This window comes from Kytococcus sp. Marseille-QA3725 (assembly GCF_054950055.1).
On sequence record NZ_JBUCLA010000001.1, the window covers coordinates 1 to 57,065 of the forward strand.

General features: G+C 72.6%; 45 protein-coding genes and 1 riboswitch (1 of these 46 running past the window's edge). Of the genes, 22 read left to right on the forward strand and 23 right to left on the reverse strand.

The genetic code is table 11. The features are described from left to right. Window positions 1–164 precede the first annotated feature (164 nt). Window positions 165–1,436 (reverse strand): NRAMP family divalent metal transporter, encoded by a 1,272-nt coding sequence (locus ACY8FT_RS00005; protein WP_462416913.1) that lies wholly within the window; start codon window positions 1,434–1,436, stop codon window positions 165–167. 178 nt (window positions 1,437–1,614) lie between these two features. Between ACY8FT_RS00005 and ACY8FT_RS00010 the strand changes: the two genes are divergently transcribed. The 4 genes from ACY8FT_RS00010 to meaB all read left to right on the forward strand — a co-directional run bounded on the left by ACY8FT_RS00010 (window position 1,615) and on the right by meaB (window position 7,822). Beyond that, on the forward strand, window positions 1,615–2,331 hold the full coding sequence (locus tag ACY8FT_RS00010; RefSeq protein ID WP_462416914.1) for a GntR family transcriptional regulator: 717 nt from the start codon (window positions 1,615–1,617) through the stop codon (window positions 2,329–2,331). A 192-nt stretch (window positions 2,332–2,523) separates the two neighbouring features. Then, the gene (locus ACY8FT_RS00015; RefSeq protein WP_462416915.1) at window positions 2,524–4,623 is read left to right on the forward strand and encodes a methylmalonyl-CoA mutase family protein; all 2,100 of its coding nucleotides are present in this window, start codon (window positions 2,524–2,526) and stop codon (window positions 4,621–4,623) included. Next, a complete protein-coding gene (gene scpA, locus ACY8FT_RS00020) occupies window positions 4,620–6,818 on the forward strand; it encodes a methylmalonyl-CoA mutase (RefSeq protein ID WP_462416916.1) in 2,199 nt (732 codons plus the stop codon). Before ACY8FT_RS00015 ends, scpA begins: the two co-directional genes overlap by 4 nt. Before the next feature lie 2 nt (window positions 6,819–6,820). Next, the gene (meaB, locus tag ACY8FT_RS00025; RefSeq protein ID WP_462416917.1) at window positions 6,821–7,822 is read left to right on the forward strand and encodes a methylmalonyl Co-A mutase-associated GTPase MeaB; all 1,002 of its coding nucleotides are present in this window, start codon (window positions 6,821–6,823) and stop codon (window positions 7,820–7,822) included. A 9-nt stretch (window positions 7,823–7,831) separates the two neighbouring features. On the opposite strand, the gene ACY8FT_RS00030 is transcribed toward meaB, so the two are convergent. Continuing rightward, window positions 7,832–8,560 (reverse strand): siderophore-interacting protein, encoded by a 729-nt coding sequence (locus tag ACY8FT_RS00030; RefSeq protein WP_462416918.1) that lies wholly within the window; start codon window positions 8,558–8,560, stop codon window positions 7,832–7,834. 169 nt (window positions 8,561–8,729) lie between these two features. Between ACY8FT_RS00030 and ACY8FT_RS00035 the strand changes: the two genes are divergently transcribed. Genes ACY8FT_RS00035 through ACY8FT_RS00045 form a run of 3 tightly spaced genes read left to right on the forward strand, consistent with a single transcriptional unit; the run spans window position 8,730 to window position 17,205 of the window. Beyond that, window positions 8,730–10,289 carry a pyridoxal phosphate-dependent decarboxylase family protein gene (locus tag ACY8FT_RS00035; protein ID WP_462416919.1) on the forward strand — a complete coding sequence of 520 codons (1,560 nt, stop codon included), beginning with the start codon at window positions 8,730–8,732 and terminating at the stop codon, window positions 10,287–10,289. Continuing rightward, a complete protein-coding gene (locus ACY8FT_RS00040; RefSeq protein ID WP_462416920.1) occupies window positions 10,286–14,311 on the forward strand; it encodes a GNAT family N-acetyltransferase in 4,026 nt (1,341 codons plus the stop codon). Before ACY8FT_RS00035 ends, ACY8FT_RS00040 begins: the two co-directional genes overlap by 4 nt. Continuing rightward, the gene (locus ACY8FT_RS00045; protein WP_462416921.1) at window positions 14,308–17,205 is read left to right on the forward strand and encodes a GNAT family N-acetyltransferase; all 2,898 of its coding nucleotides are present in this window, start codon (window positions 14,308–14,310) and stop codon (window positions 17,203–17,205) included. The genes ACY8FT_RS00040 and ACY8FT_RS00045 overlap by 4 nt, the downstream gene beginning before the upstream one ends. 83 nt (window positions 17,206–17,288) lie before the next feature. On the opposite strand, the gene ACY8FT_RS00050 is transcribed toward ACY8FT_RS00045, so the two are convergent. Next, complete coding sequence (locus tag ACY8FT_RS00050; RefSeq protein ID WP_462416922.1) at window positions 17,289–18,611, reverse strand: HNH endonuclease signature motif containing protein; 1,323 nt, start codon at window positions 18,609–18,611, stop codon at window positions 17,289–17,291. Window positions 18,612–19,103: 492 nt separating this feature from the next. Then, window positions 19,104–20,888 carry a DUF7800 domain-containing protein gene (locus tag ACY8FT_RS00055; protein ID WP_462416923.1) on the reverse strand — a complete coding sequence of 595 codons (1,785 nt, stop codon included), beginning with the start codon at window positions 20,886–20,888 and terminating at the stop codon, window positions 19,104–19,106. Window positions 20,889–20,951: 63 nt separating this feature from the next. Here ACY8FT_RS00055 and ACY8FT_RS00060 point away from each other — a divergent pair, with 63 nt between their 5' ends. Genes ACY8FT_RS00060 through ACY8FT_RS00070 form a run of 3 tightly spaced genes read left to right on the forward strand, consistent with a single transcriptional unit; the run spans window position 20,952 to window position 24,234 of the window. Continuing rightward, window positions 20,952–21,674 carry a TetR/AcrR family transcriptional regulator gene (locus ACY8FT_RS00060; RefSeq protein ID WP_462416924.1) on the forward strand — a complete coding sequence of 241 codons (723 nt, stop codon included), beginning with the start codon at window positions 20,952–20,954 and terminating at the stop codon, window positions 21,672–21,674. Further along, window positions 21,671–22,651: an ABC transporter ATP-binding protein gene (locus tag ACY8FT_RS00065; RefSeq protein ID WP_462416925.1), complete on the forward strand. Its 981-nt coding sequence runs from the start codon at window positions 21,671–21,673 to the stop codon at window positions 22,649–22,651. The genes ACY8FT_RS00060 and ACY8FT_RS00065 overlap by 4 nt, the downstream gene beginning before the upstream one ends. After that, complete coding sequence (locus ACY8FT_RS00070; RefSeq protein WP_462416926.1) at window positions 22,651–24,234, forward strand: ABC transporter permease; 1,584 nt, start codon at window positions 22,651–22,653, stop codon at window positions 24,232–24,234. The genes ACY8FT_RS00065 and ACY8FT_RS00070 overlap by 1 nt, the downstream gene beginning before the upstream one ends. Window positions 24,235–24,237: 3 nt before the next feature. On the opposite strand, the gene ACY8FT_RS00075 is transcribed toward ACY8FT_RS00070, so the two are convergent. Next, entirely contained in the window at window positions 24,238–25,206 is a 969-nt protein-coding gene (locus tag ACY8FT_RS00075; RefSeq protein ID WP_462416927.1) for a helix-turn-helix transcriptional regulator, read from the reverse strand. A gap of 142 nt (window positions 25,207–25,348) precedes the next feature. Here ACY8FT_RS00075 and ACY8FT_RS00080 point away from each other — a divergent pair, with 142 nt between their 5' ends. The 4 genes from ACY8FT_RS00080 (at window position 25,349) to ACY8FT_RS00095 (ending at window position 28,502) form a co-directional block, all read left to right on the forward strand. Then, window positions 25,349–25,936, forward strand: coding sequence for a mycothiol transferase (locus tag ACY8FT_RS00080; RefSeq protein WP_462416928.1), 588 nt, complete (start codon window positions 25,349–25,351; stop codon window positions 25,934–25,936). A gap of 110 nt (window positions 25,937–26,046) precedes the next feature. After that, window positions 26,047–26,400, forward strand: a complete 354-nt coding sequence (locus ACY8FT_RS00085) for a hypothetical protein (protein ID WP_462416929.1) — start codon at window positions 26,047–26,049, stop codon at window positions 26,398–26,400. Window positions 26,401–26,466: 66 nt separating this feature from the next. After that, window positions 26,467–27,357 (forward strand): 3-hydroxyisobutyrate dehydrogenase, encoded by an 891-nt coding sequence (gene mmsB, locus ACY8FT_RS00090; RefSeq protein WP_462416930.1) that lies wholly within the window; start codon window positions 26,467–26,469, stop codon window positions 27,355–27,357. Window positions 27,358–27,524: 167 nt separating this feature from the next. Further along, entirely contained in the window at window positions 27,525–28,502 is a 978-nt protein-coding gene (locus ACY8FT_RS00095) for a CPBP family intramembrane glutamic endopeptidase (RefSeq protein ID WP_462416931.1), read from the forward strand. A gap of 155 nt (window positions 28,503–28,657) precedes the next feature. Here the strand turns inward: ACY8FT_RS00095 and ACY8FT_RS00100 are convergent, their stop codons facing one another. The 7 genes from ACY8FT_RS00100 to ACY8FT_RS00130 form a co-directional block, all read right to left on the reverse strand. Further along, window positions 28,658–29,500 carry an ABC transporter ATP-binding protein gene (locus ACY8FT_RS00100; protein WP_462416932.1) on the reverse strand — a complete coding sequence of 281 codons (843 nt, stop codon included), beginning with the start codon at window positions 29,498–29,500 and terminating at the stop codon, window positions 28,658–28,660. Further along, window positions 29,497–30,504, reverse strand: coding sequence for a FecCD family ABC transporter permease (locus ACY8FT_RS00105; RefSeq protein ID WP_462416933.1), 1,008 nt, complete (start codon window positions 30,502–30,504; stop codon window positions 29,497–29,499). The genes ACY8FT_RS00100 and ACY8FT_RS00105 overlap by 4 nt, the downstream gene beginning before the upstream one ends. Further along, window positions 30,501–31,508, reverse strand: a complete 1,008-nt coding sequence (locus ACY8FT_RS00110; RefSeq protein ID WP_462416934.1) for a FecCD family ABC transporter permease — start codon at window positions 31,506–31,508, stop codon at window positions 30,501–30,503. Before ACY8FT_RS00110 ends, ACY8FT_RS00105 begins: the two co-directional genes overlap by 4 nt. Further along, window positions 31,505–32,599, reverse strand: coding sequence for an iron-siderophore ABC transporter substrate-binding protein (locus ACY8FT_RS00115; RefSeq protein ID WP_462416935.1), 1,095 nt, complete (start codon window positions 32,597–32,599; stop codon window positions 31,505–31,507). Before ACY8FT_RS00115 ends, ACY8FT_RS00110 begins: the two co-directional genes overlap by 4 nt. A gap of 66 nt (window positions 32,600–32,665) precedes the next feature. Then, on the reverse strand, window positions 32,666–32,896 hold the full coding sequence (locus tag ACY8FT_RS00120) for a hypothetical protein (RefSeq protein ID WP_462416936.1): 231 nt from the start codon (window positions 32,894–32,896) through the stop codon (window positions 32,666–32,668). After that, on the reverse strand, window positions 32,878–33,396 hold the full coding sequence (locus ACY8FT_RS00125) for a hypothetical protein (RefSeq protein WP_462416937.1): 519 nt from the start codon (window positions 33,394–33,396) through the stop codon (window positions 32,878–32,880). The genes ACY8FT_RS00120 and ACY8FT_RS00125 overlap by 19 nt, the downstream gene beginning before the upstream one ends. Then, entirely contained in the window at window positions 33,389–34,045 is a 657-nt protein-coding gene (locus ACY8FT_RS00130) for a TetR/AcrR family transcriptional regulator (protein WP_462416938.1), read from the reverse strand. The genes ACY8FT_RS00125 and ACY8FT_RS00130 overlap by 8 nt, the downstream gene beginning before the upstream one ends. 211 nt (window positions 34,046–34,256) lie before the next feature. Between ACY8FT_RS00130 and ACY8FT_RS00135 the strand changes: the two genes are divergently transcribed. The 5 genes from ACY8FT_RS00135 (at window position 34,257) to ACY8FT_RS00155 (ending at window position 42,118) form a co-directional block, all read left to right on the forward strand. Next, the gene (locus ACY8FT_RS00135) at window positions 34,257–35,045 is read left to right on the forward strand and encodes an ABC transporter ATP-binding protein (protein ID WP_462416939.1); all 789 of its coding nucleotides are present in this window, start codon (window positions 34,257–34,259) and stop codon (window positions 35,043–35,045) included. Next, the gene (locus tag ACY8FT_RS00140) at window positions 35,042–35,773 is read left to right on the forward strand and encodes an ABC transporter permease (protein ID WP_462416940.1); all 732 of its coding nucleotides are present in this window, start codon (window positions 35,042–35,044) and stop codon (window positions 35,771–35,773) included. The genes ACY8FT_RS00135 and ACY8FT_RS00140 overlap by 4 nt, the downstream gene beginning before the upstream one ends. A gap of 103 nt (window positions 35,774–35,876) precedes the next feature. Further along, window positions 35,877–37,247 carry a PhoX family protein gene (locus ACY8FT_RS00145; RefSeq protein ID WP_462416941.1) on the forward strand — a complete coding sequence of 457 codons (1,371 nt, stop codon included), beginning with the start codon at window positions 35,877–35,879 and terminating at the stop codon, window positions 37,245–37,247. A gap of 624 nt (window positions 37,248–37,871) precedes the next feature. Next, window positions 37,872–38,092, forward strand: a riboswitch (cobalamin riboswitch). A 220-nt stretch (window positions 38,093–38,312) separates the two neighbouring features. Further along, window positions 38,313–40,997, forward strand: a complete 2,685-nt coding sequence (locus tag ACY8FT_RS00150; RefSeq protein WP_462416942.1) for a ribonucleoside-diphosphate reductase subunit alpha — start codon at window positions 38,313–38,315, stop codon at window positions 40,995–40,997. Between the two features lie 47 nt (window positions 40,998–41,044). Continuing rightward, entirely contained in the window at window positions 41,045–42,118 is a 1,074-nt protein-coding gene (locus ACY8FT_RS00155; RefSeq protein ID WP_462416943.1) for a ribonucleotide-diphosphate reductase subunit beta, read from the forward strand. 117 nt (window positions 42,119–42,235) lie between these two features. On the opposite strand, the gene ACY8FT_RS00160 is transcribed toward ACY8FT_RS00155, so the two are convergent. From ACY8FT_RS00160 to ACY8FT_RS00200, 9 genes are all read right to left on the reverse strand, one after another. Next, window positions 42,236–43,966, reverse strand: coding sequence for a S8 family peptidase (locus ACY8FT_RS00160; protein WP_462416944.1), 1,731 nt, complete (start codon window positions 43,964–43,966; stop codon window positions 42,236–42,238). Window positions 43,967–44,261: 295 nt separating this feature from the next. Continuing rightward, complete coding sequence (locus tag ACY8FT_RS00165; protein ID WP_462416945.1) at window positions 44,262–45,494, reverse strand: S8 family peptidase; 1,233 nt, start codon at window positions 45,492–45,494, stop codon at window positions 44,262–44,264. A 299-nt stretch (window positions 45,495–45,793) separates the two neighbouring features. After that, window positions 45,794–46,147, reverse strand: coding sequence for a hypothetical protein (locus ACY8FT_RS00170; RefSeq protein ID WP_462416946.1), 354 nt, complete (start codon window positions 46,145–46,147; stop codon window positions 45,794–45,796). Between the two features lie 71 nt (window positions 46,148–46,218). Continuing rightward, a complete protein-coding gene (locus ACY8FT_RS00175; protein ID WP_462416947.1) occupies window positions 46,219–47,457 on the reverse strand; it encodes a S8 family peptidase in 1,239 nt (412 codons plus the stop codon). A gap of 159 nt (window positions 47,458–47,616) precedes the next feature. Further along, window positions 47,617–48,909: an MFS transporter gene (locus ACY8FT_RS00180; protein ID WP_462416948.1), complete on the reverse strand. Its 1,293-nt coding sequence runs from the start codon at window positions 48,907–48,909 to the stop codon at window positions 47,617–47,619. Window positions 48,910–48,965: 56 nt separating this feature from the next. Further along, window positions 48,966–49,772: an SDR family NAD(P)-dependent oxidoreductase gene (locus ACY8FT_RS00185; RefSeq protein ID WP_462416949.1), complete on the reverse strand. Its 807-nt coding sequence runs from the start codon at window positions 49,770–49,772 to the stop codon at window positions 48,966–48,968. A gap of 22 nt (window positions 49,773–49,794) precedes the next feature. Next, a complete protein-coding gene (locus ACY8FT_RS00190; protein WP_462416950.1) occupies window positions 49,795–50,970 on the reverse strand; it encodes an acyl-CoA dehydrogenase family protein in 1,176 nt (391 codons plus the stop codon). 58 nt (window positions 50,971–51,028) lie between these two features. Next, window positions 51,029–51,940: an SGNH/GDSL hydrolase family protein gene (locus ACY8FT_RS00195; RefSeq protein WP_462416951.1), complete on the reverse strand. Its 912-nt coding sequence runs from the start codon at window positions 51,938–51,940 to the stop codon at window positions 51,029–51,031. Beyond that, the gene (locus ACY8FT_RS00200; protein WP_462416952.1) at window positions 51,937–52,635 is read right to left on the reverse strand and encodes a uracil-DNA glycosylase; all 699 of its coding nucleotides are present in this window, start codon (window positions 52,633–52,635) and stop codon (window positions 51,937–51,939) included. Before ACY8FT_RS00200 ends, ACY8FT_RS00195 begins: the two co-directional genes overlap by 4 nt. A gap of 81 nt (window positions 52,636–52,716) precedes the next feature. On the opposite strand from ACY8FT_RS00200, the gene ACY8FT_RS00205 reads away from it, so the two are divergent. Next, window positions 52,717–53,019, forward strand: a complete 303-nt coding sequence (locus tag ACY8FT_RS00205; RefSeq protein ID WP_462416953.1) for a DUF3263 domain-containing protein — start codon at window positions 52,717–52,719, stop codon at window positions 53,017–53,019. Between the two features lie 12 nt (window positions 53,020–53,031). Beyond that, complete coding sequence (locus ACY8FT_RS00210; RefSeq protein WP_462416954.1) at window positions 53,032–54,015, forward strand: hypothetical protein; 984 nt, start codon at window positions 53,032–53,034, stop codon at window positions 54,013–54,015. Between the two features lies 1 nt (window position 54,016). Here ACY8FT_RS00210 and ACY8FT_RS00215 read toward each other — a convergent pair whose 3' ends face one another. Beyond that, window positions 54,017–54,628 carry a DNA-3-methyladenine glycosylase I gene (locus tag ACY8FT_RS00215; protein ID WP_462416955.1) on the reverse strand — a complete coding sequence of 204 codons (612 nt, stop codon included), beginning with the start codon at window positions 54,626–54,628 and terminating at the stop codon, window positions 54,017–54,019. Next, complete coding sequence (locus tag ACY8FT_RS00220; protein WP_462416956.1) at window positions 54,625–55,317, reverse strand: HAD-IA family hydrolase; 693 nt, start codon at window positions 55,315–55,317, stop codon at window positions 54,625–54,627. Before ACY8FT_RS00220 ends, ACY8FT_RS00215 begins: the two co-directional genes overlap by 4 nt. 299 nt (window positions 55,318–55,616) lie before the next feature. On the opposite strand from ACY8FT_RS00220, the gene groL reads away from it, so the two are divergent. Continuing rightward, window positions 55,617–57,065 carry the 5' portion of a chaperonin GroEL gene (gene groL, locus ACY8FT_RS00225; RefSeq protein ID WP_462416957.1) on the forward strand. It continues 186 nt past the right edge of the window, so the window shows 1,449 of its 1,635 coding nt (coding positions 1–1,449); it begins with the start codon at window positions 55,617–55,619; its stop codon lies off the right edge, out of view.

A 57,065-nucleotide genomic window follows, 5' to 3' on the forward strand; every position in this document is an offset into this window, starting at 1 on the left:
CGGCGCCGCGCCCGCGGGGCGGCCCGGGCGCGGCGCGGGGGCGGGCGGGGGGGGGGGCGGGCGCCGGCGGCGGCCGCGGGGGGGGGGGGGGGGGGGGCGGGGGGGGGGGGGGGGGGGGCGCGCCCCCGCGCCGCGCACCCCGCCGGTGTGGGACGGGCAGCAGGTCAGCCGAGGAGTCCGACCAGTTCGGGCCACTTGCTGCGGACGGTCTCGACGGCCAGCCAGACGGTGGCCAGCCAGGCGACGGAGCCGATGACCAGCAGCCACATGGGGTACCTGTACCCGTGCAGCAGATCGCGGCGGAACCACGCCACCCACAGCATCACGCCGATGCCCAGCGGGATGAGCACGCCGTTGAGGGTGCCGGCGAGGACCAGCAGGGTGGCCGGCGCGGCGCCGAGGACCAGGAAGAGGGCGCTGCAGACCACGATGAAGGCGATGGTGAGCCCGTTGCGCACCTTCGTGGACGTGCCCTTGGAACTGGTCAGGAAGGACACGGTGGTGTAGGAGCACCCGACCACCGAGCTGATGGCCGCGGCCCAGAAGACCAGGCCGAAGAGGCGCTGGCCGATGTCACCGGCAGCGACGGAGAAGGCCTCGCCGGCGATGGAGGTGGAGCCGGTCAGGTCGTGGCCGGCGGCCACCACGCCGAGGATGGCGAGGAAGAGCATGCCGCGCAGCAGGCCGGTGACCAGGATGCCGAGCAGCGAGCTGCGGCTGATGTCGCGCACGGCCTCGGGGCCGGTGTTGCCGGAGTCGACGAGGCGGTGCGCACCGGCGTAGATGATGTAGCCGCCGACGGTGCCGCCCACCAGGGTCGTGATGACCGAGGCGTCGATGGTGTTGGGGGCCACGGTGTTCTTCAGCGCGTCGCCCACCGGGGGCTCGGACACGACCATCACGTAGGCGGTGAGGGCGATCATCAGGACCCCCAGGGCCACCACGACGCGGTCCATGGCGGCACCGGCCCAGGCGCTGAGGAAGATCGCGACGGCCAGCAGCGAGGAGATGGCGGCGCCCACCTGCGGGCTCACGCCGAGCAGGATGTTCAGGCCGGCGCCGGACCCGCCGACGTTGCCGACGTTGAACGCGAGGCCACCGACCGCGATGAGGGCGCTGAGCACCCAGCCGAGTCCCGGGAGCACCTCGTTGGCGAGCTCCTGCGCGCGGCGGCCGCTGATGCCGATGACGCGCCAGACGTTCAGCTGCAGGGCGATGTCGATGAGGATCGAGACGAGCACGGCGAAGGCGAAGGCCGCGCCGAGCTGGACCGTGAACTGTCCGGTCTGGGTGATGAACCCGGGCCCGATGGCACTGGTGGCCATGAGGAACATGGCGCCGAGCAGGGCGGTGCGCGTGGCGCGGCGGGAGGGGGTGCCGTGTGTCTCCGGCCCGCCCGCCGCGGCGCCCTCGACCTGGCGGTCGTGTGTCGTCATGACGCGCAGGGTAAGCATTGTTGAACAATCTCTCGAACGGGCTCGGGTCGATCGTGACCCAACCGTGATGCTCCGGGACCCGCTGCCACAGCCCCTCAGAGGGCCCCTCGGCCAACCGGGTTCCCCTCTCGCCCAACCCGGATCCGCCCTCCGGGAGCGCCCCTGCACAATGGCCCTGATGAGCACGCGGACCCTGCCCACGGAGTTGCCCGGCGGAGCGCGTGGCGAGCGACCTCTCCCCGCCGGTCGCCGGTGCGCCCGCGCGATCCGGGAGCTGATCACGGTGGGTGAGCTGGGCCCCGGGGAACAGCTGCGGGAGAGCGTCCTGGCGCAGCGGCTGGAGGTCTCGCGCAACACCCTCCGAGAGGGCTTCCGCGAGCTGGCCAGCCAGGGTCTGGTGGAGCACCAGCCGAACCGGGGTGTGTTCGTCACGGCTCCCGGGCGCGATGCGGTGCAGAGCCTGTACACGGCGCGCCGCGTCCTGGAGTGCGGTGTGCTGGAGGACCTCGCCCGCCGGGAGTCGGCGGTGGACGTGTCTGCCGCAGACGGGATGCTCCGGCTGACCGCGGAGGCGAGGGGCAGAGCGGACGCCGGTGAGTGGGCCCGCGTCGGTGACCTGAACATGGCCTTCCACGCCCACATCGTGTCCCTGGCCGGCAGTCCCTTCCTCGACGCGACGGCCGAGCCGCTGCTGGCCCACGCCCGCCTGGCGTTCAGGTCTCTGGACGTGCCGGCGGGGCTGCACGCCGCGTTCGTCGGGCAGAACCAGACCCTGGCGGGGCGCCTCCGGGGCGGGCAGTGGGCGCGCGCGGCCGAGGAACTGCGTGGGTACCTGGTGCGGGCGGAGGCGCAGCTGCTCGACGGCCTCGGCCGAGGTGGCCCCGACGCGACGTGACGGCCGCGTCCGGGAGGTGCACCCGGCGTCCCACCCGGGGTGACGGCCCCTGACCGCGCCGGCGCGACCCCGTTCCGATCGGTGCGGGGCCGCGCGTTCGTGCGCCCTGCCCTGGTGGCCGGCGGCTCCCTCGTGCGGACTATCCTTGACGTCCTGTAGCCCACGTCACAACGCGCCGAGGGAGCCGACCAGATGAGTGACCCCACCGACACCACCGCCCCCGCCCCGGGGGAGGCAGAAGGTGCGCAGACTCCTCCGTCGGACGTCGGCGAGGCGCACATCGACCTCATGGAGGGCTTCGCGCCCGCCTCGGTCGAGTCCTGGGAGGCCAGCGCCGCGGCGGTCGTGAACAAGCCGCGCCCCGAGGACCGCAGGCTCGAGGCCGACGCCGCCCTCGACACGCTGCGCACCAAGACGCTGGACGACTACCGCATCGAGCCGCTGTACACCGGTGCCAGCGCGCCGTCGGTGCCGGTCGAGGCCCCCGGCACCTTCCCGTTCACCCGCGGTGGTGCCGTGCGGCCGGCGGAGTTGCCGTGGGACGTGCGCCAGGCCTTCGACGACCCGGATGCCGCCCGCACCGCCGAGCAGGTGGCCGCCGACCTCGAGCACGGCGTGAGCTCGGTGCACCTGGTGGTCGGCGCGGCCGGCGTGGCCGTCGACGACCTCGCGGCCGCGCTCGAGCCGGTGCTCACCGACCTCGCCCCCATCTCCCTGAGCGCCCCGCGCTCCCGCCGCGAGTCCCTGGCCGCTGCGGAGGCGCTCGCCGACCTCCTGGCGAACGTGCCGGTGCTGACCCAGGCCCCCGAGGCCGCGGCGCAGGGCTCGTTCGGCCTCGACCCCGTCGGCCACGCGGCCGCCGAGGGGCACGAGGGCCCGGTGGCGCTGGACGAGACCACGCTGAAGGTCGTGCGCACCGCGCTGGAGATGGCCGACGGGCGTGACCTGGCCCCGATGCGCGCGATCACCGTCGACACCCTGCCCTGGCACGAGGCCGGCGCCTCCAACGTGCAGGAGCTCGCCGCCGCGGTGGCCACCGGCATCGCGACCGTGCGCCTGCTGGTCGAGGCCGGCATCGCCGCGCGGGACGCCTTCCGCCTGGTGGAGTTCCGGGTCTCGGCCACCCAGCAGCAGTTCCAGACCATCGCGCGCCTGCGGGCCATGCGCCGCCTCTGGGCGCACGTCGCCGAGCAGGTGGCCACCGCCGAGGGTGCCGACTGGCACCTCGAGCCCGCGGTCGCCGCCGCGCACCAGCACGCCGTGACCGGCCGTCGCATGATCACCCGCGACGACCCGAGCGTGAACATCCTGCGCGGCACCATCGCGTGCTTCGCCGCCGCCGCGGGTGGCGCCGAGGCGATCACGGTGCTGCCCTACGACGACGCGGCCGGCCTGTCGGACGCGCACAGCCGCCGCGTCGCCCGCAACACGCAGACGCTGCTGGCCGCCGAGTCGCACGTGGGTGCGGTGACCGACCCGGCCGGTGGCGCCTGGTTCGTGGAGTCGCTCACCGACCACTACGTCGACCTCGCGTGGAAGTACGTGCAGGGCCTCGAGTCCGGCGGCGGCCTCGCCGCGCCGGAGATGCGTGCGCTGCTGGTCAAGAACGTGGTGGCCGTGGACCAGATGCGCCTGGACCGCCTGGCCACGCGCGAGCAGGGCGTCACCGGCGTCTCGATGTTCCCGATGGCCGACGAGACGCCGTTGGAGCGCACCCCGCGCGCCGACCTGCAGGCCCCCACCGGGGTCGATGCGGAGACCTCCCGCGAGGGGTCCGCCGAGCTCGCGCTGCCCCGCAGCTGGGACTCGCTGCCCTTCGAGCTGCTGCGCGACCGCAGCGCCGCCGCGGCCCTGGAGGCCGAGCGCCCCCGCGTCGCGCTGGTCTGCGTCGGGACGCGCAAGGACTTCGGCCCGCGTGAGACCTTCGCGTCCAACACCCTGCTGGTGGCCGGCATCGAGCCGGTGCTGGTGGAGGTGGCCGACGCCTCCGAGGTCTCCGACGCGCTGCACCGGGCCTTCGACGAGGCCGCCGCGGAGGCGCCCGAGGGCACCGGCACCGCGGCCGGGCGCGTGCCGCCGGCCGCCGTCGTGGCCGCCGCCCCGGCCACCAACGCCGAGCACGGGGAGGCCGTCGTGGCCGCCCTGCGCGAGGCCGGTCTGCGCCACGTCGCCGTCGCCGGGAAACCCACCGAGCTGGGGGAGCCGGCCCTGGTGGACTCGGCCGTCGCAGCCGGTGACGACGTGATCGCCTTCCTCACCCAGCTCCTCGACGCGATGGGAGTCTCCCGATGAGCGCCCCGACCACCCCGTTCCCGTCCTTCCACGAGGTGCCGGCGCCGGAGCGGCGCACGGCCGGTGACGTCGAGCCCACCGACGTCGAGCGCGAGCCGTGGACCACGCCGGAGGGCATCGACGTGCCGCCGGTCTACGACGCCGACGACCTGGCCGGGCTGGACTTCCTGGACACCGTGCCCGGTGCCCCGCCGTACCTGCGCGGCCCGTACCCCACGATGTACGTGAACCAGCCGTGGACGGTCCGCCAGTACGCCGGGTTCTCCACCGCGCAGGAGTCCAACGCGTTCTACCGCCGCAACCTCGCTGCCGGTCAGAAGGGCCTCTCGGTCGCGTTCGACCTGGCCACCCACCGCGGCTACGACTCCGACCACCCGCGCGTGGCCGGTGACGTCGGCATGGCCGGTGTGGCGATCGACTCGATCCTGGACATGCGCCAGCTGTTCGACGGCATCCCGCTGGACCGCATGAGCGTCTCCATGACCATGAACGGCGCGGTGCTGCCGATCCTGGCGCTCTACGTCATCGCGGCCGAGGAGCAGGGGGTGAGCCAGGACCAGCTCTCGGGGACCATCCAGAACGACATCCTCAAGGAGTTCATGGTCCGCAACACCTACATCTACCCGCCCGAGCCGTCGATGCGGATCATCAGCGACATCTTCGCCCACACGAGCGAGAACATGCCGCGGTTCAACTCGATCTCGATCAGCGGGTACCACATCCAGGAGGCCGGGGCCACGCAGGACCTCGAGCTCGCCTACACCCTGGCCGACGGCGTGGAGTACCTGCGCGCCGGCATCGAGGCCGGGCTGGACGTGGACAAGTTCGCCCCGCGCCTGAGCTTCTTCTGGGCCATCGGCATGAACTTCTCCATGGAGGTGGCCAAGCTCCGCGCCGCGCGCCTGCTCTGGGCCCGCCTGGTCAAGCAGTTCGAGCCGAAGAACGCCAAGTCGATGTCGCTGCGCACCCACAGCCAGACCTCCGGCTGGTCGCTCACCGCGCAGGACGTCTACAACAACGTGGTGCGCACCTGCATCGAGGCGATGGCCGCCACGCAGGGCCACACGCAGAGCCTGCACACGAACGCGCTGGACGAGGCGATCGCGCTGCCGACGGACTTCTCGGCCCGCATCGCCCGCAACACCCAGCTGCTGCTGCAGCAGGAGTCCGGCACCACGCAGACCGTCGACCCGTGGGGCGGCAGCGCGTACATCGAGAAGCTCACCCACGACCTCGCGCAGCGCGCCTGGGCGCACATCCAGGAGGTCGAGCAGGCCGGTGGCATGGCCAAGGCCATCGAGGCCGGGCTGCCCAAGCTCCGCATCGAGGAGGCCGCGGCCCGCACCCAGGCCCGCCTGGACTCCGGCCGGCAGGCCCTCATCGGCGTGAACACCTACCCGGTCGACGAGGACGAGCCGATCGAGATCCTCAAGGTCGACAACGCCCGCGTGCGCCGCGAGCAGCTGGAGAAGCTCGAGAAGCTGCGCGCCGAGCGGGACGAGGAGGTCTGCCGGGCCGCGCTGGCCGCGCTCACCGAGGGCGCCCGCGGCGACGGCAACCTGCTCGCCCTGTGCATCGACGCCGCCCGGGCCCACGCCACCGTCGGCGAGATGTCCGACGCGATGGAGGAGGTCTTCGGCCGCTACACCGCGCAGATCCGTACGATCTCCGGTGTGTACAGCCAGGAGGCCGGCGAGGACGCCGCGATCGACGCCGCCCGCGAGGCCGTGGACGCCTTCGCCGAGGACGAGGGGCGCCGTCCCCGCATCCTCGTGGCGAAGATGGGCCAGGACGGTCACGACCGCGGGCAGAAGGTCGTCGCGACCGCGTACGCCGACCTCGGGTTCGACGTCGACGTGGGCCCGCTCTTCCAGACCCCCGAGGAGGTCGCCCGCCAGGCCGTCGAGGCCGACGTGCACGTGGTGGGTGTCTCCTCGCTCGCAGCCGGTCACCTCACGCTGGTGCCCGCGCTTCGGCAGGAGCTCGACTCCCGAGACGGTCAGGACATCGCGATCGTCGTCGGCGGCGTGATCCCCGAGCAGGACTTCGAGGAGCTGCGGGCCGCCGGTGCGGACGCGATCTACCCGCCCGGGACGGTCATCGCCAAGGCGGCGCTGGACCTCGTGGACACCCTGCGCCGCAAGGCCGGGCTCGAGCCGCGGGCCGGCAGTACCACCGACTCCACCGAAGCCTGACCGTGGCGGCGCCCGACCCCGCCGCCCTCGTCGAGGGCGTCCTGGCCGGCAACCGTCGCGCGGTGGCCCGGGCCATCACGCTGGTCGAGTCCATGCGGCCCGACCGGCGCGAGCCCGCCCGCCAGATGCTCCGCGCCATCGCGCCCCACACGGGGACCGCGGTGCGGGTGGGCATCTCCGGCATCCCCGGGGCCGGCAAGTCGACCACCATCGACGCGCTGGGGCGGCGGCTCATCGAGGCCGGCCACCGGGTCGGCGTGGTGGCCGTGGACCCCTCCAGCGCGCGGACCGGCGGCTCGATCCTGGGCGACCGCACCCGCATGGGCGAGCTCGCGGCGCGCGAGGAGGCCTTCGTCCGCCCGAGCCCGACCGGTGACCATCTTGGCGGTGTCGCCCGGGCCACCCGGGAGTCGATGCTGGTGCTCGAGGCCGCCGGCTACGACGTGATCATCGTGGAGACCGTCGGGGTCGGGCAGTCCGAGGTGGCCGTGGCAGGCATGGTCGACACCTTCCTGCTGCTCGGTCTGGCTCGTGGCGGGGACCAGCTGCAGGGCATCAAGCGCGGGATCCTCGAGATGGCCGACGTGGTGGCCATCAACAAGGCCGACGGCGACCACGCGCCCGAGGCCAGGGTGGCCGCCCGCGACCTGCGCCAGGCGCTGCACCTGATGCGCCCCGAGGACACCCCGGTGGTGCTCACCTGCTCGGCCGTGACCGGCGACGGGCTCGGCGAGGTCTGGCAGGCCGTGCTGGACCACCGCAGCGGGCTCGTGGAGGAGGGCCGCCTGGAGGCCCGCCGTGCCGCCCAGCAGCGGGAGTGGATGTGGTCGATGGTCGATGCCGAGCTCCGTGCTGCGGCACGGACGACGCCGTCGGTGGTGGCACAGCGCCGCTCCTGGGAGGACGCGGTCACCACCGGCGAGCTGGACGCCACCGAGGCCGCCGAGCGGGTCATCGCAGCGCTGCACGCCGACTGGGCTCAGCAGCCACCGGTCTCGTCCTGACTCGTCGCCTCAGGCCACGCGCCAGTAGGCCAGCGCCGTCACCCGGTCCTTCGGGACACCGAGCTCCTTGCGCAGGTGCTTGCCGAGTCGGCGGCAGGTGACGGCCTCGGGGGCCAGCCAGAACCAGTCGGCCTCGGCACGGTGGCCCTGCTCGACGCGGCGGGCCACGGCCTCCTCGACGGCGGCCGGGAGCGCCGTCCCGTCGCCGCGCTCCACCCGGTGCACGTCGACGTCCACTCGCGGGGTCACGTGGATGCGCTGCTCGGAGGTGTCCTGCAGCTCGAGCCAGACGGTGGCGGGGGTGGTCGGCATCGCCTCCAGCACGGTGCGGATGGCGGGGATGCTCGCGGCATCGCCCACCAGGTGCAGGTGGTCCACCTCGCCGTCGGGCTGTGTGAAGCCGGTGCCCTGGACGGTGGCGTCGAAGCGGTCGCCGGGCCGGGCGGCCTCCAGCGCACGTGCCGCGATCCCGTCGTGCACGTGCACCTCGAGATCGAACGAGCCGTCGGGCTGCGGGTCCACGACCGTGTAGGCGCGCTGGTGGGGCTTGCCGCGCTCGTCGGTGAACCACAGGCGCAGCCACATGGTCGGGTGCCACTCGACGGCCTCGAGCAGCTCGGGGCAATGCATCCGCAGCCGCAGGAAGGTGGGGGTGATGTGTGCGGAGTCCAGCACCTCCACGGTGAAGTCCTTGGCGCCGTAGACCTTCAGGACGGCGCCCTGCCAGCCCTTCTGCATGGTGCTCCCTTCGGCGGTTCCGGCCCCCGGTCCGACGCGGCGACCCGGGTGGGGGCGACACGGTCGGGTGAGCCCCTGTTGAGGCAAGCCTAACCTCTATGGCAAGGTGCCACCCCGACGCCGCCCCTTCGACGGCGCCCCGACTGTCCGACGACCGGGAAGGCCCTCGATGTTCCTCACCTCAACGGCAGGCAGGCAGTACGCCGAGACCGTCCAGCAGGCGGCAGGTCTGGTGGAGCGCCATCTGGCGCGCACGGACCGCCCGGCCACCGGGGGGCGGTCGGCGCCCGTGGACGAGGTGATCTCCCGGGTGGAGGCCGTCGACCTGGACGTCCCCGCGGCCGGTGGGCTGCCGGACGTGCTGGCCGAGGTGGACGAGCTCTTCCTGCGCGACAGCATCGCCTTCGCCGATCCGCGCTACGTGGCGCACCTGAACTGCCCGGTGACCCTGAGCTCCGTGGCCGCCGACGTGGTGACCAGCGCGCTGAACCCCTCCATGGACACCTGGGACCAGAGCGTGGGGGCCACGGCGATGGAGTGCCGCCTGGTGGAGTGGACGGCCGAGCGGCTCGGCTTCGTGGCCGGGGACGGGATCTTCACCCCGGGTGGGACCCTCAGCAACCTGCAGGCGATGGTGCTGGCCCGCGGCGAGGCGCTGGAGCGCGGTCACGCGCCGGAGGACCTGCGCATCCTCACCAGCGCGAACAGCCACTTCAGCATCGTGAAGGCCGCGCGGCTGCTCGGGCTCGCTGCCGAGTCCGTGGTGCCCCTGCCGCTGGCCGACCACCGCGTCGACTCGACGGCCCTGCAGGAGGCGATCGCGGAGGTGCGAGGCGCCGGTCACGAGGTGATGGCCGTCGTCGCGACCGCCGGCACCACCGACCTGGGCGTCATCGACCCGCTGGAGGAGATCGGGCGCGTCTGCCGCGACCAGGACGTGTGGCTGCACGTCGACGCGGCCTACGGGGGCGGGTTGCTCGCGAGCCGTCGCCGGCGCGAGCTGCTCGACGGCATCGAGCGGGCCGACTCGGTGACCGTGGACTTCCACAAGACCTTCTTCGTGACCGTCGCCGCCAGTGCGGTGGTGGTGCGGGACCCCGCGACGCTGCGGCACGTGACGCACCACGCGGACTACCTGAACCCGGCGACCGCGCGGGTGCCGAACCAGGTGGACAAGTCGCTGCAGACGACGCGTCGCTTCGACGCGCTCAAGCTGTGGATGGCGCTGCGCACCGACGGCGCCGATGCCCTGGGCGAGGCGTTCGACGAGGCGATCGACAACGCCCACGCCGTGGCCCGGCTGCTGGATGCCGACGAGGACTTCGAGATCGCTGCGGTGCCGGAGCTCTCGACGGTGGTGTTCCGGTACGCCCCGGCCCACCTGGACGCGGCGCAGGTGGACGCGGTGAACCCGCGCATCCGGGAGGAGCTGTTCGCCGACGGGGGCACGATCGTGGCGGGGACGACCTTCGCCCGGCGTCCGTGGCTGAAGTTCACCGTGCTCAACCCGGACAGCACACCGGAGGTGCTCGCCTCGGTGGTGGAGACCCTCCGCGAGACCGGACAGATGCTGGAGGTGCTCGTGGGTGCCGGGCGTGAGGACGCCGGGCGGGACGATGCCACGCGGGACGACGCCGGATGGGGCGACACCGGGCAGGGTCGTGCCGGGGAGTCGGCCGGGCTCGTGTCGACCGCCCAGGAGCTCGCTGCCCAGGGGGTGTCCCGATGACGCGCGTGCACGACGCCCTGGTGATCGGGGCCGGTCCGTTCGGGCTGGGCCTGGCCGCACTGGCCGACGGCGTGGACGACCTGGACCTGACCGTCCTCGATGCCGCCGACGGGTTCCGTTGGCACGGCGGCATGCTCATCGAGGGCGCCACGCTGCAGGTGCCGTTCATGGCCGACCTGGTGACCATGGCCGACCCCACCAGCCGGTGGAGCTTCCTGAACTACCTCAAGATGACCGGACGGCTCTACCCCTTCTACATCCGCGAGGACTTCTACCCGCTGCGGGCCGAGTACGACGCCTACTGCCGGTGGGCCGCGGACAACCTGGGAACCGTCGAGTTCGGCCGTCGCGTCGAGCAGGTCGAGTTCGACGAGGACGCCGACACCTTCGTCGTGACCTCGGTGGCCTCGGGCTCCTCGACGGGGGAGGGCTCCGGCTCGACCATCGGGACCACTCGGGCCGCGGGCCACCGGACCGACCGGGCCCGCCACCTGGTCCTGGCCACGGGCACGCAGCCCGTGTTCCCCGAGGCCGTCGAGCCCCTGCTGGAGCACCCGGCCCACACGCACTCCGCGGAGTACATGGACCGGCGTGATCAGCTGGCGGACGCCGAGCACATCACCGTCATCGGGTCCGGCCAGTCCGCGGCCGAGGTCTTCCGCGACCAGCTGGAGCGCCTGGACCTGTCCCGGCAGCACCTGAGCTGGATCACGCGCTCGCCGCGGTTCTTCCCGATGGAGTACACCAAGCTCACCCTGGAGATGACCTCCCCGGAGTACACGCGCTACTTCCACGGTCTGCCCCAGGCCGAGCGCGACCGACTGGGCCGCCAGAACCTGCCGCTGTACAAGGGCATCTCCGGGGACCTGGTCAACGAGATCCACGAGGCCCTGTACCGCCGCCGGCTGGAGCACGGGGGCGACCTGCCGGTCACCCTGCGGGCGGCGTGCGCCCTGGAGTCCTCCGAGCTGGCGGACGACGGCACCGCCACGCTGCACTGGCGCCACACCGAGACCGACGCCGCGTTCACGACGACGGCCGACGCGACCATCCTGGCCACCGGGTACCGCGCCCGGATGCCGGAGTTCCTGGAGCCGGTGCGGGACCGCATCAACTGTCTGCCGGACGGTCGTTTCGACGTCGCGCTGGACTTCACCGTCGACGACGCCCGCCGCATCCGGGTCATGAACGCCGAGGAGCACACCCACGGCCTCTCCGCCCCGGACCTGGGGATGGGGCCGTGGCGGGCGGCGCAGATCGTCAACGACCTCACCGGACGCGACGTGTACGCGGTGGAGCAGCGGATCGCCTTCCAGCAGTTCGGTGCTCCGCAGGCAAGCCCGCCCGTGGATGCCGCCACGGGCACGAGCCCGGCCGCGGGCACCCCCCCAGGCGCAGAGCGCCCCGCGCCCGCAGGGTGGCTCGCCCGAGACCGACGGCTCCCGCGCATGAGCGGCCTCCGCATCGAGGGGCCGGTGTTCACCTGGACCGAACTGACCGGCGACCTCGTCACCACCCACGCGCCGCTGCTGCAGCAGTGGCTCGCCCACCCGCGATCCCGCTTCTGGGGCGCTGCCGACCACACCGTCGAGCGGGTGGCCACCGACTACGCGGCGCTCGACGCCGCGGACCACCAGTGGGCCTGGCTGGGCACGGTGGACGGCGAGCCGATGGCGCTCGCCGAGACCTACGACCCGTGCCGCCACCCGCTGGCCGGTGAGGCCGCATCCGTGGGGCTGGACCTCGCCGACGGGGACTGGGGCATGCACCTGCTCGTCGCCCCGCCGTCCACCGATGCGTCCGGGGAGCCCCTGCACCGGGTGGGACTCACCGCGGCGGCCATGACCGGTGTGGTGCGCGATCTGTGCCTGGGCCACCACGGGGCACGTCGGGTGGTGGTGGAGCCGGATGCGGCGAACGACCGCATCCGTGCCCTGAACCGCCGTGTCGGGTTCCGTGAGCTGGGCGAGGTCACGTTCACCGACGAGGGCCACCCCAAGACCGCGATGCTCTCGCTGCTGCGCCGTGAGGAGTTCGTGCCGGCCTCGCCGGCCCCCAGTGCATCCGCGTGCCCGGCGCCGACCCCGCTCGTGCCCGCACACCTGACCACCGGCCCCATGCGTTGGGCCCACCGTCACGTGGCGGCGAAGGTGCTCGCCGAGTTCGCCCACGAGCGCATCCTCGAGCCGACCGACCTGGGGGACGGCTGGTGGTCCGTGACCGCCGACGACGGCTCGGCCACCTACCGCTACCGGGCCACTCGCCACGCGCTGGAGCACTGGGTGGTGGACCCCGACAGCATCGAGGTGATCCCCGGTGCGGACGACACCGAGGCGGCGGGTTCCCGTGGGGGAGACACCGCCGAGGGCAGCGCCGCGGAGGGCACCCCCGAGCTGGTCGACGCCCAGCGCCTCATCAGCCGGGTCCGGCAGCGCGCCGGCATCCCCGATGCGCTGCTGGGCACCTATCTCGAGGAGGTCGCGGCCACCCTGGCCGGAGCGGCATGGAAGCGCGTGCACCGAGCGGTCCCCGCCGCGGACCTGGTGGGTGCCGACTTCCAGGCCCTCGAGGCCGCGATGACCGAGGGGCACCCGGCGTTCGTGGCGAACAACGGCCGCATCGGGTGGTCGCTGGCCGACCACGAGAGGTACGCCCCGGAGGCGGGTCAGCGGGTCGAGGTGCTGTGGCTCGCGGTCCGTCGCGACGCCGCGCACCTCGCGCTGGGGGCGGGACTCGACGAGGACGCGTTCTGGGAGCGTGAGTTCGACCCCGCCACCCGGGAGCGGTTCGCCGCCACGCTGCGGGAGGCCGGGCACGATCCGGCCGACTACCTTCCCCTGCCCGTGCACCCCTGGCAGTGGGAGCACAAGGTGCTGGTGACCTTCGCGCCCGAGGTGGCGCGCGGCGCCATCGTGCCGCTGGGCCCGGCCGAGGGGTACCAGGCGCAGCAGTCGATCCGGACCTTCTTCAACACAGACTCCCCGGACCGCTGCTACGTCAAGACGGCCCTCTCGGTGCAGAACATGGGCTTCCTGCGGGGCCTGTCGCCGGCGTACATGCGGGTCACGCCGGCCATCAACGACTGGGTGCACGGTGTGGTCTCGAGTGACCCGGTGCTCTCGGGTGACCCGGTGCCGTCCGGGGACGCCGCTGAGTGCGGTGCGCTCACGGGGGCCCGTACCGGGGACGCGCCGCGCGGTCCGGCAGAGCGCGCGCCGGGCGGCTGCGGCCTGACCGTTCTGCGGGAGCTCGCCGCCGTCGGTTACACCGGCGACGCGTACCACGAGGCAGCCATCGAGGGGCCTGCCCCGGCGCAGCGCAAGATGCTCGCGGCCCTCTGGCGCGAGTCCCCGGTCCCGAGCCTGCGGGAGGGGGAGACCCTCGGCACGCTCGCGGCCGTGCTGCACACCGACCACGCGGGCGACCACCTGGCCAGCGCGATGGTCGCTGCCTCCGGGCTGGACCCGGCCGAGTGGGTGCGACGGTTGCTGCACGCCTACCTGCGGCCGGTGGTGCACTGCCTGACCGTGCACCGGCTGGCGTTCATGCCGCACACCGAGAACGTGATCATGGTGTGGCGCGACGGTGCCCCGGTGCGCGCGGTGTTCAAGGACATCGGGGAGGAGGTCGCGGTCTTCACCGGTCAGCGGTCCGGGGGTGACCCGGCAGCGGTGCCCGAGGAGGCTCGCCGCATCGTGGTGGACGTCCCCCCGGAGGAGGCGGCGCTCGCGGTCTTCACGGACGTCTTCGACGGTGTGCTGCGCTACCTGGCCGCCAAGCTGGAGGCCGACGGCCTGCTCGACGGAGCCGCGTTCTGGGACCTGGTGCGCTCCTGCATCGAGGAGCACCGGGAGCAGTTCCCCGATGATCACTGGGTCGACCTCCTGGCACCTGAGTTCGCCCACTCCTGCCTCAACCGGCTGCAACTGCGCAACACCGTGCAGATGGTGGACCTGACCGACCAGAGCTCGTCGCTGATGTACTCCGGCACGCTGAGCAACCCCGCGGGGAGGACCGCATGACCGCCGCTCCGGACCGTTCGCAGTCGCAGCCCCAGCCGAACTCCGAGTCCCAGCCGCACTCCGACTCGAACTCCGAGCCCCAGCCGCCGCGGGGTGAGCTGCGTCGCGATGCGGCGGGCATCCCGTGGGTGCTGGCGGACTCGGAGCCGGACCTCCTCCATGCCCAGGGCTGGGTCACGGCCCGGGACCGAGCGTGGCAGCTGGTCAGTGACCGGTGGCGGGCCCACGGCCGGTGGCACCACGCGCTCACCTGCCTGCGCGAGGTCGGGACGGAGGTGGCCGACCAGGTGGTGGACGGTGCGGCCGAGTGGGACAGCTTCGCCGAGCGCATCGGTGTGCGAGCCACCGCCGAGCGGTCTTGGGCTGCGTTGTCGCCCGACACCCGCGAGTGGGTCGAGCACTTCGCGTCCGGGGTGCGGGACGGTCTGGCGAGCCTGGAGCCGTCGGACGTGCCGGAGATGTCCGCGCTCGCTGGGGTCCGGAACGGAGCCTCGGAACTCGACTGGTGCTCCTGGGACGCGACTGACTGCTTGGCGGTCTTCTGGCTGCAGCAGGTGCTCTTCGGTGACTGGCCCCACCAGCTGTGGCGCCAGCATGTGACCGAGCAGCTGGGGGAGGAGTGGGTCGCGCGGTTGGCGGCAGATCCCTCGGCCCAGTCCGCAGGCTCCAACGCGGTTGGGGTTGCTGCGGTGCGTTCGGCGAGCGGTGCCCCGATGCTGGCAAGCGACCCGCACCGACTGCTCGAGGCGCCGGGGGTCTACCAGCAGGTGCGCCTGACGCTGCGGGTCGCCGATGCAGATCCCGCTGAGGGTGCCGCCGGCCACCCCACCGCCCCCCAGGGCTACTACGTCGCCGGCCTCGCCTTCCCCGGGGTCCCCGGCGTCCAGCACCTGGGCCACACCGGCTCGGTCGCGTGGTGCATCACCAACGCGATGGCCCGCACCCAGCAGCTCGTCGCGTGGCAGCCCGCCGACGACACCGAGCCGGCTGACGACACCGATTCGGCCGGCGACGCCAGGTTCACGGGTGGTGCCGAGTCCGCTGCCGATGTCGAGCCCGCTGGCGGGCAGGACGGTACGACCCCGACACCGCTCTGGGGGACGCCCGGCGCACCGGGAGCGCGAGCGGTCCGGCAGGCCGCCGACCTCGCGCCCGGTCTGGGCTTCGAGGCACTCCCGCTGCTGCTCCGGGCCCGAACGGCCACGGATGCGACGGATGCCTGGGACCACTGGGTGGAGCCGGCCAACTGCGTCCTGGTGGCCGACCGGACCACGGTCCTCGAGGGAGTGGCGGGGCGACCCCTGGACGTCGTGGACCAGGGGTCCTCCTCCTGGTCCGCCCACCAGCCCTGGCGGGAGGTCGACTCCCTGGCGGTGCACGCGAACCACCGGCGTGACCAGACCCGGTCCTGGGGCGAGGCGTTCGCGCCCTCTCACCGGGCTGATCGCCTGACGAACCTGCTGGCCCACGGCTCCGGCCCCGGCAGGACCCTCACGGTCGACGACCTCCGCGCTGCCCAGCTGGACACCCGCTCCGACGGTCTGCTCGCGCTCCTGCAGGCGACGGGCATCACGGTGGCCCGCGGCGCCACAGGCCGTACTGACCCCTCGGGAACCGACGGCCTCACCGGCCCTGCGGACACCACGGGCCCTGCCGGTCCCGACGGCACGTTCACGTCCACCGCCGATGCGTTGAGCGCCGACCACCCTGTGGCGCGGGCCCTGGCCGAGTTCAACGGCCGCATGGAGCCGGAGTCCGACCTCGCGCTGCTCGCGTGGCGCTGGCGGACGGCCCTCGCCCGACGCGTGGCAGACCTGCCCCTGCTGGCGCCGCTCTACCGGGACTCCAGCGTCACCGCGGCGGCACGAGCCGAGTTCCCGACCCTCCTGGAGCCCTGGCTCGACGTGACGGCCCGCATCGGCCTGGGCCTGGAGTCGCTGGCGACTGCTCTGCCCGACGAGGTGGGGGCGTGTGCACGAGCTGCCCTGGACGACGTCGAGCTGCCCACCTGCGCTGCTCCGGGGAACCGGTGGGGCGCCGAGCACCAGGCGGCCGGTCTGCACGCCCTCGGCTGGCCTGTTCCGATGGGGCCCGTGGGCGGTGACGTCGACTGCGTGGCGGCGACCTCCAGCATCCCCGGCCGCACGGCGGTGACCGTTCGCGGCCCAGTGTGCCGAGCGGTGCTGGACCTCGCCGACCCGGCCAGCAGTCGCTGGGCCGTGCCGCTCGGGACCGACGGCCGGCTGACAGCGTCGACCGGTCGCAGCCAGACCGAGGCCTGGCGCACCGCTGAGCTGCTCCCCGTGTTCGGAGGTGAGCGGCTCGCTCTCCTGGGCGAGGCGGCTCCTCCCTCCGAGGTCCCGGTGCCGCAGCCTCCCGAGCTCGTGTTCACGCCCGTCGTCCCGGCCACGGACGGACCGACGATCCACACCTGGGCCACGCAGAACCGCGGCCGCTTCTGGGGGATGGGCGACTACACGGTGGAGGATGTCATCGAGGTGTATACGTGGCTGGACGAGAGCCCCCACCACGGTGCCTGGATGGTGACCCACGCCGGCCAGCCAGTGGCCCTCTGGCAGACCTACGACCCCGCCCACGACCCGGTCGGGGAGTCCTACGAGGTGCTGCCCGGGGACCTGGGGATGCATCTGATGATCGGCCCGCACCGTCACGGGATCCCCGACCTGCCCATGCACGTGGGGCTGCAGGCCCTGGCCCGGGTCTTCGAGGACCCGACGGTTCGCCGCCTGGTCGCCGAGCCCGACGTGCGCAACGCACCGGCGATCGCCCGCCTCGTGGAGGGCGGCTTCGTGCTCGGTGACGTCGTCGACCTCGGGCACAAGGTCGCGCAGTTCGCGTTCCTCGACCGCGACCGGCTGGGCCTGCACGGCTGAACGTCGCCACCGTGGCGTGACGGGCAGGCTGTTGCTGGGGCAGGTGGGCATGCTCCTGTCCCGGGGGTGGGTGGTGGGTGGCTTCATGTGCTGGTGCCTGTCGCTGCCGTTGCGCCTGCGCCTGGGCGGGTGTGGGCGTGGTGGAAGTGGATGGTGGCTGTGCCCTGGGTGTTGCGGGTGATGGTGTGGGTGTAGGTGGGGTCGTCGAGGCGTCGGTGGTGTCGGCCGCACAGGGGGATGGCGTTGGCCAGGTCGGTGCGTCCCCTTGGTGGTGTGTCGGGTGGGTGGTTGGTGTGGGTGGGTGGTGGTCTCCAGGGGGTGGCGTGGTGGATCTCGCACCAGGCGAAGGGCCGGTCGCAGTGTTCTTCGGCGCATTCGGGGTAGGTCAGGGCCAGTGCGCGGCGTTGGGGTTCGGTGAAGAACCGGGTCTTGCGGCCCAGGTCCAGTGGTTGGGAGTTCCCGCCCAGGACGACCGGGACGAGGCCGGCCTCGGCGGCCAGGCGGCGGACCTGCCCGGCGGAGACCTCGGTGCCGGTGTCGGTGATGCCGACCCGGTCGGTCTCACCGCGGAGGCTGGTCAGGGGGATGGTGACCAGCACGGTGGCGTTCACCCGCTCGCCGAGGTGGTCGGTGGGCATGCGGGTGATGAGCTCGGCCAGGGCCTTGCCCTTCTCGTGGGCGAAGTCGATCTGCCGATCACCCCACCCCGTGTCACGGTCACGCGTCGTGCCCGTGGTCTGCGAACCGGTGGCCTCGTCGGTGTGCTGCTGGTGCAGGCGGCGGGGGCTGGTCATCGCAGACAGGGTCTTGGCCAGCATGTGCCCCTGGAGGGCCGGCAGGGTGAACTGGCCGAAGACGGTGCCGTCGTGGTTGTCGCGCATCCAGAACGATGCCGCCTCCCACGCTGCCTGCTCCTGGGTGGCCACGCGCTGGTCCTGGTGGGCATCCACGACCTGTTCGGCTGCGCTGAGATCAGCCAGCACCCGACGGGCAGCGATCCGCAACCGACTGGGGGTGAGGCGCTGGGCCTTGGCGACCAGCACCTCTTCGGCCTGCCACCGCTGCTGAGCGGTCACATCCTGAGGAAGGCCGTCGAGCTCCTCCAGGATCACCATGACGTGGTCACCGGTGACCAGACCGGCGTCCATCGCCACCGCCAACGGCCGCGCAACATCCCGCGAGAGAGGATCCGAGCCCTCCGACTCGTCCCCCAGGAGGTCACCTGCGAGGCCGGGACCACCGTCCTGGCCCGTTCCAGGCGCTGGTGGTGTGGGGTGGTGGTTGCCCAGCGCCGCGGCGAGCTGGGCGTCGCGATGGGTGCGGCGGGTGTCGGTGGCGTTCTTCGCCCCGGCGAACTGGGCGTCGTCATCATGCGTGGCCCGACCCGCTCTGCGGGCCTGGGTCAACAGGTCATAAGACCGCACCCGCACACGTTCACCCCGGGTGGCCACCCGGGCAGCCGCCCGTACCACCCACGCCAACTCACCCGGACCAGCCGGCAGATCCGCCACCCCGCCCGCGGTGGCCATCGCAGCCATCAACCCATCCAGCGCCTCATCGACCACCGCGAACGCCCCGACCAACCCCTCCCACGCCTCCACGCCCGGGGAGGCCACCTGGGCACCACCCGACCTCCCAGCCAGTACTCCTGCACCTGTGCTCGTGCTCGACTCCTGCGGTCTGCGCATCCTGCCCCACCCCCTCGTGGCACCCGCCAGCACTGACCAGACCCCCTGCCTGACCAACTACCCCCACACTAGTACACGAATACTAAGCAAGTCAAGTCTTGGGTAGAACATGTGGACTAGTCGATGCCCGCCGCAGCACCCGAGTGACCCTGTGGACACGCCTCGTCATGCGGCGTGGGGTGCAGTACCAACGCCCCGCACGCCCCCGCCTCACCCCGCGGCGCCCTCGCCCTGCCCGAGGTCCAGCGTCTCCACCTCCACGAGCACCGGGTGCTCGTGGTCCCCGCCGCGCACCTCGCCGGTCCACCAGCTGGCCTGCATGTCGCAGCCGTCCACCCGCAGCAGCGCCACGTTGTTCGTGAACCACGGCCCCGCCACGTCGCGCCACCGCCACGGCTGCGTGGGGACCGCCGCCGAGCGCCCCGCCAGCGCGCCCAGCGGCACCGCCAGGCCGTGCGCCAGGAGGGCGGTGGCAAAGCGCATCACGGTCGGCAGCGGGTTGCGGATGGGGCTGCACACCAACTGCAGCACGCGCAGGTCGGGGGCGTCCTCGGCATCCCCGCGCTCGACCTGCTCCCCGGTCAGCTTCTCGTCGTCCAGCAGGGACGCCGGGTCGACCTCGCTGATGTACGAGTGGTGCACGTCGCCGGAGAGGAACACGACCGCCCGCGGTGCCGGCCCCCGCTCGCCCCGGGCGAGCTCACCGACCATCGCGCACACCCGCAGGAACGAGTTGTGGAAGGCCGCCCAGTGCTCTAGGTCCACGGTCGTGCGCAGTCGCTCCCCGATGCGCGCCATCCGCTGCCCGAACACCCCGTTGCAGACGGCCTCGCTCCAGGCCTCCAGGTGGTGCAGGCCGCGAGGCAGCAGGAAGGGCAGCGAGGTGCCCAGGATGACGTTCTCGATCCCCTCACCGCCCTGCAGCTGGTCGGAGAGCCACGCCATCTCCTGCTCGTCCAGCATCTCCCGCCGCCCGGGCTCCATGACCCGTGCGGCCCGTGAGTCGACGACCACCAGGCGCGTCGTCCCGAGGTCGCGGGCGTAGGACCAGCGGTAGGTGTCCGGGTGCTCGTCCACGCGCTCGGCGAAGGCGTCCAGCAGCTCGGTGACGTCAGGGTGCGGGTCGGTGCGCTGCCGGTCCACGATCTCCCGCCAGATCTCGTCGTGCGCCCGCTCGCTCACCGAGAGGTTGCCCAGGTGCTGGTACACCCAGTACGAGCCCAGCGCGGCCACGATGCGGTCGTGCCACCAGTCGGTGGCCTCCATCTCCTCCCGCCAGGCCGCCGAGGTGTTCCAGTCGTCCCGGACGTCGTGGTCGTCGAAGATCATGAGCGTCGGCAGCGTGGCCAGTAGCCAGCGCACCCACGGCTCACCCCAGGCCAGCAAGTACAGGTGGGCGTACTCCTCGTAGTCGGCCAGCTCCTCGCCGGGTCCCTCCTCCAGCGACCGGCGCGAGGCGATGAAGTCCTGCATCGCCTGGCTGGTGGCGTCGGCGTACACCTGGTCGCCCAGCAGGAGCATCAGTTCCGGCAGTTCCGGCGCGCCGTCCTGCCCGGTGGCGTCCGCCATGCCGAGCGCGCGCAGGGCGTCCACCCCGTGCGTGTGGTGGCCGGGGGCGTCGTGAGGCACCGACGTGCGGCAGGAGCCGAAGCCCAGGTCCACCGGCGCGCCGGGGGTGAGCGTGTTGATGCGGGGCGCAGGGCGCTCCTCGCCCGGCTCGGGCCAGGCCACGTTCCCGTCGAGCAGCAGCTCGTAGGTGCTGTCCAGTCCGGACGGCAGGCCCGTCAGCTCGACCAGCGCGTAGTGGTGGCCGTGGGCGGTGAAGGTGGTGGCCGATGCCGAGGCGGCCGCCGGTGACCCAGCGCTCCCGCCGGGCTGGTCGCCCCCGGTTAGTCGCACCTCCACCCGTGCGGGTGCGTCGGTCTCCACCCAGACGGCGGCGGAGTCGTGGTCCACGTGGCGCAGCAGGGGGCCGATCAGGAGGGAGGCAGACATGGGGCCAGTGTTGCAGGAGAGGGACCTTGCCTCGGCCCTGAACAAGCGTTTAGCATCCTGACCATGAGTTCAGGACCCGTTACGGGGGCTGCGACCCGGCAGGACCTCACCGCGCGTGCCGCCATCCGCACCGCCGCGCTGGAGCTGTTCGCCGAGTCCGACCCGGCTGCTGTGAGCGTCCGCGCCATCGCAGGGCGCGCGGAGGTCTCTCCGGCGCTCGTCATCCACCACTTCGGCACGAAGGCCGGCGTCGAGCAGGCGGTGCTCGACCACGTCATCGAGCACTTCGGCGAGCTGTTCCGCCGGACCGAGGAGATGGTCACGGTCGAGGACCTGCTCGCCGGCGAGATCGGCGGTGCGCTCGACCTCCTGCAGCGCTCGGTGCCCCCGGGGTCGCCCTACTTCGCCTACCTGCGCCGCCTGCTCGTCTCGGGTGCGCCGGAGGCCCGGCAGCTCGTGGCGCGCTGGCACGCCGAGACCACGCGGATCCTGCACCTGTGGCAGGACGCCGGGCAGCTCACGCCGACCGACGACGTCGAGCTGCGGGCTGCGCAGCTCATGACCCACGACCTGGGGCTGGTGCTGCTGGGGGACCTCTGGGAGCCCGTGCTCGGGCACCATCCGCTGGGCGATGGGCTCGATCGCTGGCAGGCCGAGGCCGTGCGCACCTTCTCCGGCCTCTTCGCGGACCCGGTCACCGCCGGCCCGACCACCGACCCGGACACCACACCGACCACCGCCACGGACACCGGCCCGCCGTCCGCCGACCCGGAGGAGAACGCATGAGCGCCACCCGCACTGCCCTCACCACGGCCGGGACCGCTCCCGCTACCGAGCCCGGCCGCACGGGGTCTGCGACGCCCGTCGTCCAGGCGACCGGGCTCACGAAGGTCTACGGCCCCACCCGGGCCCTGGACGGTCTCGACCTCACCGTCGCGGCAGGGGAGGTCCACGGCTTCCTCGGGCCGAACGGGGCCGGCAAGTCGACTGCCATCCGCATCCTGCTGGGCCTCGCGCGGGCCGATGCCGGGAGCATCCGCCTGTTCGGCGAGGACCCCTGGGCCGATGCCGTGAGCCTCCACCGGCGCGTGGCCTACGTGCCCGGTGACGTCACCCTGTGGCCCCGCCTCACCGGCGGCCAGTGCATCGACGTGCTCACGGCCGGTCACGGCGGCATCACCCCGGCGAGGCGGGACGAGCTCGTCGAGCGATTCGCCCTGGACCCGGCCAAGCGCGCCCGCGACTACTCCACCGGCAACCGGCAGAAGGTCGCTCTCGTCGCGGCGCTCGGGGTGGGCGCGGACCTGCTGGTGCTGGACGAACCCACCTCCGGGCTCGACCCCCTCATGGAGCAGGTCTTCCAGGACACCGTCCGCGAACGGGTCGACGAGGGCGCCACGGTGCTGCTCTCCAGCCACATCCTCTCGGAGGTCGAGGCCCTGGCCGACCGGGTGACGATCCTGCGCGACGGGCGCACCGTCAGCACCGGCTCGCTGGCCGAGATGCGCGGCGCCACGAGCAGCCACGTGCATGCGGTCACGACACGACCTCCCCGCGGGTTGGACGGCCTGCCGGGGGTGACGGGTCTGCAGGTGCAACCCGCCCCGGATGGTGCGGCGGAGCTCCGCTGCCGGGTGGACCCCGACGCCCTGCGGCAGGTGGTGGCCGCCCTCCACGGCGCGGGAGTGCGCAGCCTGACCGTGGAGCCGCCCACCCTGGACGAGCTCTTCCTGGGGCAGTACGCGACCTCGGGGCAGCGCTGATGGCGGCCGTGTCGGGCCTCGGACGGGCCGCGCTGCTGGGCGTGCGCACCGGGTGGCGCGGGCTGGTCGCCTGGGTGGTCGGCCTGCTGGCCCTGATGGCGATGACGGCCGGCTCGGTCGCCACTCACTACGACACCCCGGAGGCCCTGGACGCCTACGCGCGGATGACCGACGCACCCGGCATGGCGGCCCTGTCGGGGGACGTGGCCGGAGTCGACACCCTCGGTGGGGCGATGGCCAACGAGTTCGGGCAGGTCGCCGCGTTCGCCGTGCCGCTCATGGCCGTCGCCCTGGTGGTCCGCGGGACGCGGGGTGAGGAGCAGTCGGGGCGCACCGCCCTCCTGCTGGCCGGGACCACCGGCCGGCTCGCCCCGCTGGCTGCTGCGCTCGGGACCGCGCTGGCGGCGCTCGCCGTGGTGGGGTTCGGGTCCGGGGCGCTCATGGCGGTCTTCGGGGCCGACCGCACCGGGGCGGTGCACTACGGACTGGGGCTGGCCCTGCTGGGAGCGGTGCACGTCGGGGTGGCGGCGCTGCTCGCGCAGGCCCTCGGTTCCACGCGCAGCGTCTGGGCAGCCTCGATGGCGGTGGTCGTGGTCGGCTTCCTGCTGCGCGGCATCGGCGCCGTCGAGGGCGGTGCGTGGGGCGGGTTCTCACCGGTCGGCTGGCTGGACGCGGTGCGCTCCTACGGGCAGGACACGCGCTGGTGGCCGCTGCTCGTGAGCCTCGGGGTGGCCGTGTGCCTGGTCGCGGCGGCCCTCGTGCTGGGCACGCGGCGGGACGTCGGGGCCTCGCTGGTGCGCCCCCGACCGGGGCCCGCGAGGGCCGGGGCGGCGCTGCGTTCCCCCATCGGGCTGGCCCTGCATGAGCACCGGGGCGCGATCCTGGGCTGGGTCGTGGGTGCAGCCGTGCTCATGGGGGCCTACGGCGCGCTGACCCGGACGATGATCGAGGCGCTCGAGGAGATGCCGGAGCTGCAGGTCTACCTCGGCGGTGGCGGGGCGCTCGTGGACTCCGTGGCGGCCACATTCCTCATGATGCTGGGCACATTGGCGGTGGCGTGCGTGGTGCAGACCGCCGGTGGGCTGTGGGCAGGTGAGGCGACCGGGTTGCTGGAGCGCCAGCTGGCCGGGCCGCGGGGGAGGTGGACGTGGCTGGCGGCGCACGGCCTGGTCGTGCTCGGTGGGGCGCTGCTCGTCGTGGCTGCAGGTGGCGCCGCGCTCGCGGGAGCCACGGCAGTCGTCACCGAGGAGCCGGGCCGGTTCGGGGACCTGTTCGCGGCGGCGTTCGCGCAGCTGCCGGTGGTCGTGTTCTTCCTGGGGGTGGTCACGCTGCTGCTCGGGTGGCTCCCCGAGCACCGGGGGCTGGCCTGGGCCGTGTTCGCGGTCGCGGTGGCCGTCGGCTGGCTCGGGCCGGGTCTTGACCTGCCGCAGTGGACCCTCGAGGCCGGGCCGTTCACGGCGGTGGGGCAGGTGCCGGCCGAGGCCCTGGACCGTCCGGCGGCGGTGGTGCTCGTGGTCCTCGGGGTGGTGCTGGTGGCGCTGGGCGCCTGGGGCTTCCGGCGACGCGACCTGCCCCGCGCCTGAGGGTCAGCCCCACCGCCCGACGCGCCGCGCCAGATCCGCGACCGCCTGCTGCACCTCCGGTGGGTCGAGCACCGTCAGCTCGGCCCCGAGGTCCAGGGCCGCGAACACCATGTGCCGGGCGATCTCCTCGGCCGTGGGTGCACCCACCTCGACGACGGAGTGCTCCGTCCCGTCCGGCTGTTCCCGTGCCGAGACCTCCGCGACGGTGGCGGGGATGCGGCGACGGGCGACCCGGACCGGGACGGTCAGCTTGATCCGGGCGACCACCGGGTAGGGGCCGGCGCGCAGGCCGTTCAGCACGAACTCGACGGGGTCGGGGGCCGGTCGTTCCCGTGAGCGCCAGGTGGACGCTCGCACCGTGCGGATTCGGTCCAGCCGAAAGCTGCGCCAGTCGTCGCGGTCCAGGTCGAAGGCCACGAGGTACCACCGTCGTCCTGTCGCCACCAGGCGGAGGGGTTCCGTGGTGCGCAGCGCCTCCTCGCCGTCGCGCCGTCGGTAGGTGAAGCGCAGGCGGACCCGGTCGCGCACGGCGCGGGCGGTCGTCATCAGGGTGTGGTGGGTGACCTCGTCGTCGTCCTGCCACGGCGGAAGGGTCTCGGTGGCCGAGGCCAGCGCTGCGACCTCGGGGCGCAGTCGAGCCGGGAGCACCTGGTCGAGCTTGGTGAGCGCGCGCAGGGCTGCCTCCTCGGTGCCGGCGACCCCGCCTGCGCCGAGGCGCAGAGCCACGGCGGCGGCCACGGCCTCGTCGTCCTCCAGCACCAGCGGCGGCAGGGACCGTCCGCGACCCAGGCGGTAGCCGCCCTCGCGACCGCGGCCGGCCTCCACCGGGTAGCCGAGCTCCCGGAGCCGTTCGACGTCCCGTCGCACCGTCCGTTCGGTGATCCCCAGCGCCCCTGCGAGCTCCGGGCCGGTCCACACCGCGCGCGACTGCAGCATCCCGAGCACGCGCAGCAGGCGGGCGGTCGTGGTCATGCCTGCAGCCTGCCAGGAAATACGGACACGACCCGTCCTGATGCCCGCTCAGGATGGCTCCGGCGGCATCGGGACCCGAACCGTCCGGACCACCCCGACCTGCCGCGAACCGTCCGGAACACCCCACTATCCAGGAGGATCCATGTACGCCCCCGCCCGTCACGACGAGTCCACCACCCACGCCGAGTACGTCCGCCAGCAGGCCGAGGCCCTGCGGGCCAGCGCCTACGGTCTCACCGACGAGCAGGCGCGGAGCACGCCCTGCCGCAGCAACCTGTCGATCGCCGGGGTGCTCAAGCACGTCACGCACGTGTACGCCAAGACCCTCGAGATCGAGACCCCGTGGATGCCGGAGGCGACCGGCCCGGAGGCCGCGAAGGCCGCCTACTTCGACAGCTTCACCCCGACCGACGACGAGACCCTGGACGTGCTGCTCGAGCGCTTCGACCTGGTGATGGACGTGCTGGCCCAGCAGATCGCCGGAGCCGATCCCGACGCCGAGAGCGTCGTCCCGCCGCAGCCGTGGTTCGGCATCGCCGAGGTGGCGGACGTCCACGCGCGCTTCCACCACGCCCACGCCATCGAGGAGCTGGCCCGGCACGCCGGTCACGCGGACATCATCCGGGAGCAGATCGACGGAGCGACCTCGCCGGAGCTGCTGCTCGCCGTCTGGGGTCAGCCGGGCAACGAGTTCGTTCAGCCCTGGCAGGGGAGCGGTCCCTCCGCCTGACCGGCCGCGCACCGAGTTCAGCACCGGTGCCGTGTTCGGCGGGACGCGGCCGGTCGAGTGCAGCACCGGTGCGGAACGGGGCTGTCGGCGCCCGCTGCCACACTGCCTCCATGCCGTCCTACCGCCTGGTCGCCGAGGTGCTCGCCGTCCGTGGGGACACCGCGCCCTCGCAGGTCCTCGACATCGCCCGCGAGGTGGTCGGCCGCACCCACCTGGTGGAGAAGGCCTCCCTCGACCTGCCCCTCGGGGTGCCGCAGGTGACGGTGCGCTGCGTGGTCGAGGAGTCCAACGACGACGCCGAGGACCACGAGGCGTTCGACCTCGCCCAGCGCTACCTGCGGGAGATGAGCGAGCACGTGGACATGCCGCGCATCGAGATGCGTCGGCGCATCAAGGGGCGCTTCGTCCCGATCAACCGCCCACGCGCACGCGACGGTCAACCGCCCACGTCGCCAGCCGGATAGCGGTCCCGTCTGCCCCGACCGCCACCCCTGCCGTGACCCACGTCACCCCGGGAGTACGCTCGCCGCATGAAGATCGCGTTCCTGGGACTCGGAAACATGGGCGGCCCGATGGCGGCCAATCTCGTCAAGGCAGGCCACGAGGTGACGGGTTTCGACCCGGTGCCCGAGGCGCGTGAGAAGGCGGAGGCCGCCGGCGTCACCCTCGCGGGCACCGGTGCCGAGGCCGTCGCCGACGCGGAGGCCGTCATCACGATGCTGCCCAACGGCAAGCTCGTGCTCGACAGCTACGCCGAGATCGTGCCCGCGGCGAAGGGTGAGGACGTGCTCTTCATCGACTCCTCCACCATCGACGTCGACTCGGCCCGGAAGGCCGCCGACGTGGTCCGCGAGGCCGGTCACTCCAGCATCGACGCCCCGGTCTCCGGCGGCGTGGTCGGCTCCGAGGCCGGCACGCTCACCTTCATGGTCGGCGGCACAGAGGAGGCCTTCGGTCGCGCCAAGCCGATCCTGGAGGTCATGGGTCGCAAGATCGTCCACTGCGGCGGCGCCGGCAACGGCCAGGCCGCCAAGATCTGCAACAACATGCTGCTGGGCGTGCAGATGGTGGCCGTCTCCGAGGCCTTCGTGCTCGGCGAGAAGCTCGGCCTGGACCCGCAGGCGTTCTTCGACGTGGCCTCCACCAGCTCCGGCCGCTGCTGGGCGCTGGACACCAACTGCCCGGTCCCCGGTCCGGTCGAGGGCTCCCCGTCCAACCGCGACTACGCCGGCGGGTTCGCCACCGGCCTGATGCTCAAGGACCTCAACCTCGCGCAGGACGCCTCCGAGCTGGCCGGTGTGGACACCGCCTTCGGCCGCGCCGCCCGCGACGCCTACGAGCGCTTCGCCGAGATCGACGGCCCCAAGCGCGACTTCGGCGCCGTCATCACCGCCATCCAGGACGGCACCCTCAACAAGTGATCCCGGCGGCACTCCGTGCCGCAGCTCGAGGGCCCCGCCCCACCGACCTCGGTCGGCAGGGCGGGGCCTTCTATCGTGTGCGGGTGAGTCAGTACCCCCCGCCGCCCCCGCACGACCCCTACGGCCCCCCGGCCTCCCACGGTCACCCGGCTCCGTACGGTCCGCCTATGGGGCAGCCGCCCCGCCCGGTGTCCTCCGTCCGCCCGCACGCCGAGTTCCACGAGCTCACGCGCGGCCCCCGCTGGGAGTGGTGGCGCCCCGTCGTCGCCCTGGTCGCGCTGGTTCCGGCGGTCATCATCTGGCTCGTCGTGTCCGTCGTCGCGCTGATCGTCCCGCTGGTCACGATGCCCGACCAGATGAAGATCTTCGAGTCCCCGGAGGAGGCCGAGGGCATCGCCATGCACCCGGTGACCTTCCTGGGCATGAACGCGGGGCTGGCGGTCCTCATCCCCGTCACCATCGGTCTGCTCGCGCTCGTCTACTGGATGCGGCCGGGCTTCGCCTCGTCGGTGGCCGGCCGCTTCCGCTGGGGCTGGGCACTGCGCTGCCTGGTCGTGCTCACGCCGTGGTGGCTGGTCTACCTGCTGGGCGTCCCCGCGATCAGGGGGGAGAGCTTCGACCTGCACCCCCACAGCCACTTCTGGTGGCTCCTGGTCGTCGTGCTGCTGACCACGCCCCTGCAGGCCGCGGGTGAGGAGTACTTCTTCCGTGGCTTCGTCATCCAGTGGTTCGGCAGCTGGATCCCGTGGCGCTGGTTGGCCCTGGGTCTGGCGACCCTCACCACCACCGCGCTGTTCGCTCTGGCTCACGGCTCGATGGACCCGTGGGTGCTGCTGGATCTGGGCCTGTTCGCCGTGCTCGCGGTGGCGCTGACCATCCGCACCGGTGGCCTCGAGGCGGCTGTCGTGATGCACGCGGTGAACAACGTGTCGCTCATGGTCATCTCGCTCGTCTTCGGCGGGTTCGAGGACGGCTTCGTGTCCGCCTCCACGACGTCCACCCCCGGGGCCGTGGCGATGAGCCTGGTGCTCGACGGCGTGGCCTTCCTGCTGATCGAGTGGCAGTGGCGCCGCAGCGGCCTGCGCAACCGGACCGGCTCGGCCGAGGAGCTCGGCGCGCCGCGCGGTGTGCCGGCCCACGCCTGACCCGCCGCACACGCCGGAGGGCCGGAGCGATTCCTCGCTCCGGCCCTCCGGCGTGTGCGGACGGAGACCACCACCCGGTCCGTCCGCGGTACCGCCCGGGCCCCTGCGCCCTGCGATGCGGCAACAGTACCCACTCACATGAGTTAAGGCAAACCTTAGTTCCTGCGGCGGGGGATGACCATCGGCGTCCCGGTCACCGGGTCGTCGACGACCAGCGCCTCCAGCCCGAACACCTCCCGCACCGTGTCCTCGGTGATCACCTCGGCCGGGCTGCCCGCGGCCACCAGCTCACCGCCGCGCATCGCCACGAGGTGGTCGGACACCCGGGCGGCCAGGTTGAGGTCGTGCAGCACCATCACCACGGTCGTGCCGCGCTCGGCGTTGAGCTCCTCCACCAGGTCCAGCACGTCCATCTGGTGGGCAAGGTCCAGGAAACTCGTCGGCTCGTCCAGCATCAGGACGTCGGTCTGCTGGGCCAGCGCCATCGCGAGCCACACCCGCTGGCGCTGCCCGCCGGAGAGCGCCGACACGGGCCGGTGGGCGAGTTCCAGGGTGCGGGTGCGCCGCATCGCGTCCTCGACGGCGTCCTGGTCGCCGCGCGAGGCCGGGCGCCAGGAGGCGCGGTGCGGGTGTCGTCCCCGTGCCACCAGCTCGGCGACGGTCAGGCCCGCGGGCACCAGCGGCTGCTGGGGGAGCAGTCCGATGGTGGTGGCCACCTGCCGGGTGGGCAGCGAGTGCAGGTCCTGCCCGTCCAGGGTGACGCGCCCACCGGCCGGGCGGAGCAGCCGCACCAGGCCGCGCAGCAGGGTGCTCTTGCCGCACCCGTTCGGGCCGACGAGCGTGGTGATGCGGCCGTCGGGCAGGTCCAGCGAGACGCCGCGGACGATCTCCGGGCCGCCGTAGGACAACCGCAGGTCGTGGCAGCGCAGGCGGCAGGCCGGGGCGCCGCCCGCAGCGTGGTCGGCGACAGCGCCCACCGGGATCGGGTCGGGGGTCATGCGGACATCCACCTCCGGGAGGTCAGGAGCAGCACCAGCAGGAACGGGCCGCCGGCCAGGCCGGTCACGACGCCGACCGGCACGTTGCCGCCGGGAACGAGGTAGGCGCCGGTGTGGTCGGCCGCCAGGAAGATGCAGGCCCCCACCAGGCCCGAGCCCAGGAGCGTGGTGCGCCCCCGGTTCAGGGCGCGGGCGATGGGCCCGGACAGGAAGGCCAGGAAGGACACCGGGCCGCAGACGGCCGTGGCCGAGGTGACCAGCAGCACCGCCAGGCACATCGCGACGGCCCGCACCCGGGCGGGGCGCTCGCCGAGCCCGGTGGCGAGGTCGTCCCCGAGCTCCAGCACCCCCAGCCGGGAGGTCGTCGCCAGCAGCAGGGGCAGCAGGACCGCCGTGGTGACGGCCAGGCCCGTGATCTCCGCCCAGGTGACGTCGTTGATGCTCCCGGAGACCCAGACCAGGGCGTCCTGCGCCTTGTGGAGCTCGGTGCGCAGCATGAGCCAGTGGACGCCGGCCACGAGCGCGGCCGACAGGCCGATGCCGACGAGGATCATCGTGTGCGCGGCGTCGCCGTCGTCGGTGGCCGCGCTGCGCGCGAACCCGACGATCGTGCCGGTGACCAGCAGGCCCCCGAGGGCCGCGGCCGCGATGACCGGCGCGCCGGTCCAGCCCAGGACCACGAGGGCGAACAGGGCCCCGAAGCTCGCGCCCATGCTGATGCCGACGACGTCGGGGCTGGCCAGCGGGTTGCGCAGCACGGACTGGAAGGTCGCCCCCGCCGCGCCGAAGGCCAGGCCCGCCACGACGGCCACGACGGCCCGGGGCAGCTTGGAGTCCATCACGAGGAAGCTGGCGACGGGGATGTCGGTCCCGCCCAGGATGCGCAGGAAGTCCGGCAGGGTCACCGTGTAGTCGCCCAGCAGCACGCGGACGGTGAAGAGGCCCAGGGCGAGCACGGCCAGGCCCAGGAGCACCAGCGTGTGGCGGCGGGTCGCGGCGCTCATGCGTGCACCCGCCGAGTGCGTACCAGGGCGATGAGCGCCGGGGCGCCGATGACGGCGGTCATGATGCCGACCGGCACCTCCGTCGGGGGCGCGACGACCCGGCCGATCGTGTCCGCGGCCACCACCAGGGCCGCCCCGAACACGGCGCTGCCCAGCATGACGCGGCGCTCGTCGGGACCGGTGATCAGCCGGACCAGGTGCGGGACCACCAGTCCGACGAAGGCGATCGGCCCGGCCAGGGCGGTGCCACCGGCACAGAGGCAGACCGCGCCGAGGGCGACGAGCGCGCGCACCAGGAGCACGCGCTGGCCGAGTCCACGGGCGAGGTCGTCGCCCAGCGCCAGCGTGTTCAGGAGGCCGCCGGCCGGCAGGGTGAGCACGAAGCCCGCCAGCAGCACGGGCAGCACCGAGGCCACCAGGGCCAGGTCGCGCCCACCGACGGTGCCCACCTGCCACACCCGGAACACGTCCAGCGCGGCGAGGTCGACCACCAGCAGCCCGGAGCCCAGGCTGGTGGCCGTGGCGGCGAACGCGGCGCCGGCGATGGTGAGGGTGACCGGCCGTGCCCCGCCCGGACCCGCGGACGCGATGCCGTAGACGACGCCGGTCGCCACTGCGGCACCGGCAAGGGCGAACCAGACGGACTGGCCCGGTGCGGTGAGCAGGCCCGTGGTCAGCCCGAGCACGATGGCCAGGGCGGCTCCGGCGTTCACACCGAGGATGCCGGGATCGGCCAGCGGGTTGCGGGTGAGGGCCTGCATCGCGGCGCCCGCACAGCCCATCGCGGCGCCGACGAGCACGGCCAGGACGGTGCGGTCTGTGCGGGCCGCGACCACGCCGTCGGCCGTGCCGCCGCTGAGGGCGGACCAGATGGCCCCGAGCGGGACGAGGGTGGCCCCGACGGCCAGCGAGGCCAGGCAGGCGACGGCCACGACCGCCAGCCCGAGTCCCAGGAGGGACGCGAGCCGGCGGCCGTGACCGGCCGGTGCGACGTGCGCCGTCACTGCTCGGACTGGGCCTTCTCGGCGGCCTTCGCCAGGTCCGGGACGAACTCCTCCAGGGCGGTGGGGATGCTCAGCGGGGTGGGGCTCGACATCGGGTAGGCGGCCACCGGGTCGTCCGCGGCCACGTAGGAACCGCGCTGGAAGGCCGGGATCTCCTTGAGCAGGTCGTTGTCGACCACCTGCTCCTCGGAGAGACCCTCGTCGGTGTAGAACACCACGACGTCGGCCTCGACGGAGGAGGCCTTCTCGGCCGAGAGCTCGACCGTGAAGGAGTCCGCGTCCTTCGAGAGCTCACCGATGACCGGGGCGTTCACCATGCCCAGCTCCTCGAGCATGCGCGGCCGGTTGTCGGTGGTCGTGTACAGCGAGAACTTCGACAGGTCGGTGGGGGTGAACGAGGCCCAGGCGACGGTCGAGTCCTCGAGCTCGGGGTGCTCCGCGGCGGTGTCGTCGATCTGCTTCTCGGTGTCGGTGATGAGTTGCTCGGCCTCCTCGGTCTTCCCCAGGGCCTTGCCGACCATCTCGGTGGACTGCTGCCAGGTGGTGTCCCAGGGCTTCTCCGGGTAGGCGACCACCGGGGCGATCTTGCTGAGCTTCTCGTACTCCTCGGGCGTGATGCCGGAGTAGGTGGCGAGGATGACGTCGGGCTCCAGCCGGGCGATCTCGTCCACCGGGGCGCCGTCGGCGTCCGAGTAGCGGGTGACCTCGTCGCCGCCCAGCTCCTCGAGCTTCTCGTCGAACCAGTCGGTGGACTTGTTCTCGTTGCCGCCCCAGGTGATCTCCGGCGCGCCCACCGGCACCACGCCGAGGGCCGCGACGACGTCCTGGTCGGACCAGCCGAGGGTGGCCACGCGGGTGGGCTCCTCCTCGATGGTGGCCTTGCCCAGGGCGTGCTCGACGGTCACCGGGAAGCCGGCCGCGTCACCGCCCTCCTCGCCCTCGGAGGCGGCGCCGTCCGCGGAGCCCGAGGCCTTGTTGCTCTTCCCGTCGTCGGCCGCGGCGGATTCCTCCTGGCCGGCGGGGCCCGTCGAGCAGGCGGTCAGGGACAGGCCGGCAGCGGCCAGGACGGCGACGGTACGCACGGTGCGCATGGTTCTCCTCAGGACTTCCTCGCGCCACCATGGCGCCAAGGTGAGGCAAACCTAACACTGCGCCGATCAGGAGCGTGACACCTCCGGCAGGCGGAGGCCCAGGATCGCGCCGGCCACGCCCAGCAGGGTGAGGAAAGTCAGTGGCCACCAGGGGGAGACGCCGGACAGCAGGCCGGCCACGGCGCCGGCGAGCAGCAGCACCACGCCGATCACGGTGTTGCCGGTCGCGGAGGCCACGGCCATCAGGCGGCGCGAGGAGCGGTCGGCCGCGCGGCCCATCAGGCGGCCGCCCAGCATCGAGGCCAGGCCGGTGCCCAGCACGAAGGGGGCCAGTCCGGCGCGGTGCGCAGCAGCGTCCACGGCTGCGGGGGCGTGTGGTCGGCGTCGGGCTCCTGGGCGGGCTCCTCGATGCGTGACCACAGCGCCGCCACCCCGGTGAACAGTCCGGCCGCGCCCGCCGCCTGCACGAGTGCCCCCAGGGCCACCAGTCGGTTGCGTCGGCGCGTCGAGCGGACCCACGGGGTCAGGGCGGACTGCGGCAGCATCGAGCCGGACTCGCGCACCGGCACGAGCAGGCCCACCGTCCAGCCCGGCGCGCCGAGCCCGGTGAGTGCCCAGGTGAGGACGGTGGGGGCGTGGATCAGCTGGTCGGCGGTGTTCAGCAGGGAGGTGGCGCCCAGGATGCGGGTGCCGTTGCGGGGCAGGGCCTCCGTGGCGGCGGGGTCGAGCTGCTCGGTCCCCGCGTCGGGGTCGGTGACGACGCGGTCCCACACGGTCCGGGAGAGGTCCTCACGCACGGTCGTCCTCCGGGGTGGTGCTCGAGTGGGCAGTGTCGCGGCCGGGCTCCGGGTACGCGTCGTCGTGGAGCAGTGCGGTGATCGCGGCGCGGTAGTCCGCGGTGGTGAGGCGCTCCAGCACGGTGGACTGCACGATCCAGCCCTGGGCCAGGCCGAGCAGCGCCGGCAGGGTGCGGCGCGCGCGCTCGGTGGCGGCATCGTGCGGCAGGCCCTGCTCGAGGGCGTACCAGGCGGTCAGGTACTCCAGGGCACCCTGACCCACCTCGCCGAAGACCTTGTGTGCGCGCTCGCCGAGGCCCCGGCTCCGCGCTGCGGTGGCCCAGATCTCCAGCACCAGTGCCCCCTCGGTGCCGTGGGGTAGTCCCTCGATGAAGGTCCCGAGCGCCTCGGCCGGCGGTGGCACCGGGCGCTGCTCGGCGAGCTCGCGCATGCCGTCCAGGCGGGTGCTGATCACGTCGAGTGCCACGGCCAGAACCAGCTCGTCCTTGCTGGCGAAGTAGCCGTAGATCGCGCCGGCCGAGAGGCCTGACACCTCGATGACCCGCGCCATCGAGGTGGCCTGCAGTCCGTCGCGCTGCATGGCCTCGCGGGCGGCGTCGACGATGCGCTGGCGCTGCGCCTCTCGGCGCTCGGGGGTGATCCGGGGCATGGCCACAGGATAGGGAACCGTCGTTCTGTTTGCGCCGTGGGAGCGGCGGGGCCTACGCTGCAGAACGATCATTCGTTTTGCGTGAGGAGCCTCGATGTCCCCCGCCTCCAGCCTCGGCACACCCAGCGCACCCGACGCGGCACCCAACCCGGGGGTTGATCACGTTGACCGGGGTCGGGTCACCGCACTTCAGGCTGAGCCCCCGGACAAGGTGACCAACCCCGCGATCAGCGTCCGCGGCCTCCGCGTCGTGCGGGGTGGCCGGGAGGTGCTCCCCGGTGTCGACCTCGACGTCCCCGCCGGCCGGGTGGTCGGGCTGCTCGGCCCCTCCGGCAGCGGCAAGTCCACGCTCATCCGCTCCGTCGTCGGCGTGCAGAAGGTGGAGGCGGGCGAGGTCACCGTGCTGGGGGAGCCGGCTGGGTCGCCCGCCAACCGGCGCCGGGTCGGGTACGTCACCCAGTCGCCCGCGGTATACGCCGACCTGACCGTGCGCGCGAACCTGCGCTACTTCGCCACGCTGGCCGGGCTGTCCGGCGCCGCCGCCCGCGATGCCGTCGAGCGCACCCTGAGGCAGGTCGATCTGGGATCCCATGTCGACCAGCGCGTCGACGCGCTCTCCGGCGGTCAGGCGGGGCGGGCCTCGCTCGCGGCGGCGCTGGTCGCCGACCCGCAGGTGCTCGTGCTCGACGAGCCGACCGTCGGGCTGGACCCGGTGCTGCGGCGCTCGCTGTGGGAGCTCTTCAGCCGGTTGGCCGCCGAGGGGCGGACCCTGCTCGTCTCCAGCCACGTCATGGACGAGGCGACCCGCTGCGACCGGCTGCTGCTCCTGCGCGAGGGGCGGGTGCTGGCCGACGCCGCGCCCGCCGACCTGCTCGAGCGCACCGACGCCCGCGACGCCGAGGAGGCGTTCCTGCGCCTCATCGAGGATGCCGAGGGCGGGGTGGGTGCCGGTCCGGTCGGTGGCCGCATCGCCCACGAGACCGAGGGGGCCGCCCGATGAACCCCCGCCGCACCCTGGCCACGACCGTCCGCGTCCTGCGGCAGCTACTCGGCGACCCGCGCACCATCGCGCTCATCGTGGTGGTCCCCGCCACGCTGCTCGCCCTGCTCGGCTGGGTCTACGACTTCACCGGTGCGTACGAGCGCATCGGGCCGGTGCTGCTGCCGATCTTCCCCTTCACGGTGATGTTCATCGTCACCTCCATCGCCACCCTGCGGGAGCGGCAGTCCGGCACATTGGAGCGGCTGCTCACCACGCCGATGGCACGGCTGGACCTGTTGGGCGGTTACGCGCTGGCCTTCGGGGCGATGACCGTGCTCCAGATCGTCGCCACCTCGCTCGTGGCGTGGTGGGTAGGCCTCGAGGTGGCCGCGCCGTGGTGGCAGCTCGTGCTGGTGGCGCTGGTGTCCTCCTTCCTGGGCAACGCCCTCGGCCTGCTGGCGAGCGCCTTCGCGCGCACCGAGTTCCAGGCCGTCCAGTTCATGCCCGCCTTCGTGCTGCCGCAGTTCCTGCTCTGCGGACTGCTCGTGCCGCGGGACCGGCTGCCGGGCGTCCTCGAGGGGATCAGCGACGTGCTGCCGCTGAGCTACGCGGTCGACGCCGTCCAGCAGGTGCGGGACGTCGCGGACCCCGGCGCCGACCTCTGGCGACCGGTCGCGGTGCTCCTGGCCTACGCGGTGGTGGCCCTGGTCGGGGCGGCGCTCACCCTGCCGCGGCGGACGGGCTGAGCGGCACACGCTGTTGTCCTGCGGTTCACGTCTCCTCCCCTCCGTGGACACGTCAACTTCCTACGGTGCGGGCGTCCTGTTCCCCTCTCCCACAGGAGCTCACATGTCCCTCCCCGAGATCCCGGCCAGCCGCCGCACCCTCCTCGGTGGTGCTGCCGCGGCCTCCGTGCTCACCCCGCTGCACGCCCTCGGTGCCCGCGCGCAGGGCAACGGTCACGGCCACGAGATGACCCGCCGTCCGCACGGCCCGGGCTACGGCCCGCTGCGCCCGACCAAGGACCAGACCACCGGCCTGGAGCTCATCGCCCTGCCCAAGGGCTTCGAGTACGTCTCCTACGGCTGGACCGGCTCGATGATGGACGACGGCCGCCGCACCCCCGGCGCCCACGACGGCATGGCCGCCTTCCGCGAGGGTGACCAGGTGCGCCTGGTCCGCAACCACGAGCTGCGCAGCGGCGACCGGGCCTTCCACCCCACGCACTACGACGCGACCGCCCCCGGCGGCACCACCACGCTCGTGTTCGACCCGGACCGCGGTGAGTTCACCGAGTCGTACGCCTCGCTGGCCGGCACCGCGGTCAACTGCGCCGGTGGCCCGACCCCGTGGGGCACCTGGCTGTCGTGCGAGGAGACCTTCCACACCAGCGCCACCGGCCAGCGTCACGGCTACGTGTTCGAGGTGCCGACCCACGGCGTCTCCTCGGCCGTGCCGCTGAAGGGCATGGGGCGCTTCGTCCACGAGGCCGTGGCCGTCGACCCGTCGACCGGCATCGTCTACCTCACCGAGGAAGCCACCCCGTCGGGTCTGTACCGCTTCGTGCCGAAGCGTCCGGGCGACCTGGAGGCCGGCGGCATGCTGGAGATGCTGCGCGTCGAGCGTGGCGAGGGCTCCTACGAGACCTACGCCGACGGCACCGGCACCGTGTACGAGACCTCCTGGGTCACCATCGACGAGCCGGACCCGGCCGACGATGGCGTGACCACCGTGGAGCAGGGCCTGGCCAAGGGCGGCGCCGCCTTCGCCCGCCTCGAGGGCGCGTGGTGGGGCAACGGCGTCGTGAACGTCGTCTCCACCAGCGGTGGCCCGGACGAGAACGGCCAGGTCTTCACCTACGACCCGCGCACCGGCCGCCTGGAGATCCTGTTCGCCTCCCCGGACGAGACCGTGCTGGACAACCCGGACAACATCTGCGTCTCCCCGCGCGGCGGCATCGTGCTGTGCGAGGACGGTGGTGGCGACTCATACGTGCACGGCCTGACCACCGACGGCGAGATCTTCCCGTTCGCCCGCAACAACGTGGTCATCCCGCGATCGGGCATGAACGGCTCCACCGTGGAGGCCGGCGACTACCGCACCTCCGAGTGGTGCGGCTCCACGTTCGAGCCGAAGAACGGCAACTGGCTGTTCGTGAACATCCAGACGCCGGGCATCACGCTGGCGATCACCGGCCCGTGGCGCAAGGGCTCGCTCTGACGCGCTGACGCACCGCAGTGCGGCGGGTGCGGGGTCGATGTGGCCCCGCGCCCGCCGTCTTGCGCACCCGGCGCCCGGTGCGGACCCGCCGCGTGTGTCCGTGGCGCACTTCGCCCCACGCCCGCCCGCCGCGCGTCCGTGGGGGCGCTCAACCAGTCCACCAGGCGGCCCGTCGGGACGCCGTCCGGTCACGTTCGCCAGGGTGGGCAGCTTCCTCGGGGGTTGATCACCTTGTCCCGGGGTGGGTCCTGAAGCGACAGGAGTTGACCCGGGTCAAGTGGACCCACCCCGGGGTAGGGGGGGGGTGGCCCAGCGGGTCTGGAGACCTACCGGAGCCGGAATCCCCGTGTTCGCGCCTCCTGGTGCCCAACGCGCCCGTGCCGCCGAGATCGGTGCGATTGTGTCGAACGGAGCCGGTGTAACCGTGCCGCGCCGGAGCTGGCCCGCCTCTACCGACCCGCCTCTGCCGGTGCGCCACCCGCCGGTGCGCCTGTCCGCCCGATTTCGGCGCCAGGCCGCCACGACGGGGTATCCACAACATGTGGGGTTGGTCTGCTCGCGCACCCCTGTATATGGTGCTCCTGCTGGTCCTCGCCGGCGTCGCCACGGGCGATGGGGCATCTCGTGCCCCCTCTCTGACGGGCTGCGCCGGAGAGGGGCAAGAGGGAACCCGGTGCGATTCCGGGACTGCCCCGCAGCGGTATTCGGGAACGACCGCCGTCAACGGCACTGGGTGCAGCCAGCACCCGGGAAGCGACGGCCAGTAGGACCCCGGTGGACGCGACCCACAGGTCCCGCCCACCGGCTCGGCCCCGGCCGGGACGCCCGTGAGTCCGAAGACCTGCCAGCGCCCGGCCGCGACCGCGGTCGGACCGTCGAGCCGCGCGGGACGGCTGGCAGACGAACGTCCGGAGAACGGGCGACCGGTGTCCACGACCCCGGAGCGCCCACAGCCCCAGCGGGGGTGACCCGGCCCCGATGCGGGTGTCCGATGCCGCACCCCTCGCGCGGCGCCCCGGTCGATCGGTGCCTCCACCCCTCGCGGCACGCTCGCGAGGAGAGGGCATGACCACCACGAACTCCGGCGTCCCGGAGGCCACCGCAACCCCCGACGCGCTTGTCGCACCTGCCGCGGCCGCAACCCCCGGCGCACCCGGCGCGCTTGCCGCCCCCGGCGCGCCTGCGCTGCCGAACACCGCCGACCAGCCCACGCTGGACGGCACCCCCACCACCCCCCGCAGCCAGATGCGCGTGGTCAAGCGCAGCGGCGAGCACGAGCAGGTGGACCTCAACAAGATCGTCGTCGCCGTCGAGCGCTGCACCGAGGGCCTGCCCGAGGTCGACCCGATGCGGGTGGCCACCCGCACCATCGCCGGCCTCTACGACGGCGCCACCACCGCCGAGCTCGACCAGCTCGCCATCGCCACCGCCGCGGAGATGACCGCCACCGAGCCGCAGTACTCCCGCCTGGCCGGCCGGCTGCTGGCCGGGGTCATCGACAAGGAGGTCCGCGGGCAGGGCATCGCGTCCTTCAGCCAGTCCGTGCGCGTCGGCCACGAGCAGGGCCTCATCGGCGACGAGACCGCGGAGTTCGTCGCCACCCACCACGCCGCGCTGGACGAGGCCGTGCGCCGCGCCCAGGTCGCCCACGCCGACCACCGCTTCGACTACTTCGGCCTTCGCACGGTCCAGGACCGCTACCTGCTGCGCCACCCGCTCACTCGTGCCGTGATCGAGTCGCCCCAGTACTGGCTGATGCGGGTCTCCTCCGGCCTGTCGCACACCGCCGACGAGGCCGTCGAGTTCTTCGAACTGCTCTCCTCGCTGGCCTACCTGCCCAGCTCGCCGACCCTGTTCAACTCCGGCACCCGCCACACGCAGATGTCTAGCTGCTACCTCATCGACTCCCCACGGGACGAGCTCGACTCCATCTACGAGCGCTACCACCAGGTGGCCAAGCTGTCGAAGTTCGCCGGCGGCATCGGGCTGGCGTTCAGCCGCATCCGCTCCCGCGGCGCGCTGATCCGCGGCACCAACGGGCACTCCAACGGCATCGTGCCGTGGCTGCGCACGCTGGACGCCTCGGTGGCCGCGGTCAACCAGGGCGGGCGGCGCAAGGGCGCGGCGTGCATCTACCTCGAGCCCTGGCACCCGGACGTCGAGGAGTTCCTGGAGCTGCGCGACAACACCGGCGAGGACGCCCGCCGTACCCACAACCTCAACCTCGCCCACTGGATCCCAGACGAGTTCATGCGTCGGGTCGAGGCCGACGAGGAGTGGAGCCTCATCGACCCCGACGCGGTGCCCGAGCTGCCCGACCTGTGGGGTCCGGCCTTCGACGAGGCGTACCGCGCGGCCGAGGCGCGGGGTGACGTGGTGCGCACCGTCTCCGCCCGCGCCCTCTACGGCCGGATGATGCGGACCCTCGCCCAGACCGGCAACGGCTGGATGACCTTCAAGGACCGCGCCAACGAGGCGTGCAACCAGACCAGCGACGACCAGGCGCCGCGGGTGATGCCCGACGGCACCACCGAGCCCGCCCCGGTGGTGCACCTGAGCAACCTGTGCACCGAGATCATCGAGGTGACCAGCGACTCCGAGACCGCCGTGTGCAACCTGGGCTCCGTGAACCTCGCAGCGCACCTGCGCTGGTCCGACGGCACGACCGGCGTCCGGCCGCTGGACCCGGCGGCCACCGCGACCGGTCTGGACACCGAGCGGCTGCGTTCCACGGTGCGACTGGCCGTCACCTACCTGGACCGCGTCATCGACATCAACTACTACCCGAGCGAGCAGGCCGCGGCCTCCAACCCGCGCTGGCGCCCGATCGGGCTGGGCTCGATGGGGCTGCAGGACGTGTTCTTCGCCCTGCGGATGCCGTTCGACGCACCCGAGGCGCGCGAGCTGAGCACCCGCATCGCCGAGGAGATCCAGCTCTCGGCCCTCGAGCGCTCCGCCGAGCTGGCCGCCCAGCACGGTGCGCACCCGGCGTTCGCCGAGACGCGGGCGGCCCGCGGTCAGCTGCAGCACGACGTCCACGGCGTCACTCCGACGCAGACCGCGCGCTGGGCCGCCGTGCGTGCTGCGATCGCCGAGCACGGGCTGCGCAACTCGCTGATGATCGCCATCGCCCCGACGGCGACGATCGCCTCCATCGCCGGCTGCTACGAGTGCATCGAGCCGCAGGTGAGCAACCTGTTCAAGCGGGAGACGCTCTCGGGGGAGTTCATGCAGGTGAACTCCGCCCTGGTGCGCGAGCTCAAGGGGCTGGGGCTGTGGACCGATGCGGTGCGCGAGAAGCTCAAGGCCGACAACGGCTCGGTGGCCGGCATCGCCGACCTGCCGGAGGAAACCCGTCGGCTGTTCCGCACCGCCTGGGAGCTGCCGCAGAAGGCCCTCATCGAGATGGCCGCGGCCCGGCAGGCGTTCATCGACCAGAGCCAGAGCCTCAACCTGTTCATCGAGTCGCCCAGCATCAACAAGCTCTCCTCGATGTACCTGTACGCGTGGAAGGCCGGGCTGAAGACCACCTACTACCTGCGCAGCCGGCCGGCCACGCGCATCCAGCAGGCCACCGTCGCGGGAGCGCGTGCGGCCAGCGCCTGGGGCGGTGTGCCGGAGTCCGCTGCCGTCGGCGCCGCGCCCGGGACGTCAGCCGACGACGCCGCCGCGCCGCCGCGCACGTTCACCGATGCCGAGGCCCTCGCCTGCTCGCTGGAGAACCCCGAGTCCTGCGAGGCCTGCGAGTGAACGACGCGACCGGCACCCACCACGCACCCACGCACGAGGAGACGACGATGACCGACCACACCCCCACCACCCCCGAGACGACCACCGCCCACGACCTGCGCGACGCGGTGAAGCAGGGCTCCACCCTGCTGGACCCGGGTATGTCCCTGACCCTGCGGCCCATGCGGTACCCGCAGTTCCACGACATGTTCCGCGACGCCATCAAGAACACCTGGACGGTCGAGGAGATCGACCTCCACAGCGACCTGTCCGACCTGCACAACAGGCTCACCCCGGCCGAGCGCCACCTGGTGAGCCGTCTGGTCGCGTTCTTCGCCACCGGCGACACCATCGTGGCGAACAACCTGGTGCTCAACCTGTACGAGCACATCAACTCCCCGGAGGCGCGGATGTACCTCTCGCGCCAGCTCTTCGAGGAGGCCGTCCACATCCAGTTCTACCTGACCCTGCTGGACACATACGTGCCGGACGAGGACGAGCGCTTCGAGGCCTTCGCCGCCGTGGAGAACATCCCGTCCATCCGCACCAAGGCCGAGTTCATGTACCGGTGGATCGACTCGATCGAGCACCTCGGCCGGCTGGAGACCAAGGAGCAGCGGCGCCAGTTCCTGCTCAACCTCATCTGCTTCGGCACCTGCATCGAGGGTCTGTTCTTCTACGGTGCGTTCGCTTACGTGTACTTCCTGCGCAGCCGCGGCCTGCTCAACGGGCTGGCCTCGGGGACCAACTGGGTGTTCCGCGACGAGTCCATGCACATGGCCTTCGCCTTCGAGGTGGTGGAGACCGTGCGCTCGCAGGAGCCCGACCTGTTCGATGCCGAGATGGCCGGTCAGGTGCGCCAGATGCTCACCGAGGCCGTGGACGCCGAGGCGGAGTTCGCCGAGGACCTCCTCGGGGGCGGCGTGGCCGGGCTCTCGGTGGCCGACATGCGGGCCTACCTGGAGTCGGTGGCCGACCGCCGTGCCGTGCAGCTGGGCATGCCGGAGATCTACGGCACCAAGAACCCGCTGGCATTCATGGAGCTGCAGGACGTGCAGGAGCTGTCCAACTTCTTCGAGCGCCGCGTGTCCGCCTACCAGGTCGGCGTGGAGGGCAGCGTCTCGTTCGACGAGGACTTCTGAGCCGACGCGCTCGCGCCGAGCGCACGTGAACGGCCGGTGGCCCCATCCCGGGGAGGGATGGGGCCACCGGCCGTTCGGGGGAATCACGCGGGTCCGCGGGTGGGACCGGGAGGGGCGTCAGCGCACCGCCACGTCGTCCACCAGAAAGGTGGTCGGGGTGGAGGAGTCCTCCGTCGCGCTGAACTCGACCACGACGCTCTGGCCGGCGTAGGCCGACAGGTCCAGCGACTCGGTGCCGTACTCGGTGGCGTGGTCGCCGTTGGAGTAGGTGCCCAGGACGTCCAGCAGCTTGCCGTCGGTGTCCCGCACCTCCACCTGCAGCTGGTCGTAGCGGTAGTAGTCGTAGCCCTCCTCGGTCTCCACGCGCAGCTGGAACTCCAGCGCCGTGGCGTCGGCCGGGACGGTGACCTCCTGGCCGACGGCCTCGGTGGAGGAGGCACCGTTGCCGCCGAGCTCGAGCTTGCCCGAGCCGGAGGCGGCGGACAGGCCGGTAGTGGTGATGGCGTCGGTGTCACCCGTCCAGCCGGTGGCGCCGTCCTCGAAGCCGCCGTTGACGAGGCTCTCACCGGGGGCGGGGTCACCCGGGTTGCCCGGGTCGGTCTCGCCACCGGTCAGGGCGGTGGTGTTCAGCATCAGGTTCGGCGAACCGTTCACACCGCTGATCGCGTCCGGGGTGGCGGTCGACAGGACCGCGTCGGTGACCTCGCTGACCGAGGCGTTCGGGTTCTTCTCCAGGAACAGGGCCACGGCACCGGCGACGTGCGGGGAGGCCATCGAGGTGCCGGAGATCGTGTTGGTGGCGGTGTCGCCGGTCATCCATGCCGAGGTGATGTCCGAGCCGGGGGCCAGGATGTCGACGCAGGTGCCGAAGTTGGAGAAGTAGGACAGGCCGTCGGTGTCGTCGGTGGAGCCGACGGTGATCGCGGACTGGGCGCGGGCCGGGGAGTAGTTGCAGGCGTCGTCGGTGTCGTTGCCGGCGGCCACGACGGTGGTGACACCCGCGGCGACCAGGCGGTCGACGGCCTCGTCCTGGGAGGCGTGCGCGCCGCCACCGAGGCTCATGTTCGCGACGGAGGGGCCGGTGTGGTTCTCGGCCACCCAGTCCATGGCGGCGACGATGCCGGCGATGGAGCCACGGCCGTCGCAGCCCAGCACGCGGGCGGGGACGATGTCGACGCCCTTGGCCACGCCGTAGGTGGAGCCGGCGACGGTGCCGGCGACGTGGGTGCCGTGGCCCTGGCAGTCGTTGGTGCCGTTGCCGTCGTCGATGGCGGTGACGCCCGGCTTCACGCGACCGGAGAACTCCGAGTGCGAGCTGCGCAGACCGGTGTCGAGGACGTAGGCGGTCACGCCCGCACCGGTGCCCTCGTAGTTGTAGGTGCCGTCCAGGGGCAGGGCCTCCTGGTCGACGCGGTCCAGGCCCCAGGTGGCGTCCGCCTGGGTCTCGCTGACGCTCACGATCTCGTTGCGCTCCACCACGGCGACGGCCGGGTCGCCCTCGAGGTCCTTCAGCTCCTCGGCGCTCAGGTCGGCCGAGAAGCCGCCGAGGGACTCGAAGCGCTGCTTCACGTCGACGCCCTTGGCGGCGAACTTGTCGGCCTGCTGCTGGGTGGTCTGGGCCACGGCGGCCTTGGCGGTGGCGTTGGCCATGGCGGCCGGGCCCTTCGTGGCCTGCTCGGGCAGCTCGAGCATGACGATGTACTCGCCGTCCTGCACGTCCAGGACTTCCGCGCCCTGGGCGGTGGAGAAGGCGTCTGCGGGAGCGCTCGGGGCGGCGGTGGCGCTGGTGGAGCCGAGGGTCAGGGCGGTGGCGGCCGCGAGGCCGAGCGTGGTGCGCACGGAGTGCATGTGTGTTCCTTCGGGAGGGGAGGGACCGGATGGGAGTACCCGGTAGGGGTACCGACTAGCGGTGGTTCGGATGCTAGGGCAGCGGGAGGTCTTTGGGGGGAGCTTTTGGTGATCTGGCAGGGACTCCTGAGAAAGCCCTTACCCGGTTGGGGTCGTCGTCAGCACAAGGTCAGGAAACGGTCATGTGCAGGTCGGTGCGTACCGGGTACCTGGATCGTGGCCGCACACGAACGGCCGCCGGCCCGCCCACGAGGGGCGGACCGGCGGTCGGAGGGGAGTGAGCGCTGTGTCAGGGTCAGCTGCCGGAGGCCTTGAGGGCGTTCAGCAGCAGGTTCGGGGAGCCGTTCACCTTGTCGATGGCGTCCTTGGTGGCCGTCTCGGTGAGCGTCTTGGTGATCTCCTCGGGCTTGGCCTCGGCGTTCTTCTCCAGGGCCAGGGCGGCGCCACCGGCGACGTGCGGGGAGGCCATCGAGGTGCCGGAGATGGTGTTGGTGGCGTCGTCGGAGTCCTTCCAGGCCGAGGTGATGTCCACGCCCGGGGCCAGGATGTCGACGCACTCACCGAAGTTGGAGAACTCGGCCAGGACGTCCTGGTTGTCGGTGGCACCGACCGTGATGGCCTTGTCGGAGGCGGCCGGGGAGTGGTTGCAGGCGTCGTCGGTGTCGTTGCCCGCGGCCACGGCGGTGACCACACCGGCGTCGACCAGGCGGTTGGTGGCCTCGTCCATGGCCTCGAGCTTGCCGCCACCGAGGCTCATGTTGGCCACGTCCGGGCCGGGGGCCTTGGCGGCATCGTCCATGACCCACTCCATCGCGGCCATGATGCCCAGGACCGAGCCGGAGCCGTCGCAGTCCAGCACGCGAACCGGCTTCAGGTCGACGCCCTTGGCGACGCCGTACTCCTTGCCGCCGACGGTGGCGGCGACGTGGGTGCCGTGGCCCTGGCAGTCGTCGGTGCCCTTGCCGTCGTCGACGACGGTGTGACCCTCGCTCACCCGGCCCTCCAGGTCGGCGTGGGAGGCGCGGATGCCGGTGTCGATGATGTAGGCGGTCACGCCCTTGCCGGTGGCGTCGTGGTTGTAGGTCTTGTCCAGGGGCAGGGCCTCCTGGTCGACGCGGTCCAGGCCCCAGGTGGCGTCCTCCTGGGCCTCGTTCATGGTGACCTTCTGGTCCTTCTGGACCGAGGCGACGGCCGGGTCGTTCTCCAGCTCGGCGACCTGCTCGGCGGTCAGGTTGGCGGTGAAGCCACCCAGGTTCTTGAACTGTGACTGGACGTTCATGCCCTGGTCGGAGAACTTGGCGGCCTGGGTCTCGGTGGTGGAGGCGACGGCGGCCTTCGCGGAGGCGGTCGACAGGTCGCCAGCGGCCTGCTTCGGCAGGTTCAGCATGACGACGTAGTCGCCGCTCTGCGAGGCGCTGGCCTCGGTGCCGGCGTCGGCGGAGAAGTACGGGGTGGCGGTCGCGGTGCCGGCGCTCAGGGTCAGGGCCGCGGCAGTGGCGAGCCCGAAGGCGGTGCGGGACATGCTCATGAGGGACTCCTGGGAGAGTGAGTGAGGCCGAGTCGGAGGGGACCGTCGGCTGGGTACGACACGAGTCTCTGCCGCCCTGCACCGCGGGGGAACCGTCTTGACCGAGTCCATGGGGAAACCGGGTCGAACCCGAGGAGGCGGATCGCCCGGAGGATGCTCGCGTTGGGGGAATCCTGAGGTGCCGTGCACCTCTGCTCGAACGACGAGGCCCCCGCGGCCCCCCGGGGAACCGGGGGGCCGCGGGGGCCTCGTGCAGGGGCCGGGATCTCCTTCGGGGGAGATCCTCCGCCCGGAGCGGGTCAGCCGTGGAGGGCGACGTCGTCGATGAGGAAGGAGGTCTGGTTGGCCTTGTCCTCGGTGGAGGTGAAGCGGAGCGTGGCGGTGTCGCCGGCGTGGGCGGAGAGGTCGTAGCTCCTGGAGGTGCAGTCGGTCGTCTCGTCGAGGTTGCTGTGGGAACCGAGGGTCTGCAGGACGGTGCCGGCGGTGGTGTTCAGCAGCAGGTTCGGCGAACTGTTCAGGCCGGACAGCGGCCCTCGGGCGCGTTGGAGAGCGCGCCATCGGTCACCTGGGCGGTGGCGTCGGGGTTCTGCTCCAGGTGGAGCGCGACGGCATCGGCGACGTGTGGGGTGGCGGCGGCTCGGGGAAGGGCACACGGAAACGGCGGTGCCGGGCCCCCGGAAAGGGGACCCGGCACCGCCGGAGGGGAGTGAGCGCTGTGTCAGGGTCAGCCAGCGGAGACCTTGAGAGCGTTCAGCAGCAGGTTCGGCGAACCGTTGACACCCTCGATGGCGTCCTTGGTCGCGGACTCGGTCAGCGCGGTGGTGACCTCCTCGACGGTGGCGTCGGGGTTCTTCTCCAGGGCCAGGGCGGCGCCACCGGCGACGTGCGGGGAGGCCATCGAGGTACCGGAGATGGTGTTGGTCGCGTCGTCGGAGTCCATCCAGGCCGACGTGATGTCGGTGCCCGGGGCCAGGATGTCGACGCACTCGCCGAAGTTCGAGAAGTCGGACAGCATGTCGCCCTCGGCGGTGGAGCCGACGGTGATGGCGGACTCCGCACGGGCCGGCGAGTAGTTGCAGGCGTCGTCGGTGTCGTTGCCCGCGGCCACGGCGGTCACGACGCCGGCCTCGGTCATGCGGCCGATGGCCTCGTCCAGGGCCTCGTCCACGCCGCCACCCAGGGACATGTTGGCGACCGACGGGGTGTCGCCCTTGTTCTCGATGACCCAGTCCATGGCGGTGATGATGCCGTCGGTGGAGCCGGAGCCCTCGCAGCTCAGCACGCGCACGGGGATGAGGTTGGTGCCCTTGGCGACGCCGAACTCCTTGCCGCCCATGGTGCCGGCGACGTGGGTGCCGTGACCGTTGCAGTCCTCGGTGCCCTGGCCGTCGTCGATGGCGGAGAAGCCCTCGCTGACGCGGCCCTCGAAGTCGGAGTGGGTGGAGCGCACGCCGGTGTCGATGACGTAGGAGTTCACGCCCTCGCCGGTGCCCTCGTAGTTGTAGGTCTGGTCGAGCTCGGGCTCCTCCTGGTCCACGCGGTCCAGGCCCCAGGTGGCGTCGGTCTGCGACTCGGAGGCGGTGACCTCCTTGCTCTTGGTGACGGAGGCGACGGCCGGGTCGTTCTCGAGGTCCTTGACCTGCTCGGCGGTCAGGTTGGCGGTGAAGCCACCCAGCGACTTGAGCTCGTTCTGCACCTCCATGCCCTGGTCGGAGAACTTGGCGACCTGGGTCTCGGTGGTGGAGGCGACGGCGGCCTTCGCGGAGGCGGTCGACAGGTCGCCAGCGGCCTGCTTCGGCAGGTTCAGCATGACGATGTAGTCACCGGCCTGCGAGGCGTCCATGACCTCGGCCTTGGGGGCGCCGGCGTCGGCGTTGAAGGCCGGGGTGGCGGTGGCGGCGCCGGTGCCGAGGGTCAGGGTGGCCGCGGCGGCCAGTCCGAAGATGCTGCGGATGTGGGTCATGCGATTCCTCCTTGACGTCGAGGGCGGTGGTCCCGCCTTCGTGGCGGGAGATCCGCCGTGACAACGATGTTGGGGGAGCGAATCGGCTCGGAGAAGCGGATTGACCGAGTCTTGGGGAAACCGAGGGTGGCTCAGGTGGTGGTCCTAGGCGGTGGCTGATCAGGGGCGCTTGGTGATGCGGGGCCAGTTGCGATTTCCAAACTCTCGGCGCCAGACCTCCCGCCAGGTGGGCACATGGAGGCCGTGGACGTGCCGGGCGCGCGATCGCGTGAGGACGATGCCGAGCGGTCCCAGCAGGTAGGGCACGAGCAGCACGGCCCAGGCGCGGCGGAAGGCGTCCAGCGTGTAGCCCTGCCCCTGCAGGTCCAGGACCAGCCCCATCGCGAGGATGCTCAGGAGCGTCACGCCGAAGCCGGTCATGATGATGACCCCGGTGGCTGTCCCGAGCCGCTCGGAGGGGGAGAAGGTGCGCGCGAAGTCGAAGGCGACGGCCGACCCCGGGCCGCCCGTGGCCAGCCCGATGACCCAGACGGTCAGCAGCCACAGCGGGGCAGGGCCCGGCCACAGCACGACCGCGGCCCAGGGGAGGGCGGTCGAGAGCACGATGAGCAGCACCAGCGTCGAACGGCGCAGGGGGTGGCGCTGGGTCAGGAAGCCCACCGTCGGCCCGGCCACCACACCGAGCAGCACCAGCAGCGTCAGCAGGCCCGAGGCGGTTCCGTCGCTGCGTCCCTCGGCCTGGGTGAGGTAGGGGAAGCCCCACATCATCGCGAAGGTCATGGGCGCGAAGACGGTGGAGGCGTGCGTGAAGGCGCCCAGCCAGGTTCCCGGGTGGCGCAGCACGCTGCCGATGCCTGCGCGGGGGCGACGGTGCCTGACGGGGTCGGTGTCCTCGCTGCCGTCCGCCCGGTGCGGGTGGTCGCGGACGAGCAGGAAGGCCACCGCGGCCGAGACGGCCGCGGTCACGGCGGCGACCAGGAAGGAGGTGGACCACCCGGTCGTGCGCAGGAGCCACACCAGCGGGAAGGCCGAGAGCACCTGCCCGAACTGTCCGGTCAGACCGGTCACCTGGGTCATCACCGGCACCCGGTGCGGTGGGAACCACGCGGGGACGAGGCGGATGACCGACGCGAAGGTCATCGCGTCACCGGCACCGACGAGGACGCGGGCCGCGATGGCGACGCCGAGGTCGGGCGCAAGGGCCATGCCGGTCTGGCCGAGGGCCATGCACACCGCACCGAGACTGATCAGGCGGCGTGAGCCCCAGCGGTCCAGGGCGATGCCGACCGGGATCTGGGCGGCGGAGTAGACGAGCAGCTGCACCACGACGAAGGTTGCGACCACGGAGGCTCCGACTCCGAAGCGCTCGGCGGCGGGGACGGCCGCCACCCCCAGGGAGCTGCGGTGGAACACGGCCACCGCGAAGGCGAAGACGCCGGCGACCCAGACCATCCAGGCCAGTCGCGGCGTCTCCGTCCGATGTTGGGCTGTCGTGTGTGCGGCAGCGCTCACTTCGGCGGCATGCGCAGGGCGCCGTCCAGGCGGATGACCTCGCCGTTGAGCAGGGGGTTGGACACGATGTGCTCCACCAGGGCGGCGTACTCCTCGGGCTTGCCGAGACGCGCCGGGTGCGGCACGAGGGCCTCCAGGGTCTCCTTCACGTCACCGGGCATGCCGGCCATCATCGGGGTCTCCATGACGCCCGGGGCGATGGTCATGACACGGATCTGCGAGGGAGCCAGGTCGCGCGCCGCCGGCAGGGTGAGGGAGGCGATGGCGCCCTTCGAGGAGGCGTAGGCGGCCTGTCCGATCTGGCCGTCGTAGGCCGCCACGGAGGCGGTGTTGACGATGACGCCGCGGTCGCCCTGACCGCGCTCGTCCTCGACCGGCTCATTGGCGGCCATGGCCTCCGCGGCCAGTCGCAGCACGTTGAAGGTGCCGACCAGGTTGATGTCGATCACCGTCTTGTAGGTCTCCAGCGGCAGGACGCCCTTGCGGCCGAGGATCTTGCCCGGCGTGGCGACGCCGGCGCAGTTGACGGCCACCCGCAGGGTGCCCAGCTCCGTGGCGGCGCGCACGGCGGCCGCGACCTGCTCCTCGTCACGCACGTCCGCGCCGGCGAAGACGACGCGGGGGTCGTCTGCGGTCGCGCCGAGCTCCTCGTTGAGGGCGGCTGCGGCCTGCTCACCGGCGTCGCCGGGGAGGTCCACGAGCACGGCCCTGGCGCCCGCGGCGACGAGGCGGCGGGCGGTGGTGTTGCCGAGGCCCTGGGCGCCGCCGGTGACGAGGGCGACGGTGTCGGGGGTGATCTGCATCAGGTTCTCCTGTGGTGGTGGGTCAGCCGAGCGACTTGAGCATGTCGCGGGCGATGACCATGCGCTGGATCTGGTTGGTGCCCTCGAAGATCTGCGTGATCTTCGCGTCGCGGAAGTAGCGCTCCGCCGGGAAGTCGGTGGTGTACCCGTAGCCGCCCAGCACCTGGATGGCGTCGGTGGTCACCTTCATGGCGGTGTCCGAGGCGAACAGCTTGGCGATGGCGGCCTCGCGGCTGAACGGCTTGCCGGCGTCCTTGAGGCGGGCGGCGTGCAGGTAGGTGGACCGTGCGGCGGTGGTCTGGGCCTGCATGTCGGCCAGCATGAACTGCAGCCCCTGGTTGGAGATGACGGGCTTGCCGAACTGCTCGCGCTCCGCGGCGTACTTCAGGGCCAGGTCGGTGGCGGCCTGCGCCAGGCCGGTCGAGGCGGCGGCGATGCCCATGCGGCCGGAGTCCAGGGCCGCCAGGGCGATGTTCAGGCCCTTGCCCGGGGTGCCGATGAGGTGGTCGCCGGGGACGGTGACCTTGTCGTAGATGACCTCGCGGACGGTGTCCGAGTGGAGGCCCATCTTGCGCTCGGGCTCGGCGAAGGTGAAGCCCGGCGTCTCCCCGGGGACGTGGAAGCAGGAGATGCCCTTGCCGTCGTTCTCCCCGGTGCGGGCGAAGGTCGTGTAGAAGTCCGCGTGGCCGGCGTGGGAGATCCACATCTTGCCGCCGGAGATCGCGTACTCCGCGGAGCGGCCGGTCTCGTCGACCTCGCCGGAGCCCACGGCGCGGGTCTTCATGGACGCGACGTCCGAGCCGGCGGCGGGCTCGGACAGGCAGTAGGAGCCGAACCACTTGCCACCAAGCATGTCCGGCAGCCAGCGCTCCTTCTGCTCCTGGGTGCCGTAGTTGAACAGCGGGAAGCAGGTCAGGGCGTGGATCGAGACACCTACGCCGATCGCCATCCACGCGCTGGAGAGCTCCTCGATGCACTGCAGGTACACCTCGTAGGGCTGACCGGCGCCGCCGAACTCCTGCGGGTAGGGCAGTCCGAGAAGTCCTGCGTCGCCGAGGGTCTGGAACACCTCGGTGGGGAACTCGGCCTTCTTCTCGTACTCGTCGGCCTTGGGCGCCACCTCCTTGGTGGCGATGTCGCGGACGAGGGCGATGAGGTCTTCCGACTCGGGGGTCGGCATCAAGCGGGTCACGGCCATGGGCACAGGGTAACGAGGCTCACAGCCCGCGCGTGCACGGCCGTGCCCGGGGAGCCGATCAGGCCGGGGGCCAGGGGGTGAGCGCAGGCAGCTTGCCGTCGCGCCCGTCGCCCGAGGAGCGGCCCGTCACCCGCCGCTTGACCCACGGTCCGGCGTGCGTGCGCGCCCACCGGCGGTGCTCCGCCCAGGTGGGGCGCGGGGCGGTGGCGGCGTCGAGGGGGTGTCGGAAGGTGCCCTCGTCGGCCTCCGGGAAGCCCAGCGCCGCGTGCGCGGCCAGCGCGACGCGCCGGTGTCCCTCGGGGGTCATGTGGATGCGGTCCTCGCCCCACATGCGCCAGTCCTTGAGGAAGTCGAGGTCCCACTGGTTGAGCAGGTGGCAGCCGTGGCGTCCGGCGATGCTCAGCAGGTGGGCGATGTACTGGCCCACCCGGCCGCGGGTGGCGGCGATGATCGGGGCCTCGGCCGGGTCGGTCGGGGTGGCCAGGAGCACGTCCGCCCCGGCCGCCCGCAGGCGGACGACGGCCTGCTCCAGGCCGCGGGCCAGCACGTCGATGTCGGCGCGCGGGCGCAGGATGTCGTTGCCACCGCCCACGATGCTGACCAGCACCGGGGCGTCGGGGCGCTCGTGGCGGGCCTGCTGCACGAGGCCCAGCGCCGTCTCGGTCTGCGGGCCGGCGACGTCGTCCAGCTTGCGGCCGCGGACCGCGAGGTTCGCGTAGCGGAAACCGGGTTCGCCGGGGCCCGGCACCGGGGCGCTCTGCGCCAGCATCGTGGCCAGCCGGTCGGCCCAGCCGCGGAACTCACCGGCAGCCGGTGAGTCGTCGTCGCACATCCCCTCGGTGAACGAGTCGCCCACGGCGACGTAGGTGCCCCACGGGCGCGGGGTGGTGGCGAGGTGCCGCAGCGGTCCGGGGAGGGTGTGCAGGGGTGCGTTCACGTCCTCGGTGGAGGGGGCGGTGTGCTCGCTCAAGGCAGGCTCCAGTCGATGGGGTCGGCGCCCTGCTCGGTCAGGAGGGCGTTGGTGCGGGAGAACGGGCGCGAGCCGTGGAATCCGTGGCGGGCGCTCATCGGGGAGGGGTGGGGCGACTCCACGCACGGGATCGGTGCCAGCAGCGGGGCCAGGTTGCGTGCGTCGCGCCCCCACAGGATCGCGACCAGCGGCTGCCCCCGGGAGGCGCGCTCGGCCAGCGCGCGGATGGCCAGCTCCGTGATGGACTCCCAGCCCTTGCCCCGGTGCGAGGCCGGCGAGCCGGGCGCCACCGTGAGGCACCGGTTGAGCAGCATCACGCCGCGGTGGAACCACGGGGTGAGGTCCCCGCTGGTGGGGCGCTCGCAGCCGGTGTCCTCGACGAGCTCGGTGAAGATGTTCTGCAGGCTGCGGGGGACCGGGCGGACGTCCGGCGCGACCGAGAAGCTCAGGCCCACCGCGTGGCCGGGGGTGGGGTACGGGTCCTGCCCCACGACCAGGACGCGCACGGCGTCGAGCGGCATGGAGAAGGCGCGCAGGACGTTCTCGCCGGCCGGGAGGTAACCGCGGCCGGCGGCGTTCTCGGCGCGGAGGAAGTCACCCAGCTCGGCGAGGGTCCCGGCGGCCGGCTCGAGTGCCGGGACCCAGGACTCGTGCACCCTGCCGGCGAAGGTCGGGGCGTCGGGGGTCTGGCTCACGGGGCACACCGTACGCGGACCCGTGGGGGCGTGCTGCAGCGTAATGACACGCGTGTGATTCCGCCGGTAGACTCGCCCCTCATGGGTGCAGTGGAGCAGCGTGAGCAGGTCGTCGACGCGGGGAGCTCGGAGGAGCTGACCGCGCAGGACCGGGAGATCCTGGCCTTCGAGCGGCAGGCCTGGCGCTATGCCGGGGCCAAGGAGCAGGAGATCCGCGAACTCTTCGGGCTCACCACCACGCAGTACTACCAGCGACTCAACCGGCTGCTGGACTCCGAGGCCGCGCTGGCCGCCGACCCGTTGCTGGTCAAGCGGCTGCGGCGTCAGCGGGACGCCCGCCACACCACCCGCCTGGAGGCACGCAACCGCTCCCGCGGGCACTGAGCCCCGATCACGGTGGAGAGCGCATCGCAGGGGGCGGCGCCGGAGGGGCCGGGGGAGCAGGGCGACGACGAGAAGGTCAGCGCCTACGAGCGTGCCGAGCGCTGGGTGGGGACGGTGCAGGGGCGCCGCGTCGAGGGGCGTTTCCTCAAGGACTGGCCCGAGAAGAAGGCCTGGCTGCTGGTCGACGACGTCTGCGTGGGGCGGGCCGAGGACGACGACACGATCCGGGTCCACGCGACCTCGGGCACTCTGGACAACGTGGGGTGGAGTGCCGCGGAGCGCGAGCGCGTCGGCTTCGGGGAGGGGGCCACCCTGGAGGTGCGTCACGCGCGGGGGACGGCCATGGACATGGACCTCGTGCCCGGCATCGTGCACCTCTCGAGCGAGGGGCTGGGGCGCGGACGGATGGTGTCCCTGACCCCGCCGGCCGGGAGCCCCGCCGAGCGCTTCCACGCGCTGCGCGACCGGCGGCCGAGGCTGGCCGCGGCGCGCTTCCTGGTGATGAAGCTCGGCTGGCTGCTGTGGGCCGCGGTGATGCTGGTGCTCGGCCCGCTCCTCGACCGGATCATGGCGTGGCTCGAGCGGCACATGCCGCACATCCCGTGGCCCCGGATCCCGTGGCCGGACATCACCTGGCCCGACGTCCACCTGCCGCGGATCCCCTGGCCGAGCCTGCCCAGCATCCCGTGGCCGAACATCCCCTGGCCCGACCTCTCCTGGCTCTGGCACTGGCTGAGCCCGCTGCGGCCGGTGCTGCTGTGGATCCTGGACAACGACAAGCTGATCTTCGGCGTGATCGTCGGACTGGCCCTGGCGCGGGGCGAGCTCAAGCGCCAGCGGGCCCGCCGGGAGGCCGCGGAGGCCGAGCGCCGCGAGGAGCTGCAGCGGCTGGCCTCGGCCATGCAGCAGGTGGTCGACCGCGGGCAGGCGCACCCGGGTCGGACCGCCTCCCGGGGATCGGCCCGTCAGGGCACGGACCGGTCGGCGGAGGGCTGACTCAGGCCGGCCACACCCCGCTGACGCCACGGCGGTGGGAGCCCAGCAGGTGGGTGTCCACGATGCCGACGGCCTCCATCAGGGCGTACATCGTGGTCGGGCCGACGAAGGCGAAGCCGTGCTGCTTCAGGGCCTTCGACAGGGCCGTCGACTCGGCCGACCGCGTGGGCACGTCGGCGACGCGCAGCGGGCGCGGGGTGTCGGCCGGCCGGAAGGACCAGACGAGGTCCACCAGCCCGCCCTCGGCGCGGAGGGCCACGGTGGCCCGGGCGTTGGTGATCGTCGCCTCGACCTTGCGGCGGTTGCGCACGATGTCGGCGTCGGCCATCAGCCGCTCGACGTCACCGTCGTCGAAGGCGGCCACCGCGTCGGCGTCGAACCCGGCGAAGGCCCGACGGAAGGCAGGGCGCTTGCGCAGGATCGTGGCCCAGGAGAGGCCGGACTGGAAGGCCTCCAGGCTGAGGCGCTCGAAGAGCCCCGTCTCGTCCCGGACCGGCAGGCCCCACTCGGTGTCGTAGTACTCGCGCAGCAGGTCGCTGCCCTCGGCCCACGGGGTGCGGGCCCGGCCGTCGTCGCCGACGACGACCTCGGACCCGGCGGGGATGCGGCTCACCCGGGCAGGACCCCGGTGGAGCGCAGGAGCTCGCCGAAGGCCTCCGCGCCCTGCGTGAAGTGGTAGCGCCGGGCCACGAGCCCGGCCTCGAGGGCCCCGTCGACGTTGTCCTGGCGGTCGTCGACGAACACGACCTGGGCCGGCTCGACCGGGAACCCGGCCTCGGCCTCGGCGGCCAGGACGGCCCGGAAGAAGTCCGGCTCCGGCTTGGCGACGCCCAGGCGGGAGGAGGTGTAGACCTCGTCGGCGAGGTCGGCGAAGGCGTCGCTCTCGGCGAGCCAGGCCGCCCGGTGCGGCTGCTGGTTGGTGCCCATCGCCACGCGGAGCCCCTCCTGTCGGGCGGCGGCGACCATCGCCCGCTCCTCGGCCAGCGGCGTCGTGCGGTGCCACAGGCGTGCGGTGGTGGCCGGGTCCGCCGTGTTGCCGTGCCCCCGGAGCACCTCGCCGATCACGTCCGCGAAGTCCGGGTCCGCCTCCTGCCCCGTGAGCAGGAAGACCTCGGCGGTGAAGATCTCGTCGAGCACGGCCCGGGCTCGCCCCCAGAGCTCGGGGTCGTCCTCGACCCGGCCGGTGGTGTCCCATCCCACGGCGAGGTGGGCGAGGGCCTCCTCGCGCCAGCCGTCCGGCATCCGCTGGATCACGGCGTCGGCGTCGAGCAGGAGGAGGCGGACTGCGGGCGGCTTCGGCATGGGGAGATCCTCCCATCCGACGCCGGCGGGCCCGGTGGGGCGCCCGGCGCTTTGCACTCCCGGGTCCCGAGTGCCAAAATCCCACTTGGCACTCGACGGCTCCGAGTGACAGGTCGCGGGAGACGTGGTCGGCACCAGTGCCTCCGACCACCCCGGCAGACGGCAGCGGGCCGTGCAGGGTGAAAGACACCGACCACAGGTCGAGGGGTCGACGCCGCGCGATCCGCATCGTGCGCGCAGGCCCCGTCCGTCGCGGGCGACCGGTGGTCATCCGCTACGCGTGTGGGAGGAAACCACCGATGGCCAAGACCATTGCGTTCAACGAGGAGGCCCGTCGCGGCCTCGAGCGCGGCATGAACACCCTTGCCGACGCCGTGAAGGTGACGCTGGGCCCCAAGGGCCGCAACGTCGTGCTGGAGAAGAAGTGGGGCGCCCCCACCATCACCAACGACGGTGTCTCCATCGCCAAGGAGATCGAGCTCGACGAGGCCTACGAGCACATCGGCGCCGAGCTGGTCAAGGAGGTCGCCAAGAAGACCGACGACGTCGCGGGTGACGGCACCACCACCGCCACCGTGCTGGCCCAGGCGATGGTCCGCGAGGGCCTGCGCAACGTGGCCGCCGGTGCGAACCCGATGGGTCTGAAGCGCGGCATCGAGCAGGCCACCCAGGCCGTCTCCGACGAGCTGCTGTCGATGGCCAAGGACATCGACACCAAGGAGCAGATCGCCTCCACCGCCTCCATCTCCGCCGCGGACCCCGAGATCGGCCAGGTCATCGCCGAGGCGATGGACAAGGTCGGCAAGGAGGGCGTCATCACGGTCGAGGAGAGCAACACCTTCGGCATCGACCTCGAGCTGACCGAGGGCATGCGCTTCGACAAGGGCTACATCTCGCCCTACTTCGTCACCGACACCGACCGCATGGAGACGGTGCTCGAGGACCCCTACATCCTGCTGGTCAACTCCAAGATCGGTGCGATCAAGGACCTGCTCCCGCTGCTGGAGAAGGTCATGCAGTCCGGCAAGCCGCTGGTGATCATCGCCGAGGACGTCGAGGCCGAGGCCCTGGCGACCCTGATCGTCAACAAGGTGCGCGGCAACTTCAAGTCCGTCGCCGTGAAGTCCCCGGGCTTCGGTGACCGCCGCAAGGCGATGCTGGGCGACATGGCCATCCTCACCGGTGGCCAGGTCATCTCCGAGGAGGTCGGCCTGACCCTGGAGAACGCCGAGCTGGACATGCTGGGCCAGGCCCGCAAGGTCGTCGTCACCAAGGACGAGACCACCATCGTCGACGGCGCCGGTGACGACGCCCAGGTCGAGGGCCGCGTCAAGCAGATCCGCGCCGAGATCGAGAACTCCGACTCGGACTACGACCGCGAGAAGCTGCAGGAGCGTCTCGCCAAGCTGGCCGGCGGCGTGGCCGTCATCAAGGCCGGCGCCGCAACCGAGGTGGAGCTCAAGGAGCGCAAGCACCGCATCGAGGACGCCGTGCGCAACGCCAAGGCCGCCGTCGAGGAGGGCATCGTCGCCGGTGGTGGCGTGGCCCTGCTGCAGGCCGCCACCAAGGCGTTCGAGGGCCTGAAGCTCGAGGGCGACGAGGCCACCGGTGCCGAGATCGTCCGCGTGGCCTCCAGCGCCCCGCTGAAGCAGATCGCCGTGAACGCCGGCCTCGAGGGCGGCGTCGTGGCCGAGAAGGTGCGCGGTCTGACCCCGGGCGAGGGCCTCAACGCGGCCACCGGCGAGTAC

Excerpts from the sequence above, each read along its gene's own strand:
- ACY8FT_RS00005 (WP_462416913.1), bottom strand. The coding sequence starts at position 1,436 with ATGACGACACACGACCGCCAGGTCGAGGGCGCCGCGGCGGGCGGGCCG.
- ACY8FT_RS00010 (WP_462416914.1), top strand. The coding sequence starts at position 1,615 with ATGAGCACGCGGACCCTGCCCACGGAGTTGCCCGGCGGAGCGCGTGGC.
- ACY8FT_RS00015 (WP_462416915.1), top strand. The coding sequence starts at position 2,524 with ATGAGTGACCCCACCGACACCACCGCCCCCGCCCCGGGGGAGGCAGAA.
- scpA (WP_462416916.1), top strand. The coding sequence starts at position 4,620 with ATGAGCGCCCCGACCACCCCGTTCCCGTCCTTCCACGAGGTGCCGGCG.
- ACY8FT_RS00030 (WP_462416918.1), bottom strand. The coding sequence starts at position 8,560 with ATGCAGAAGGGCTGGCAGGGCGCCGTCCTGAAGGTCTACGGCGCCAAG.
- ACY8FT_RS00035 (WP_462416919.1), top strand. The coding sequence starts at position 8,730 with ATGTTCCTCACCTCAACGGCAGGCAGGCAGTACGCCGAGACCGTCCAG.
- ACY8FT_RS00040 (WP_462416920.1), top strand. The coding sequence starts at position 10,286 with ATGACGCGCGTGCACGACGCCCTGGTGATCGGGGCCGGTCCGTTCGGG.
- ACY8FT_RS00045 (WP_462416921.1), top strand. The coding sequence starts at position 14,308 with ATGACCGCCGCTCCGGACCGTTCGCAGTCGCAGCCCCAGCCGAACTCC.
- ACY8FT_RS00055 (WP_462416923.1), bottom strand. The coding sequence starts at position 20,888 with ATGTCTGCCTCCCTCCTGATCGGCCCCCTGCTGCGCCACGTGGACCAC.
- ACY8FT_RS00060 (WP_462416924.1), top strand. The coding sequence starts at position 20,952 with ATGAGTTCAGGACCCGTTACGGGGGCTGCGACCCGGCAGGACCTCACC.
- ACY8FT_RS00065 (WP_462416925.1), top strand. The coding sequence starts at position 21,671 with ATGAGCGCCACCCGCACTGCCCTCACCACGGCCGGGACCGCTCCCGCT.
- ACY8FT_RS00070 (WP_462416926.1), top strand. The coding sequence starts at position 22,651 with ATGGCGGCCGTGTCGGGCCTCGGACGGGCCGCGCTGCTGGGCGTGCGC.
- ACY8FT_RS00075 (WP_462416927.1), bottom strand. The coding sequence starts at position 25,206 with ATGACCACGACCGCCCGCCTGCTGCGCGTGCTCGGGATGCTGCAGTCG.
- ACY8FT_RS00080 (WP_462416928.1), top strand. The coding sequence starts at position 25,349 with ATGTACGCCCCCGCCCGTCACGACGAGTCCACCACCCACGCCGAGTAC.
- ACY8FT_RS00085 (WP_462416929.1), top strand. The coding sequence starts at position 26,047 with ATGCCGTCCTACCGCCTGGTCGCCGAGGTGCTCGCCGTCCGTGGGGAC.
- mmsB (WP_462416930.1), top strand. The coding sequence starts at position 26,467 with ATGAAGATCGCGTTCCTGGGACTCGGAAACATGGGCGGCCCGATGGCG.
- ACY8FT_RS00095 (WP_462416931.1), top strand. The coding sequence starts at position 27,525 with ATGGGGCAGCCGCCCCGCCCGGTGTCCTCCGTCCGCCCGCACGCCGAG.
- ACY8FT_RS00100 (WP_462416932.1), bottom strand. The coding sequence starts at position 29,500 with ATGACCCCCGACCCGATCCCGGTGGGCGCTGTCGCCGACCACGCTGCG.
- ACY8FT_RS00105 (WP_462416933.1), bottom strand. The coding sequence starts at position 30,504 with ATGAGCGCCGCGACCCGCCGCCACACGCTGGTGCTCCTGGGCCTGGCC.
- ACY8FT_RS00115 (WP_462416935.1), bottom strand. The coding sequence starts at position 32,599 with ATGCGCACCGTGCGTACCGTCGCCGTCCTGGCCGCTGCCGGCCTGTCC.
- ACY8FT_RS00120 (WP_462416936.1), bottom strand. The coding sequence starts at position 32,896 with ATGCTGGGCGGCCGCCTGATGGGCCGCGCGGCCGACCGCTCCTCGCGC.
- ACY8FT_RS00130 (WP_462416938.1), bottom strand. The coding sequence starts at position 34,045 with ATGCCCCGGATCACCCCCGAGCGCCGAGAGGCGCAGCGCCAGCGCATC.
- ACY8FT_RS00140 (WP_462416940.1), top strand. The coding sequence starts at position 35,042 with ATGAACCCCCGCCGCACCCTGGCCACGACCGTCCGCGTCCTGCGGCAG.
- ACY8FT_RS00145 (WP_462416941.1), top strand. The coding sequence starts at position 35,877 with ATGTCCCTCCCCGAGATCCCGGCCAGCCGCCGCACCCTCCTCGGTGGT.
- ACY8FT_RS00150 (WP_462416942.1), top strand. The coding sequence starts at position 38,313 with ATGACCACCACGAACTCCGGCGTCCCGGAGGCCACCGCAACCCCCGAC.
- ACY8FT_RS00155 (WP_462416943.1), top strand. The coding sequence starts at position 41,045 with ATGACCGACCACACCCCCACCACCCCCGAGACGACCACCGCCCACGAC.
- ACY8FT_RS00160 (WP_462416944.1), bottom strand. The coding sequence starts at position 43,966 with ATGCACTCCGTGCGCACCACGCTCGGCCTCGCGGCCGCCACCGCCCTG.
- ACY8FT_RS00165 (WP_462416945.1), bottom strand. The coding sequence starts at position 45,494 with ATGAGCATGTCCCGCACCGCCTTCGGGCTCGCCACTGCCGCGGCCCTG.
- ACY8FT_RS00175 (WP_462416947.1), bottom strand. The coding sequence starts at position 47,457 with ATGACCCACATCCGCAGCATCTTCGGACTGGCCGCCGCGGCCACCCTG.
- ACY8FT_RS00180 (WP_462416948.1), bottom strand. The coding sequence starts at position 48,909 with ATGGTCTGGGTCGCCGGCGTCTTCGCCTTCGCGGTGGCCGTGTTCCAC.
- ACY8FT_RS00185 (WP_462416949.1), bottom strand. The coding sequence starts at position 49,772 with ATGCAGATCACCCCCGACACCGTCGCCCTCGTCACCGGCGGCGCCCAG.
- ACY8FT_RS00190 (WP_462416950.1), bottom strand. The coding sequence starts at position 50,970 with ATGGCCGTGACCCGCTTGATGCCGACCCCCGAGTCGGAAGACCTCATC.
- ACY8FT_RS00205 (WP_462416953.1), top strand. The coding sequence starts at position 52,717 with ATGGGTGCAGTGGAGCAGCGTGAGCAGGTCGTCGACGCGGGGAGCTCG.
- ACY8FT_RS00220 (WP_462416956.1), bottom strand. The coding sequence starts at position 55,317 with ATGCCGAAGCCGCCCGCAGTCCGCCTCCTCCTGCTCGACGCCGACGCC.